A 41,481-nucleotide genomic window follows, 5' to 3' on the forward strand; every position below is an offset into this window, starting at 1 on the left:
CCGGTCGTAGTGATACGGGCATAGATCGGGGCCTTGCCCTTTTTCGTGACTTTGGTCTTCTTGCAGAAGAAGACGACACTGAAGGTGGTTCGTGGCAACATGGCTGCTTGGTTTTTGAGTAAATTAAACGTCTTCAGCACCGGAATGTTGCAGAGTAAAAAGATGCAAATCAGCGAAATAGAGCTAAATCGTGACCTATTTTCGGTCCGAGCAAAAAAGGTCACGATTAAGATCTGAAATACTTGCTGCCTTTTGCGTCAACAAGAGTGGGAGAATATAAGAAAAAGCCTTGCATATTGCTGATATACAAGGCTTTTTGCTTTCTATCGAGGTTTCTTTCTGGCCCCCTCTGGAGCAGAAAACGGGACTCGTACTCGCGCTGCGCACGAGTGATTCCGCGAATTTTGGCAGACACCCCCGACCCCTGGGAGGGGTGCTTTGAGGTCACATGTGCCGAGTCCCTCATGCACCGGCATACAAAACAAAAGGGAGAGCCTTTCAGAGGTTCTCCCTTTTGTTTTGGAGCGGAAAACGGGACTCGGACCCGCGACCTCAACCTTGGCAAGGTTGCGCTCTACCAACTGAGCTATTTCCGCATGCATGACCGCTCTCTGGCGGATTGCGAGTGCAAAGGTAGCGAAAAAATGTCAATCTCCAAATTTTTCATCCTCATTCTGCAATTTTTTTACAATTCAGTCCAGATCATGCCCTGCGAACACGGTAGTTGCAGACCTTATTTTCATGCCGGACGAAGTTTCCCCCCCCCGGCAAAAGATGCTCCGAGAGATTGGTTAAACGACCACACAAGACATTTCGTCGACAAAATCCGCCGCTTCGTCCAATTTAATTGTGCGCCTGCAACGCGAGATGTAGTTTTGTGACCGAACAAGAGACAAAACCCGAAAGGCAAAAGTTGAATGAAACGAATCGTGTTGACATATTGCTTCATGCTGGCAGTCGGAATAGCCGCCGCAGCGCCCGGTGAGGACTCCGACAGCCCCGTAGTCGTGATGACAGACAGTATCTCCGGAGCGGCGGAACATGCCGGCAACACCGTTGCCACAACCGGTGAACCGACCGCAACGATACCGGCCTCCGATACGCTCTCGACGACGAAGACCTGGACCCTGAACGAATGTCTGCGTTACGCCCTGGAGAACAACATCCAGCTCCGACAGAGCCGCAACAACTACCTCTCGGGGCTCGAAGACACCGAAGAGGCCAAAGCCGCCATGCTGCCGTCGCTGACAGCCTCCACGACCCAGAGTTTCACGAACTATCCCTCGACGAACGTCTCCGACCGCAACACCTATACGGGAACCTATGGTGTGAATGCCGGTCTGACGCTCTACGAAGGGGGCAAACTCCGCACGGCGGTCCGCCAGCAGAAACTGCAGAACCGCATCGACGCCCTCACGGTGGCCGAATCCGAGAACGACATCCGCATCGCCATCGTGCAGGCCTATCTGCAGGCTCTCTATGCCGCCGAGGCGGTCGAAGTGGCCCGCAATACGGCCGAAGTCTCCCGCGCCCAGCGCGACCGGGCCGAGGAGCTCTGGAAAGCGGGATCGATCAGTCGGGTCGATCTGGCACAACTCGAAAGTCAATATGCGAGTGATCTCTATCAGGTCACCACGGCCTGCTCGACACTCGACAACTACCGGCTTCAGCTCAAACAGCTGTTGGAGCTCGACATAACGGAGGAGATGAACCTTGCCGCGCCTGCCATTCAAAAGAGTGAGGTGTTGTCGTCCCTGCCCGCCAAAGCCGCAATCTATGCAACGGCACTGGAGGCCATGCCCGAAATCGAACGGGGCAAACTGGCCGTCGAATCTGCGGAGCTGGGTATTCGGCAGGCCCGGGCCGGGTTCTATCCCTCCGTTTCACTTACCGCCGGCATCGGCACGGGCCACATGTCCAACGGCGGATACGAAAGCGGAAGCCAGATCTGGAACCGCTTCAACGAGAATCTCGGTCTGACGCTGAGCGTGCCGATCTTCTCGAACCGCCGCAACCGTACGGCGGTGAACAAGGCGCGCCTCGAGGAGGCCAACAGCCGCCTCTCGTGGCAGGATCTGCAGAAGACGCTGCTGCGCGAGGTGGAATCGGCCTACCTGGACGCCCTTTCGGCCCAGTCGCAGTACCGCGCCGCCACCGAGAAGGAGCGCTATGCCCGTGAGAGTTTCGACCTGACGCAGGAGCAGTTCAACCTCGGCGTGAAGAACACCGTCGAACTGATCACGGCACAGAACGAATGGGCCTCCTCACGTCAGGAGGTGCTGCAGGCCAAGTACATGGCGCTGCTGAACATCGAGCTGCTGAACATCTACCAGGGGCTCGGCACCCGTACGATCAACTGAAAACAAGCAACATAAGATGAAACGGAAAAGAATCCTGATTGCGGCGGCGGTCGTCATCGCAGCCATTGTGCTGTGGCTGGTGCTGCGACCTTCGAAAGGGGAGGGTATCACGCTGGAGACCACGCCGACGAGCCGCATTACGATCCGCAATTCGGTGACGGCCACCGGCACCGTCGAACCGGTCACCGAGGTGGAGGTCGGCACACAGGTCTCGGGCATCATCGACCGCCTCTACGTCGACTACAACGACGTGGTGAAGGCCGGCCAGCTGATCGCCGAGATGGACAAGGTGACGCTGCAGGCCGAGCTGGAGTCGGCACAGGCCGAACTGGCCAACTGCAAGGCCGAGTACGACTATCAGACGAAGAACTACGCCCGGACGAAGGCCCTGCACGAGAAGGCGCTGGTGAGCGACCAGGAGTACGACGACGCCACGTACCTCTACGAGAAGTCGCGGGCGGCCTACGACCAGGCCAAGGCGGCCATGGTGAAGGTCGAGCGCAACCTGGGCTACGCGACCATCACCTCACCGATCGACGGCGTGGTGATCAGCCGGGCCGTCGAGGAGGGACAGACCGTCGCGGCAGGCTTCGAGACCCCGACACTCTTCACCATCGCCAACGACCTGACGCAGATGCAGGTCATCGCCGATGTCGACGAGGCCGATATCGGGCAGGTGGCCGACGGCCAGCGCGTGGAGTTCACCGTCGACGCCTATCCCGACGACATGTTCAGCGGAACGGTCGAGCAGGTGCGGCTCGAGGCGACGACCGAATCGAGCGTCGTCACCTACGAGGTGGTCATCACGGCCTACAACCCCGACCTGAAGCTCAAACCGGGGCTGACGGCCAACGTGACGATCTATACGCTCGAGAAGGAGCAGGCGCTGGCCGTGCCGACCAAGGCGCTGCGCTTCGTGCCCGATGCGGAATTGCTGGGCGAAGTGGGCGTGACCGTCGGAGGAAGCGCAACCTCGGCCCCGGGCAAACGCGAGGTGTGGGTGATGCGCGGCCGGGAGTTGCAGCCGTGCCTGGTCACGACGGGAGCCGCGAGCGGCGATCTGACGGAGATCACCGAAGGACTCACCGACGGCGATACGGTAGCCGTGGAGCTGACGGCGGTCACCTGGCAGCCACAGGCTCCCACGACAGAACGCAGTCCCTTCATGCCGTCGCCTCCGGGATCGGACAAAAAGAAGAAATAGGGGTCACAACCGCAGATGAACGAGGATAAAACGGAGAAATGCCATGGACGGGAATGAGAAGCGGGAGGTGATCCGGCTGGAGCAGATCCGGCGCAATTTCCAGGTGGGCGACGAGACGGTCCACGCCCTGCGCGGCGTGTCGTTCACGATCCGCGAGGGGGAGTTCGTGACGATCATGGGCACCTCGGGATCGGGCAAGTCGACGCTGCTCAATACGCTGGGATGCCTCGACACGCCGACCTCGGGCGAATACTACCTCGACGGGGTGTCGGTGCGCACGATGGACAAGAACCAGCGGGCGACGCTGCGCAACCGCAAGATCGGCTTCGTCTTCCAGAACTACAACCTGCTGCCGAAGACGACGGCCATCGAGAACGTCGAACTGCCGCTGATGTACAATCCGCAGTGCAAGGCCGACGAACGGCGGCGACGGGCCATCGCGGCGCTGGAGGCCGTGGGGCTGGGCGACCGGCTCCTGCACAAAAGCAACCAGATGTCGGGCGGACAGATGCAGCGTGTGGCCATCGCGCGGGCGCTGGTCAACAACCCGGCGGTGATCCTGGCGGACGAAGCCACCGGAAACCTCGATACACGGACGAGTTTCGAGGTGCTGGTACTCTTCCAGCAGCTCCACGCCGAGGGACGCACGATCATCTTCGTGACACACAACCCCGAGATTGCACAATACAGCAGCCGCAACATCACACTGCGTGACGGCCATATCACCGGCGACACCCGCAACGAACACATCTTGAGTGCGGCCGAGGCGCTGGCCCGGCTGCCGAAACAGGAGGATTATTAGCAGACCATGAACTTCGCGAATCTTTTCAAAATAGCCGTCAAGGCACTGAGCAACAACAAGCTGCGCAGCTTTCTGACGATGCTGGGCATCATCATCGGCGTAGCGTCCGTGATCACGATGCTGGCCATCGGCCAGGGTTCGAAACGCAGCATCCAGGCCGAGATCAGCGAAATGGGGTCGAACATGATCATGATCCACCCGGGCGGCGACCGCCGGGGCGGCGTGCAGCTGAGCGCCGACGACATGGAGTCGCTCAAGTTGGAGGATCTGGAGGACATCCAGACCAAGACGCGCTACGTGACCTACGTCTCGCCGTCGGTCAACAGCGCGGGACAGGCCGTCTACGGATCGAACAACACCCCGACGACGGTCTACGGCGTGAATCTCGACTACCTGGAGATCCGCCGCTACCGCGTCGATGACGGCGACACCTTCTCGGAGCAGGACATCAAGACCGCCGCGAAGGTCTGCCTGGTCGGGAAGACCGTGGTCGACGAACTCTTCCCCAACGGGGAGAATCCCGTGGGCAAGGTCATCCGCTTCGGGACCATCCCGTTCCGGATCGTCGGTGTCCTGGAGAGCAAGGGCTACAACAGCATGGGCATGGATCAGGACGACCTGATCATCGCCCCCTACACAACCGTCCAGAAACGTATTCTGGCCATCACCCACCTGCAGGAGATCGTCTGCTCGGCGCTGACCGAGGCCTACACCGACCAGGCCATCGACGAAATCACGGAGATCCTGCGTGAAAACCACCGGCTGAAACCCTCGGACGAGGACGACTTCTCGATCCGTTCGCAGCAGGAGATGGCCTCAATGCTCACCTCGACGACCGACATGATGACCGTTCTGCTGGCGGCCGTGGCGGGCATCTCGCTCCTGGTCGGCGGCATCGGCATCATGAACATCATGTACGTCTCGGTAACGGAACGAACACGTGAAATAGGCCTCCGCATGTCGATCGGCGCCAAGGGGATAGACATTCTGGCGCAATTCCTCATCGAATCGATTCTGATCAGCGTTACGGGCGGACTGATCGGCGTAATCGTGGGCGTCGGAGCCGCCATTGCGGTGAATCTGATCGCCGCCTTCCCGATCTACATCCAGCCGTGGAGTGTCTTCCTCTCGTTCGCGGTCTGCACCCTCACGGGAGTCTTCTTCGGGTGGTATCCGGCCCAGAAGGCCGCCATGCTCGACCCGATCGAAGCCATCCGCTACGAATAACCGGCTTAAGAAGCCGGCTTTAGGGGCGAAGGAGACTCCGAGAGGTTTCCGAACCAGCAATCGGGCGCTCCCAGACCGAAATTTTTATTACCTTTGTTCCATGACCGCATCGCAATCGAAATTCACCGGGTGGCTGGTCCACATCACGGTTTGGGCCGTGATCTTCTGTATGCCGCTCTTCCTGACCGGTCCCAACCGGCCGCTGATGAACGGACCGCAATACGTACGGTTCCTGCTCGTCCCGATCTCGTTCATGGCGGTCTTCTACACGAACTATTTCCTGCTGATCGACCGCTATCTGACCACACGCCGCTTCGGCCGCTTTACGGGCTACAACCTGCTGTTCATCGCCGTGGTGATGATCCTGGTCCACCTGCTCTTCCGCTACGTACTGCCGCCCGACATGCATCATCCGCCGATGGCACGCCCCTGGCAGCATACGGTACGCTTCTTCGCGGGCAACCTGACCCTCTACCTGCTGGTGGTGGGGGTTGGCGTGGCCATCCGCATGACCAGCGGATGGTACCGTGCCGAAGCAGCCCGCAAGGAGCTCGAACACAGCCATACGCAGGCCGAGCTCCAGAACCTCAAGAGCCAGTTGAATCCCCACTTCCTCTTCAACACGCTCAACAACATCTACTCGCTCATCCAGCTCGACACCGACCGCGCCCAGCAGGCCGTCCACGATCTGAGCCGTCTGCTGCGCTACGTGCTCTACGACAGCAGTCATCCGACGGTTCCCGTGGCGGCGGAGATCAACTTCCTGCGCGACTACATCGAGTTGATGCGCATCCGTCTGCCGCGTCACGTGAAGCTCTTCCTTGCGCTGCCCGACGCGCCGTCCGAGCGTCCCGTGGTACCGCTGCTGTTCATTTCGCTGGTGGAGAACGCCTTCAAGCACGGCGTCGACAACGACCGCCCTTCCTACATCTCAATCGACATCCACGAAATCGGCGACCAGCTGATCTGCCGCATCAAGAACAGCTACTTTCCCAAATCGGGCGCCTCGGACCGCAGCGGCTCGGGAATCGGACTGAAAAATCTTTCCCGACGGCTGGAGATGCTCTATGCGGGACGATACACCTTCGAGTACGGACGTTCGGGCGACGCCTACACGGCACTGCTGTGCCTCAATCTGTCGGAATCATGAACTGGAAACTGCGCTGCATGGTCATCGACGACGAGCCGCTGGCCGTCGAACTGATGGAGAGTTACGTACGGAAGACCCCGTTTCTGGAGCTCGTCGGCTCCTGCGGGAGCGGCACGGCGGCCTTCACGGCTCTGCGCCGGCAGCCGGTCGACCTGCTCTTCTGCGACATCCAGATGCCCGGTCTGAGCGGCATGGAGCTCTCGCGCATGCTGCCCGCGCAGACGCGCGTCATCTTCACGACGGCCTTTCCGCAGTATGCCGTCGAGGGGTTCCGGGTCCAGGCGATGGATTATCTGCTCAAGCCGATCAGCTATAACGACTTCCTGACGGCGGCAAACAAGGCGCTCGCGTGGTTCGATCTGAAACGCCGCGCCGAACAGTCCCTGCACTCCGGAGCGGAGAGCCCGGCCGGGGCATCCGGCCTTTCGGCGGCGGCAGAAACGGAATCCGGCGGCAACGCGTCGCAAAGCGTCGGAACCGCGGCACCGGCCGGAGCAGCCGGAGCAGCGGGGGAGTCGCCTGCCGTACAAGGGGGCGGACAAGAGGGTGCACAGGGATCCGGTCAAAGAGCCACACAAGGGACCGGACCTGCCGGAAGGTTCGGCGACGATCTCCGGCAGAGCCTCTTCGTCAAGACGGAGTATCGCCTGCAGCAGATTCCGCTCGAAAGAATCCTCTATATCGAAGGGCTGAAGGATTACGTGAAGATCCACGTCGAGGGCGAAGCCCATCCGGTCGTCTCGCTGCTGAGTCTGAAGAGCCTCGAGGAGCAGCTTCCGGCCGACCGTTTCATCCGGGTCCACCGCTCGTATATCGTCCAGCCGTCGAAGATCCACACGATCGAACGCAACCGGATTCGCTTCGACCGGGAGCGGATCCCCATCTCGGAGAACTACCGACAGCCGTTCTACGATTTTCTCGCCCGCCACGCACTGCTTCCGGGAGGCATTCCCGGCAAGGAGTAGGGCTGCCGTAACGCCCTCCCGCCGACCGTCCGCACCCCTGAAGGCCGACCGCACCTCCTCGCCGGCCGGCAATATCCCGCTCCGGGTCATGCCCCGGCCCGCCCTCTGCGGTCCGAACTTCACGACAAAAAGAACCAAAAGCGGAAAAAGTTCTTCCAAAACATCATATTTGGCCGAAAAATCCGTTTCCTATGGAAAAAGTTCGTACCTTTGCAGACTCCCGGAAACCAGGCAAACATCCGGAACTTTATTGAACATGAAACTATCACGCGAGAAAATCGTAAAGCAGGCGACCCAAGCCGGACGCCGCACGCTCCAACTCGGCAAACAAGCCGGCGGACGCATCCGCCGCTTCTCCAAGCGAACGTGGGGAATTCTGGGCCTCTGCGTCATCCTGATTGCCGGAGGTGTTTGGTGGATCTTCCGCCCCGAACCGCCCAAGCCCGTTCTGCCCGTCGTCGAGGTGGAGCCCGTCCGGACGGACGACATCGAAATCTACGGCGAATACGTCGGACGCATCCGCGCCCAGCAGTTCGTCGAAATCCGTGCCCGCGTCGAGGGCTTCCTCGAGAAGATGCTCTTCGAGGAGGGCACCTACGTCCGCCGCGGACAACCGCTCTTCATCATCGACCCCAAGGTCTACGAAGCCCGCGTCAACAAGGCCCGGGCCCAGCTGAACAAGGACAAGGCCATGGCCCAGAAGGCCGAACGCGACCTGCAGCGCATCCAGCCCCTCTACGAGCAGAATGCCGCCAGCCAGCTCGACCTGGACAATGCCGTCGCCTCGTACGAGAGCGCCACGGCCGCCGTGGCCATGAGCGAGGCCGACCTCACGCAGGCCGAAACCGCCCTGAGCTACACCACGGTCAGTTCGCCCATCTCGGGCTACATCTCCGAACGCAGCGTCGACATCGGTACGCTCGTCAGCCCGAACGGCAAGTCGCTGCTGGCAACGGTCGTCAAGAGCGACACCGTACGCGTCGACTTCAGCATGACGGGCCTCGACTACCTGAGAAGCAAGGCCCGCAACGTCAATATCGGTCAGAAGGATACCACCCGCAAGTGGAACCCCTACGTCACCATCACACTCCCCGACAACACGCCCTATCCGCTGCCCGGACTGGTCGACTTCGCCGATCCGCAGGTCGATCCCGAAACCGGAACCTTCTCGGTGCGTGCCGAAATGGCCAACCCCGACCGGATCCTGCTCCCGGGACAGTTCACCAAGGTGCGGTTGCTGCTGGACGTGCGGGAGGACGCCATGGTAATCCCCACCAAGTCGGTGGTCATCGAGAAGGGCGGCGCCTATATCTTCGTGGTGCGCCCCGACAGCGTGGCCGAACGCCGCATGGTCGAACTGGGGCCCGAACTGGGCAACCGCGTGATCGTCGAACGCGGCGTGGTGCCGGGCGAGAAGATCGTCACCGAGGGATTCCACAAACTCACCCACGGCGAAAAGGTCGAACCCGTCGCTCCGGTCAAGGAGACGGCCAAGGACGAAGTGTCGAATCCCGAAAACTGATCCGCACATGAAATCCGATTTCTTCATTGACCGGCCGATATTCTCGACCGTCATCTCGATCGTCATCGTCATCGTGGGTCTGCTGGGACTGGTGCTGCTGCCTGTCGACCAGTATCCGCACATCGTGCCGCCGGTGGTCAAGATCTCGGCGTCGTACCCGGGCGCCAGCGCCCAGACCGTCACGCAGGCCGTCGCCACCCCGATCGAACAGGAGTTGAACGGTACGCCCGGCATGCTCTACATGGAGTCGACGAACTCCAACTCGGGAAGTTTCACCGCCACGGTGACCTTCGACATCGACACCGATGCCGACCTGGCCGCCGTCGAGATCCAGAACCGCGTCAAGCAGGCCGAGGCGCGTCTGCCGGCCGAGGTCGTGCAGAACGGCATCTCGGTCGAGAAACAGGCCTCGAGCCGCCTGATGACCGTCACGCTGCTGTCGAACGACCCGAAATTCGACGAAATCTACCTCTCGAACTACGCCACGCTGAACGTGCTGGACATGTTGCGGCGCGTGCCGGGTGTCGGCAGCGTCTCGAACGTCGGCAGCCGCTACTACGCCATGCAGATCTGGGTGCAGCCCGACCGTCTGGCCAACCTCGGACTCACGGTCCAGGACCTGCAGAAGGCCCTCAAGGACCAGAACCGCGAATCGGCCGCCGGTGTGCTGGGCCAGCAGCCCATCACGAATCTCGACGTCACCACGCCGATCATCGCCCAGGGGCGTCTCTCGTCCGTCGGGCAGTTCGAGGAGATCGTCATCCGCGCCAACCCCGACGGCTCGCTCATCCGCCTGCGCGACGTGGCCCGCGTCTCGCTCGAAGCCGCTTCGTACAACACCGAGAGCGGGATCAACGGCGGAAATGCCGCCGTGATGAACGTCAACATGCTGCCGGGCGCAAACGCCATGGAGGTAGCCCAGCGCGTCAAGCAGACCATGGAGGAGATCAGCCGCAACTTCCCCGAGGGTATCTCCTATGAGATCCCCTTCGACATGACGGATTACATCTCGCAGTCGATCAAGGAGGTCTACCATACGCTCATCGAGGCGCTGCTGCTGGTGATCCTCGTAGTCTTCCTCTCGCTGCAGAACTGGCGGGCCACGCTGATCCCGACGATCGCCGTACCGATCTCGCTGATCGGTACGTTCGGCGTGATGCTCGTCTTCGGCTTCTCGCTCAACATGATGACGCTGCTGGGTCTGATCCTGGCCATCGGTATCGTCGTCGACGATGCCATCGTGGTGGTCGAGGCCGTCGAACGCACGATGGACGAGGAGGGACTGTCGCCCTACGAGGCCACCAAAAAGGCCATGAATGGGCTGGGCAGCGCCATCATCGCCACGTCGCTCGTTCTGTGCGCCGTATTCGTGCCGGTGAGCTTCCTGTCGGGCATCACCGGACAGTTGTACCGGCAGTTCACCATCACGATCGCCGTTTCGGTGCTGATCTCGACGTTCGTGGCCCTGACCCTCTCGCCGGCCCTCTGCGCCCTGATCCTGCGGCCCGATTCGGGCAAGAAGAAAAACCGCCTGTTCCGCCGCATCAACCTCTGGCTGGCTCGCGGCAACAAGTTCTACGAGAAGATGATCCGCGGCGGCATGCGCCACTCGAAGCGGATGCTCGCCCTCTTCGGGCTGACACTCGTGGCGCTGTGGCTGCTGAACAAGGTCGTGCCGCAGAGCTTCATGCCCCAGGAGGACCAGGGCTACTTCACCGTCGAACTGGAGCTCCCCGAGGGGGCTACGCTCGAACGCACGCGCAAGGTCACCGACCGGGCCATGGCATACCTGATGTCGCTGCCCGACGTGGAGTACGTGCTCAACGTCACGGGTTCGAGCCCGCGCGTGGGGACAAACCAGTCGCGCAGCCAGCTGACCGTGATCCTCAAGCCGTGGGAGGAGCGCAAGAGTTCGGATATCCGCGAGGTGATGAGTGACGTGCGGAAGGAGCTGGAGCGCTATCCGGAGAGCAAGGCCTACCTCTCGACGCCGCCCGTCATCCCGGGACTGGGCGCCTCGGGAGGTTTCGAGATGGTGCTCGAAGCCCGCGGCGACGCCTCGTACAATGACCTGCAGCGGGCCGTCGACACGTTGCTGCACTACGCCTCGCAGCGCAAGGAGCTCACCGGACTCTCGTCGTCGATGCAGAACGACATTCCGCAGCTCTACTTCGACGTCGACCGCGACAAGGCCCAGATGCTGGGCGTTCCGATGGCCGACATCTTCTCGACGGTGAAGACCTTCACCGGGTCGGTCTACGTCAACGACTTCAACATGTTCAACCGCATCTACCGCGTCTACATCCAGGCCGAGGCCCCGTATCGCGCCCAGCGTGAGAACCTCGGACTGTTCTTCGTGCGGGGTGCCGACAAGGCCATGATCCCGATCACGGCCCTCGGCACGACCTCCTACACCACGGGACCGGGTACGATCCGCCGCTTCAACATGTTCAACTCGGCCACCATCTCGGGCGAAGCGGCCCAGGGCTACAGTTCGGGACAGGCGATGGCCATCCTCGAACAGATCGCCCGGCGTCATCTGCCCACGACGATCGGCATCGAGTGGAGCGGCCTCTCGTATCAGGAAAAGCACGTCAGCGGGCAAACGGGCTACGTACTGGGGCTGGCCTTCCTCTTCGTCTTCCTCTTCCTGGCGGCGCAGTATGAGAGCTGGCTGATCCCCGTTGCGGTGATCCTCTCGCTGCCCATCGCCGGCATCGGCGCCTACCTCGGAAACTGGGCCTGCGGACTGGAGAACAACATCTACTTCCAGATCGGTCTGGTGATGCTGGTGGGTCTGGTGGCCAAGAACGCCATCCTGATCGTCGAATTTGCCAAGGAGGAGGTCGAGAAGGGTCGCGACACGTTGTCGGCCGTCATTCAGGCCGCGCACCTGCGTTTCCGGCCCATCGTCATGACCTCGCTGGCCTTCATTCTGGGCATGCTGCCGCTTGTGTTCGCCAGCGGTCCGGGTTCGGCCAGCCGCCAGGGAATCGGTACGGGCGTCTTCTTCGGCATGCTGGTGGCCATCACGGTCGGCATCGTCTTCGTGCCGTTGTTCTTCGTCTGGGTTTACAAAGTGAAAGAAAAATGGTCGAAACGATGAAACGAACTACCTTATATATCCTCCTGTGCGGATGGCTGCTGACGACGGCCGCCGGCTGTTCGGTGCAGAAGAAGTGCAAGTCGCCCGATCTGGAGGTTCCCGAAGAGATCGTCGCCGGAGAGCGGGATTCACTCTCGATCAGTGACCGCAACTGGTGGGAGATCTACTCCGACCCGACGCTCTGCCGGCTGATCGAACGCACGCTCGAACACAACCGCAGCCTGCAGTCGGCCGACGCCCGCGTGCGCCAGCTCGAGGAGCTCTACCGCGTGAGCAAGGCCGCGCGTCTGCCGTCGGTCGACGGAACGGCCTATGCCAACCGCGAGACGAACGACTATGCCGACACGAAGTTCTCGAACGATCCCGAAATCGGCATCAAGGCGCGTCTGAGCTGGGAGGCCGACCTGTGGGGGAGCCTGCGGTGGGCCAAACGCAAGGGTGCGGCCGAGTATCTGGCCTCGGTCGAGGGGGCCCGGGCGCTGCAGATGGCGCTGGTGGCCGAGGTGGCCACGGCCTACTTCGAGCTGGTGGCGCTGGACAACGAGTTGCAGATCGTCCACCGTACGGTGGAGACCCGCGAGGAGAGTGTCGAACAGGCGCGGCTGCGTTTCGAAGGGGGTCTGACCTCCGAGACGAACTACCAGCAGGCGAAGGTCGAGCTGGCGAGCGCCTCGGCGCTGATTCCGAACCTCGAGCTGCAGATCGCCCAGAAGGAGAACCAGATCTCGGTACTGGCCGGGGGATTCCCCGACCGGGTCGAACGGGCCAAACTGGATCTGAATGTCGTGATGCCCGAAGCGCTGCCCATCGGGCTCTCGTCGACGCTGCTGCAGCGGCGGCCCGACGTGCGGCAGTCCGAGCAGCAACTGCGCGCGGCGATGGCGGGCGTGGGCATTGCCTATGCCGACCGCTTCCCGCGGCTGACTTTCACGCTGACGGGCGGTGTGGAGAACGGCCACTTCAAGGGGCTGCTCGAATCGCCCTTCACCTACATGGCCGCCAATCTCACGGCGCCGCTCTTTGCCTTCGGCACCAAGCGGGCGAAGTACCGCGCAGCGCTGGCGGCCTACGACCAGGCGCGGCTGGGCTATGAACAGAAGGTACTGGAGGTCTTTCAGGAGGTGAACGACGCCGTGGTGGCCTACCGCAACATGCGTCGCACGGCCGAGTTGAAGTACAACCTGCGCGAGGCGGCCCGGCAGTATGTCGTACTGGCCAAGCTGCAGTATATCAACGGGGTGATCCGCTACATCGACGTGCTGGACGCCCAGCGAAAGTTCTTCGACGCGCAGATCGAGGAGAGCAACGCCGTGCGCAACGAACACCTGGCGCTGGTCGAGCTCTACAAGGCGCTGGGTGGCGGTTGGAATGTCGACCGCACGGCCTTCCGAGAGCAGGCTGCGGCCGCCGCGGATGACGCTGCAACCGCCACGGAAACCTCCGGAAGGGAATAGATCTCCGGGAGGGTGGAGCAGGAGGGGATAAGCCGCAGCTGCCCGACACCGCTCCGATGCCGCAAAGATCCCTGCGAACCGATGCGAATCAGCCCCCTACGGAAATCAGCCCCTACGAAAACACGAAAAAACCTCCGACTTGTGGGTCGGAGGTTTTTTCGTATGCCTGTGTGAAGGGAGCCGAAGCGACGCCGGCATCCACCCGGCTACGGCTTCCTGCGATGGAGCCGGGCGCGGATGCGGCTCAGCGACTGGGGCGTGATCCAGAGATAGGAGGCGATGTGTTTGAGCGGCACGACGCGCAGCAGTTCGGGATTCTCCTCCATCAGAGCCCTGTAACGCTCTTCGGCCCGCGGGGCACCGCCGGCGGCCAGCAGCCAGTTCTCCAGATCGAGAAACTGCACCTCGAACAGACGCCGTCCGAAATTGGCCGCCTCGACCGACTCGCCGAAAAACAGTTCCAGCTCCCGACGCGGAAGGGCATAGAGTTCGGCATCGCACATCGCCTCGATAGTGATCGACGAGGGACGGTCGTCGACATAACTGCGCGTCGAGAAGATCGCCTCGCCCTCCCCGGCAAACCACAGCGAAATGTCGTTTCCTTCGTGCAGATAGTGGCCGAGCCAGACGCCGCGGCTCACCAGGTAGAAATCGCCGTTGCGCTCGCCCTGACGCACAATGCACTCGCCCTTGCGGTACTCGCAGCGCTCCATGCGGCCGAGTAGCGCTTCGCAGGCCGGGATCGGAAGGTGATATTTCCGGCTGAATTTTTCGAGAAAGGGAGTCATTGCGCCTTGCCGTTACGATTCATACCGCAAAGATAGGAAAACTGCGGCGCGAAGACAAGCCGCCGGCTCGACAAAACCGCATGCGAAGTGACGCTTCTATGCGACCCGATGTTTCGGACGGCGTGCGTAGATGGCCACGACCACACAGAAGGTGAGCACCTCGGAGAGCGGTACGGCCAGCCAGATGCCCGGGATACCGGCCACAAGCGGCAGCCCGAAAAAGCATCCCACCTGAAAGACGAAGCCGCGCAACAGCGTGAGGGCCATGGCCGGACGCGGTCGCTCGACACTCTGGTAATAGATGATCGAGACGATGTTGACGGCAAAGAAGACAAATCCGGCGGCAAAGAGCGGAAGCCCCTCGACGGCTATTCTGTAGGCGGGATATTCCGGCGAGATGAACATCGCCGCGATCCAGCGGCTGGCCAGCGCCGTTGCAAGAAAGACACACGCTCCGAACCCGACGGCCGTAGCCAGCGCCAGGTGGAAGGCCCTGCGGACCCGGTCGGGATTCCCGGCGCCGAAGTTATAGCTCAGGATGGGCTGGGCCGACTGTCCGATGGCGTTGTTGACCATGAAGATGATCGGGAAGAAGTAGCAGGCGATGCTGAAGGCCGCCACACCGTCCTCGCCCAGATAGCGGATGAAGACGTAGTTGCCCGAGAACATCATCGTGGCGATGGCCGCCTCGCAGAGGAAGCTCGACAGCCCCAGCCGACACATGTAGCCGACGTTGCGACGCGTCAGGCGCAGGCTTTTGCGGCTTGTCTTCACGCGGCAGAAGCGAACCCGGCAGCGACGCCGGCTCAGGTAGACGACAATCATCACCGCCCCGACGACATACCCCAGACTTGTGGCCAGTGCCGCCCCCAGCATGCCCCAGCCGCAGACGAAGATGAAGACGTAGTCCAGCACGATGTTGATGACGGCCGGCACGACGTTGCAAAACATGGCGTAGTTGGGCGAGCCGTCCAGACGGATGAAGAACATCCCGGAGCTCAGCAGCGCGCTGAAGGGCAGGAACGGCACAAACCAGCGCATGTACTCGACGGCCAGCGGCAGCAGCCGCTCGGAACTGCCCAGCAACCGCGCCACCTCGGGCATAAAGAGCGAAATCACGAGGCTGTAGAGGGCCAACAGCAGCGTCGAGACGACGACGGCCTGCGTGATGTTGATACGGGCCGTGCGGAGCTTACCGTGCGAAAGGTGAATCGACGCCACGACCGACGCCCCGACACCGAACATCAGACCGACCCCCGTGCTGATGAGGAAGAGCGGCGAGGTGATGTTGACCGCCGCCAGAGCGTCGCTGCCGATGCCGTGGCCGACGAAGATGCCGTCCGTGATGACGAAGGCGACCGAGAAGACCATCCCCAGCACCGTCGGGATCAGCAGACGCCGGAACAACTGCGGAATGTCCATCCGTGCGAAATCGATCCTGTCTTTCATAGGTTCCGTTTTTGGGTCACAAAGATAGGGGCTTCCGCCTGCGGAAAAATTAACATAGGATAAAAAATCGGCCCGACGACGGATCCAAAAAATCCCGGCCGAGATTCTCTCGGTCGGGATTGGGGATCGGGAATTGCGCCCGGACGAACAGAGACTCCGGGAATCAGAGCTTGTTCCGCCGGAGCTGCTCGACAAAATGGTCGATGCGGTGCAGCTGCTGCGGGATGTCGATCGTCTGCGGACAGTGTGACACGCACTGCCGGCAGCCGATGCAGTGGCTGGCCTGACGCAGCCGCGGCACCGAACGGTCGTAACCGATCAGAAAGGCCCGCCGGGCCCGTTGGTAATCGGGATCCTGCGCGCTCTTGGGCACGTTGCCCTCGTTGATACACTTGTTATAATGGGCGAAGATTGCCGGGATATTCAGCCCGTAGGGGCAGGGCATGCAGTACTGGCAGTCGGTGCAGGGAACCATCGGATACCGGAGCAGATCGCGGGCCGTCTCCTCGAGCAGCGCATATTCGGCCTCGGTCAGCTCCTCGAGCGGCGAATAGGTGCGGATATTGTCCTGCAGATGCTCCATGTAGGTCATGCCGCTCAGCACCGTAAGCACCTTCGGATAGGAGCCCGCAAAGCGGAAGGCCCACGATGCGGCACTCTGCGTCGGACGCTGCTCCTTGAGACGGGCGACCAGATGGTCGGTCAACCGCGAAAGACGCCCGCCGAGCAGCGGCTCCATGATGACGACCGGAATGTTGCGCTTCTCCAGTTCGCCGTAGAGGTAGTCGGCATTGAGGTTGCGGCCCGAGGCGTGGCGCCAGTCGACGTAGTTCATCTGGATCTGGACAAAGTCCCAATGGGCTTCGCCGCTGTCGTGCATCGCCATCATGTGTTCGAAAAGCTCCTTCGAACCGTGGAACGACCAACCCAGATTGCGGATGCGTCCCGCGGCACGCTCGCCCTGCAGGAACTTCAGCACGCCGTTGTCGATGAAGCGCTGCCGGAAGGTCTCGATTCCCTTGCCGCCCAGCGAGTGCAGCAGGTAGTAGTCCAGATAGTCGACCTGCAGCTCGCGGAACGACTGCCGGTACATGGCCAGCGAGTTTTCGCGCGTGGGATTCGAAAAATTCGACATCTTCGTAGCCACGAAATAACTCTCGCGCGGATGACGCTTGAGAGCAACGCCCGTCGAACGTTCGGAAAATCCCTGCAGGTAGACGGGCGCCGTATCGAAATAGTTGACCCCGTGGGCCAGCGCGTAGTCGACCAGCGTGTTGACCGTCTCCTGATCGATCGGGTTGCCGTCGGCGGCCGGAGTCTCGAGCAGCGGCCAGCGCATGCATCCGTAACCCAGCAGCGAGACCCGGTCGCCCGTCGACGAGCTGGTGCGATAGGTCATCCGGTCGGTCGGGACCTCGCCCTGCGGGGCGGAGGTGCCGCTGCCGCTCTTCGGCGCACATCCGTAAAGGGCAGCCGTCGTGGCGGCCGCACCGAGTCCCAGCGTCTTCAGAAATTCGCGGCGGTCTATCTTGTTCTTCTCCATCTCTTTCACCGTTTAGAGCGTTTTGTGTTGTTGATGCCCCTCGACGACAATGGCGCTGAAGGGTCGGGCCGGGCAGAGGTTCTCACACGCCCCGCAGCCGATGCAGCGGGCCTCATCGATGGTCGGAATGTGCAGCGAATGGGGGTCATTCGGATCGCTCGGCACCATGTGGATCGCCCCGACCGGGCAGTGGCGGGCGCAGTTGCCGCACGAGACGCCGTCGGTCCGCACCACGCAGTTTTCGGGAATCCACACCGAGTGGCCGATCTGGATCGAGGACTTCTCGGCCAGATCCGTCAGGCGGATGGCACCCGTCGGGCAGACCTCCGCGCACTTCGTGCACTCGGGACGGCAGTAACCGCGTTCGTACGACATCTCGGGCTTCATCAGCCGCATCAGATCGCCCGACGGTCGCAGCACCTGATTCGGGCAGACCGTCACACAGAGCTGGCAGCCCGTGCAGTGGGCGAGGAAATCCCGCAGGCTCCGGGCTCCGGGCGGCACGAGCGGCGTCGACCGCTCCGGGGCGCGTTTCTTCTCGATAAAGGCCAGTCCTCCGTCGACCTTCTTCTCCTGGGCCTGAATGGCCGAACCCACCAGCAGTCCCACCACACCGAGGAATCCGCGGCGCGAAACCTTCCCCCCGGCGGAACTCTCCGAAGCCGGGGAGGCCGGGGCGTTCACCGAGGCAGCAGAGGCTGCGGAGACAGCGGGGGAGACAACCGTGGCCGAAACAGGGCTATCGGTCGTAACTGCAGCGGGGCAGACAATCTGGACAGAAGTGGCCGTCGACCGCGAGAGACTCTTCTTCCGATCCGGTCCCTTTGCGTCGGTTCCGGCGGCCGGTTTCGGTGCCGAGTGCCGCCACGTATAGGAGATGGCTCCCTGGCGGCAGTGCTCCAGACAGTCCATGCAGGCCACACAGCGGCTGTAGTCGATCGTATGAGCCGCCGGATCAATGCACGAAGCCTTGCAGTTGCGGGCGCAGAGCTTGCAACCGTTGCACTTCGACACGTCGAAGCGCGGCTTGAAGAGCGAGAAGCGCGACAGCTCGCCCAGCACCGTGCCCACCGGGCAGACCGTATTGCACCACGTGCGTCCGCCACGCCACGCCAGCACGAAGATCACCACGAAGGTCACCCCAGCAACGAGCAGCGTCGGGAGGCTCTTCAGCCAGACATCGACCGAATAGAAGGCGTAGCTGTCCAAACGCTCGGCCGCCCAGGCCAGCAGGTTGTTGCCCCAACCGTAGAACGGAGCCACGAGGCTCTGGACCATGCGTCCGTAGGCGCTGTAGGGGGCGATCAGTGCGCCGATGCTTCCCAGACCGGCGGCCATCACCCCGATGAAGAGCACAAGCACCGTCCAGCGCAGCCACGTCCGGGCCGGCCGGTAGACAAAACGGTTGCGGTGCCTGCGCCGCCGTCCGGAGAACCACGAGACGAGGTCCTGCAGGACGCCCAGCGGACAGATCACCGAACAGTAGATACGCCCGAAGAGGAGCGTCAGCACCACCAGAAAGAGCACCACCCCGACGTTCAACGCCAGCACGGCGGGCAGAAACTGGATCCGGGCCATCCAACCGAACCACGCGTGGATGCTCCCCGTAAAGTCGAGGAACAACAGCGTGATCAGAACGAAGAAGAGGGTCGCCAATGCGATCCGGATTTTTCGCAGCATGGGTATTCAGTTTGTTCTATCTCACTATCTCATTCCGATGGATGCACACGCTTATCCGTCGATCATTCACCGCATTCCGCTCCCTCTCCCGCAGAAGCCTACTTCTTCCCGGGCAGCACCTCGTTCAGGCAACCGATGGCGTTGAGCGTCCGCGGATAACCGATCCACGGCAGCAGCTGCGTCACCACGGCCAGCAGTTTGCGCTTGTCGTTGCCCACCTGCACGTTGCCGGCGATATGCCCCTTGACCTGGGGTTCGCAGCCGCCGAGCGAGATGAGGATCGAAAAGGTCACCAGTTCGCGCATCGGCTCGTCCAGCCCGCCGCGGGTCATGTAGTCGCCGAAGCAGTTGGCCGAGAGGAAATCCTGAATGTGACGCTCCTCCCCGGGAGCCGCGGCACGCATGGCGTCGATGTTCGCGGCACCGAAGATCGACCGCTGCACAGCCAGACCCTTTTCGAAACGGTCCTCGCGCGAAGTCGTCCCCTGCGGCGCAAGCGGCAGCTTCACGCCCCGGGCCCGCAGCATGTCGTTGGTCAGCTCCAGCAGATCGGCCACACGCGCCATTCCGGCGTAGGGGACCGCATGGTAGAGCACCTCCTTCACCTCGACGGGGGTTATGCCCGTATGAAGAGCCGCCTCAAGGGTCGTCCGGAAGAGCGTCCGGCTCTCCAGCGCCACGGCCGAGGCCAGCGTACAGAGCAGGCGCGTCCGCAGATCGAGATCGCTGTGGGAGGGAACTTCGCCGAGCGCAAAATTAGCAAAAATTTCCGCCAGTTCGGGATCTTCACCGCCCAAAATGGGCGTTTCACCCGGGAACAACTGCTTCAGCAGCTGCCGGGCATCCTCGCTGAGGACCGGAGCGGCGGCTGCAGCGGTTGTGGCGGCCGCATACTGCGCGTCGTCGACGGGTTCGAGCCACGTATTGACGTTGGTCTGCGGATTGCACTCGACGGCCAGATGCGAGAACCAGCTGTCGGGAGCCGCTCCGTGCCAGTGTTCGACATCAGGTGCGATCTCGACGATATCTCCCGGCAGCAACTCCCGGGCCGCCTCGCCCCGGGCCTGATAATAGCCCCGCCCGCCGACGGCAATCAGCAGCTGACCGCCGGTATGGCTGTGCCAGTTGTTGCGGCATCCGGGCGAGAAGGTCACGTTCGAAACCGGCACGTGAAGCGCCGATTCACGGGTCAGCGGTGCCAGCCAGGCCTGACCGATAAAATACTTCGAAAACTGTTCCGGTAATTTGTCACCCACGGGAAACGGGCTGACTTTCTGAGGTTTTTCCATATGCTGTGCATGTAACGTTTGTACACATCCGCCCGCTACCAACAGCAGGGCGGTCCATAAGAGGTTCCAGATTCCGTTCATAAGGTTCGGGATGAAGGTTTTACGGTACAAAAGTAGCATCTTTCCGCCCTCCGAACCATACCCGGATTACGGATCCGCCTACCCGTTTTACGCATTCTCCCGGCAGCACGGCTGCCGGCCCCGTACACCCTCGGCCGTCGCGTCCGCCCGCACCGGTCCGCAGACGGCAGGAGGAGCAGCCCCGTGCCGGATCCGCTCCTCCTCGTCCGTCGTGCTCCCGATCGTGGGACGGGTCACTCGGCGTCGATACGCACCTCGTTCGTCAAGGGCTTACGAGCCTCGAATTCACTGATGTTCAACATCGTAATGCGCGCGATGTTGTCCAACGCCTCCCGGGTGAAGAATCCCTGATGCGAGGTGACAATCACGTTGTTGAACGACAGAAGGCGCGCCAGCACGTCGTCGTCCATAATGCGGTCCGAGGTATCCTCGTAGAAGTAGGCCGCCTCCTCTTCGTAGACATCCAGACCGGCCGCACCGATGCGTTTCTCCTTCAGTCCGTCGATCAGCGCCTCGGTATGGATCAGCTGCCCGCGGCCCGTATTGATGAGCACCACCCCCGGCTTCATGTGCGAAATGGCCACGTCGCCGATCATGTAACGTGTCTGGTCGGTCAGCGGGCAGTGGAGCGAGATGATGTCCGAACGGCTGTAAAGCTCCTCAAGCCCGACGTAGGTGATCCCTTCACGGGCGGCATAAGCCTCGTCGGGGTAGAGGTCATAGGCCAGAATCTCCATGCCGAAGCCCTTCAGAATGCGGATCAGTTCCCGGGCAATCTTGCCCGTACCGATGATGCCGGCCGTCTTGCCGTACATGTCGAAGCCCATCAGACCGTGCAGCGAGAAGTTCCCGTCGCGCGTGCGCCAGTAGGCACGGTGGATCTTGCGGTTGAGCGCCAGCATCAGTGCCACGGCGTGTTCCGCCACGGCGTGCGGCGAATAGGCCGGAACCCGTACCACCGGAATCCCGTAACGGGCCGCCGCCTTCAGATCCACGTTGTTGAAACCCGCACAGCGCAGGGCTATGAGCCGCACGCCCATCTCCGAGAGGGCGCCGATCGTCTCGGCATCGGCCGTATCGTTGACGAAGATACAGACAACATCCGCCCCCTTGGCCAACGCTACGTTGTTGGCATTCAGATGGCTGCGATGGTAGCAGACCTCGAAGCCGAAATTCGGACGGATCCGCTCGAAGGACTCCTTGTCGTAAGGTTGCGTCCCGAAAAGCATGACTTTCATAGCATTCGAATATTAGCCGGAATTTTCCGTGTCCCGAATCGACGCCTCCCCGCATCCGTCTCACCCGCAAACGCAGGGTGCGACATCCGAGGCATCGCGTCGTTCTGAAAACGAAAAATCGAAGTTTTCATTATGTCGGTTTCCAGAAATCGTCCGTTCCGCCGCCGATTGTATCCAGTCACCTATATTATATATCAGGCGACTCCAATATATCAGGCGACTCCACCGGGAATGCGGCAAATTCGGGTCCAAAGCCGCCCCTTGAAGACCAAAAACCCGCCACAGCAGGATGCGATTATCCCCGTCGTGCGTTGCGGTATTCGGTGGGGGACTCCCCGGCGTGCTTCTTGAAGAAGCGGCCCAGATAGGACTGATCGGGGAATTTCAACCGGTAGGCGATCTCCTGCACCGAAAGATCCGTCGAGCGGAGCATCATCCGGATCTCAAGCATCACCGAGCGGTCGATGAACTCCTTGGCCGACGTATGGGCCACGCTGCGCACGATCGTCGACAGATAACGCGCCGAGATACAGAGCCGGTCGGCATAAAAGGACACCTCGCGCTCCTGCGAGCAATATTCGTGAACAAGGGCTGCAAAGCGCTGAAACAGCTCTGTCTGACGTGTCGTCGACTCTCCGGCCGGCATCTGCTTCGAAGCAAAACGCTGCATCTTGTCGTAGATCTCCAGCAGGACGTTCTGCAGCCGGTTCTTGACAATCGTATTGCGGTAGATGTTCTGCCGGTCGCGGTAGTTGAAGGCCATCATCTGAAACCAGATATTGGTTCCGTCGACAATCCGTTGCGGGGGAGTCGACGAGAAGGGATTGCGATGCACGATCTCGAAAAATCCCGGGTCCAGGCGGAAGGCCGCCTCCAGAAAAAGATCCCGCGAAAATGTGCAGTACGAGGCACGAAAATTCTCCGTCCGATCCAGAAAAAGCAGATAGCTCCCCGGCAGCAGCAACACCGTCGAATTGCATTGCAGCCGCCCCTGACACTGATCGACCATCACCTCCGCATGTCCCTCCCGACAGAAGAGAATGGCACACCCCTCGAGGCGGTGGGCATTCTGCTCGAAGTAGGAAAAATCGGACTCGCCGACAATGAACTGCTCCTCCGCAGAGGTGATTAACGGGTTGATTGAGGTCATGTGAATTCTTTTTTCGAACAAAAATAGTGAAAAAAGAGTTAATTCCTCTATTATTGTTCCGAAAAATGCCAACACTGTTCGCAATATAAGGCACATCGGCACCGTTTTTAAGATACTTTTGCACCTGAAAAAGTTTTTTAGTACAATAAAGCAAAGGAAAGTTATGAAGCAAACATTCGTGAAAGCGGCCGTTTGGGCATCTTGCCTGGCTGCCGTTGCATGTGGGCAGGCTCCGACGGCCATGGGTCCCGGCGAGTATGCCGTGATGACCATCGCCCAGACCGACCGCGAAATCCCGACCAACTACTCGGCAACGATCCGCGGTCGCCAGGACATCGACATCTATCCGCAGGTTTCGGGAACCATCTGGCAGCTCTGCGTCACCGAAGGTCAGAACGTATCGAAGGGGCAGACCCTCTTCATCATCGACCAGGTCCCCTACAAGGCCGCCCTGCAGACCGCCGAGGCCAATGTCGCAGCCGCCGAAGCCAGCGTGGCCACGGCCCAACTTACCTATGACAGCAAAAAAGAACTTTTCGCCCGCAACGTTGTCTCGCAGTTCGACCTCTCGACCGCCGAGAACAACCTGCTCACGGCCAAGGCCCAGCTGGCTCAGGCCGAAGCTCAGCGCGTAAACGCGGCCAACAACCTCTCCTATACGGTTGTCAAGGCTCCGTCGAACGGCGTCGTCGGCACGCTTCCCTACCGGGTCGGTGCCCTGGTGAGCGCCTCGATGCCCCAGCCGCTGACCACCGTCTCGGACAACTCGACCATGTATGTCTACTTCTCGATGACCGAAAACCAGCTGCTCAACCTCACGCGCCGCTACGGCTCGATCGCCCAGACGCTGAAGAACATGCCCGATGTCGAGTTGCAGCTCAACGACGGCTCGATGTATGACAAGAAGGGCCGCGTGGAGTCGATCAGCGGTGTGATCGACACCTCGACGGGCAGCGTTTCGCTGCGCGCCGCATTCCCCAACCCCGACGGACTGCTCCACAGCGGCGGTTCAGGCAACGTCGTGCTGACCAACTCGTTCAAGAACTGCATCGTCGTGCCGCAGGCCGCCACGTTTGAGATTCAGGACAAGGTATTCGCCTACAAGGTCGTAGACGGCAAGGCCACGTCGACCCCGCTCAGCGTCGAGAAGATCTCCAACGGGCAGGAATATATCGTCACGTCGGGACTGGTTCCGGGCGATGTGATCGTCACCGAGGGTGTCGGCCTGATGCGTGAGGGCACGCCGATCCGTCCGAAGGGCGAGGCCGCCGCTCAGGCTGCTCCCGCCGAAGAGGCTGCCGCAGCTCCTGCCGCCGCAGAGAACCAGGAGCAGGCTGCCGCCGCCGATAACCAGACCGAGCAGAAGGCCGCTTCGGCCCAGACTCAAACCGAAAAGGAGGAATAACCCATGACACTCAGACATTTCATTGAACGACCCGTACTGGCGTCGGTCATCTCCATTGTCATCGTGATTGCGGGCATCATCGGCCTTGCAACACTGCCTATCGAGCAATACCCCGACATCGCGCCCCCGACGGTCATGGTACGTGCCTCCTATCCGGGAGCCAGTGCCGAGACCATTCAGAAATCGGTGGTCGTGCCCCTCGAGGAGGCCATCAACGGCGTCGAGAACATGACCTACATCACCTCGAGCGCCGCAGCCGGAAGCGCCTCGATCTCGATCTACTTCCGCCAGGGAACCGACCCCGACATGGCGGCCGTGAACGTACAGAACAAGGTATCGACCGCCACCGGACAGCTGCCTTCCGAGGTAACGCAGATCGGTGTGACCACCATGAAGCGTCAGACCTCCATGGTGAAGATCTTCTCGCTCTACAGCCCCGACGACAGCTACGACGAAACGTTCCTGTCGAACTACCTGAAGATCAATATCGAGCCCCGAATCCTGCGTGTCCAGGGCGTCGGCGAAGCCTTCACGCTGGGCGCCGACTACTCGATGCGTGTCTGGCTCAAGCCCGACGTCATGGCCCAGTACAAGCTCATCCCGTCGGACGTAACGGCGGCACTGGCCGAGCAGAACATCGAATCAGCTACCGGTACGCTGGGTGAGAACTCCGACAATACGTTCCAGTATACGATGAAGTATCGCGGACGTATGCAGACCCCCGAAGAGTTCGGGCAGGTGGTCATCCGCTCGGATGCCGACGGCAACGTCCTGCGTCTGAAGGATATCGCCGACATCGAACTCGGCCGTGAATCCTACGCCTTCAAGGGCTACACGAACGGACACCCGGGCGTCAGCGCCATGGTCTTCCAGACCGCCGGCTCGAACGCCACTCAGGTCGTCAACGACGTCAACACGCTGCTCGACGAAATCTCGCAGGAGTTGCCCAAAGGCATCGCCATCGCCCACCTGCAGAGCGTCAACGACTTCCTCTACGCTTCGATGAAGGAGGTGGTCAAGACCCTCTTCGAGGCCATTCTGCTCGTAATCCTCGTCGTATACGTCTTCCTGCAGGATATCCGTTCGACGCTCATCCCGACGGTCTCGATCATCGTGGCCCTGGTCGGTACGTTCGCCTTCCTGTCGGTGGCCGGATTCTCGATCAACCTGCTGACGCTCTTCGCCCTGGTACTTGCGATCGGTACGGTGGTCGATGATGCCATCATCGTCGTCGAGGCCGTTCAGGCGCGCTTCGACGCCGGATACAAGTCCTCCTACATGGCCACGATCGACGCCATGTCGGGTATCACGTCGGCCATCGTTACCTCGACGCTCGTCTTCATGGCCGTGTTCATCCCCGTGGCGATGATGGGCGGTACGTCGGGTGTCTTCTACACGCAGTTCGGTATCACGATGGCCGTGTCCGTGGGTCTGTCGGCCGTCAACGCCCTGACCCTCTCGCCGGCCCTCTGCGCCCTGATCCTGAGACCCTATCTGGATGAGAACGGCGAGATGCGCAACAACTTCGCAGCCCGCTTCCGCAAGGCCTTCAACACCGCCTTCGGCGCCCTGGTAGCCAAGTACAAGCACGGCGTGATGCTCTTCATCAAGCACAAGTGGCTCATGTGGTCGACGCTCGGCCTGGCCTTTGTGGCACTGGTCGTGCTGATGAACTCCACCAAGACGGGTCTGGTGCCCGACGAGGACCAGGGTACCATCATGGTCAATGTCACCACCGCACCGGGTTCGACCCTCTCCGAAACCAACAAGGTCATGGAGGAGATCGCCGGACGCATCCGGAGCATCCCGCAGATCAAGGACTTCATGCAGACGGCCGGTTACGGCATGATCGCCGGTCAGGGTACGTCGTACGGTATGTGTATCATCAAGCTGAAGGACTGGGACGAGCGTCCCGATAAGGAGGATGCCGTCAATGCGGTCATCAACCAGATCTACGCCCGCACGGCCGACATCAAGGATGCCCAGCTCTTCGCCGTGGCTCCGCCCATGATCTCGGGTTACGGTACGTCGACCGGTTTCTCGATGAACCTTCAAGACAAGACAGGCGGTGATCTGACCGATTTCTACAACATCTACCTGCAGTTCATCGCCGCGCTGAACCAGCGCCCCGAAATCGCCCGTGCCTACTCGACCTTCAACATCAACTTCCCGCAGTACATGGTCGACATCGACGCCGCCAAGGCCAAACGCGCCGGCGTATCGCCCTCGACCATCCTCTCGACCCTCTCGGGATACTACGGAGGACAGTACGTCTCGAACATCAACCGATTCTCGAAGATGTACTACGTGACGATCCAGGCCGACCCGAAATACCGTCTCGACACCGAATCGCTGAACAACGTCTTCGTCCGCACCGAAAGCGGCGAGATGGCTCCGCTGAGTCAGTTCGTCAACCTGACGCGTGTCTACAGTTCGGAGGTGCTCAACCGCTTCAACATGTACAACTCGATCGCCGTGAACGGTATGGCCGCCGACGGTTACTCGTCGGGTGACGCCATCAAGGCCATCCAGGAGGTTGCCGCCCAGGTACTGCCCCGAGGCTACGGCTACGAGTTCGACGGCATCACGCGTGAGGAGGCACAGACGGGCAGCAACACGATCATCATCTTCAGTATCTGCATCCTGCTGATCTACCTGCTCCTGAGCGCCCTGTACGAGAGCTTCCTGCTGCCGTTCGCCGTCATTCTGGCCGTACCGTGCGGACTGATGGGTTCGTTCCTGCTGGCCAAGATCATGGGACTCGAAAACAACATCTACCTCCAGACGGGTATCATCATGCTGATCGGTCTGTTGTCGAAGACCGCCATCCTGATCACGGAGTACGCCGCCGACCGCCGCCGTGCGGGCATGAGCCTCACGCAGGCCGCCGTCTCGGCCGCCAAGGTCCGTCTGCGTCCTATCCTGATGACCGTGCTGACCTGCGTCTTCGGTATGATCCCGCTGGTACTGTCGCACGGCGTAGGTGCCAACGGCAACTCGACGCTGGGTTCGGGTGTCGTCGGAGGTATGATCGTCGGAACGCTGGCCCTGCTGTTCCTCGTGCCGTCGCTGTTCATCGTCTTCGAGACGCTTCAGGAGAAGCTCAAACCCCTCGAACTGGATCCCGATCCGCAGTGGGCCGTACGCGCCGAAGTAGAAGAGGTTAAAAACGAGAAAGAGGAGGAGTAAACCATGAGAAAAGCCATCATCATACTGGCTGCAGCGGCCATGACCGGCTGCGGCATCTACAAGCCCTACACCCGTCCCGAGGTGATGACCGACGGACTGTACGGCACGGCCGAGACCAACGACTCGACCACGCTGGGCGACATCAACTGGCAGGAGATGTTCACCGATCCGCAGCTGCAGACGCTCATCACGCGGGCTCTGGAGAACAACACCGACCTGCAATCGGCCGGATGGCGCGTCAAGGAGGCCGAAGCCACGCTCAAATCGGCGCGGCTGGCCTACCTGCCGTCGTTCAACTTCGCCCCCCAGGGTTCGCTGAGCAGCTTCGACGGCGCCACGCCGACGAAAACCTACACGATTCCCGTGACGGCCAGCTGGCAGATCGACATCTTCAACGGTCTGACCAACGCCAAACGCAAGGCCAAGGCACTCTACCTGCAGAGCCAGGAGTATGAGCAGGCCGTCAAGACGCAGCTCATCGCCAGCGTGGCCAACCTCTACTACACGCTGCTGATGCTCGACAGCCAGTACACGGTGACCGAAGAGACGGCCGCCAAATGGCGTCAGAGCGTCGAGATGATGCGCGCCATGAAGGATGCGGGTCTGACCAACGAGGCCGGCGTGGCCCAGTACGAGGCCAACACGCTCTCGATCGAGGCGTCGCTGCACGATCTGGCCTACCAGCGCACGCAGACCGAAAACAGCCTCTGCTCGCTGCTGGGCGAGGCTCCGCACCCGATCGAGCGCGGTCTTCTGGAGGCACAGCAGATGCCCGCCACGCTGGCCGTGGGCGTGCCCCTGCAGATGCTCTCGAACCGTCCCGACATCCGTCAGGCCGAATACTCGCTCATGCAGTCCTACTACGCTACGGCCAGTGCACGGTCGGCGCTCTATCCGTCGATCACGCTGAGCGGTACGCTCGGCTGGACGAACAACAACGGCATCATTGTCGATCCGGGCAAGCTGATCTGGACGGCCGCCGCATCGCTGCTGCAGCCGATCTTCAACGCCAACGCCAACCGCGCCCAGGTGAAGATCGCCAAGGCCCAGCAGGAGGAGTCGCGTCTGGCATTCCAGCAGGCGCTGCTCAATGCCGGAGCCGAGGTCAACAACGCACTGGTGCAGTGCCAGTCGGCCCGCGCCAAGACCGATCTGCGCATCGCCCAGATCGAGGCGCTCGAGCGTGCCGTCGAGGCTACCGAACTGCTCATGCAGCACGGCACGACGACCTACCTCGAGGTATTGACCGCCCAACAGTCGCTGCTCTCGGCCCAGCTGTCGCAGATCTCCGATCAGTTCGACGAGATCCAGGGCATCGTGAACCTCTATCAGGCTCTCGGCGGCGGACGTGACCTTACAAGCCAGGAGGAAAAGTAATGAAACGGGGAGCGACCAAGGAAGAGATCATCCGCACGACGCAGGAGTTCATCTCCCGCAACGGCATCCGTGCCGTGCGGGTCGATGAGATTGCACAGACGCTGGGCATCTCGAAACGCACGCTCTACGAAATGTTCACCGACAAGAACGATCTGATCGGCGCCTGTCTGGACGCCATGCGCAACGAACAGCAGCAGCAGATCGTTGCCTGTCGCAAACGCCGGGGAGGAAATCCCCTGCAGAAGGCCCTCCGGTTGATGAACCAGTACATCGAGAACCTCTACAAGGTGGATCACAGCTTTCTGTCGGACCTGCGCCGCAAGGTGATCTTCGCCGAGCACTACGACGAACACCGCGAATTCTGGCACAAGGAGCTCTCACTGCTACTCGACTCCTGTCGCAAACAGGAGTTGCTGCTGCCCGAAATCGACGCTGCGGCCTTTGCCGACCAGTTGATGGGCTCGCTGCTCGACCTGCGGCTGAACGGCACCTCGCGTGAAGAGTTGAGCCTCTTCTGCCGCACGATACTGCGCGGTGCAGCTACCCGTCAGGGAATCGAGCTGATCGACCGCCGGGCGTGAAAATCCCATACCCGGCCCGGGCCGGCCGAAAGCCCGGCCACAGAAACCCGCGAAAAGCCCCGCACGAAAAATGCGGGGCTTTTCTTGTGTCGGGTTGCATTTATTAAAATCTTTTTCTATATTTGCATCAACAACACGATCCGAAACCCGGAAAGCGGCATGAAGGCACAAACCACATATCGCGTATATACGCAGAAAGTCGTCGACACCTCCTCGACGACGATGATGGTCATGTGCATGTGCAGCCGAGCAAGCCGGGTGTAACCTTTTCGTGTGCAGAAACGATATGATCCGGCTTTGAAGAAAGTCGGATTTTTTTTGTAAAACCGCTATCAAACGTCAATTGAAATGGATACGCGAAAGTACCGATTCGAGACCCGGCAGATCCATGCCGGACTCAACCCCGACGAACCGACCGGTTCGCGCGGAATAGCCATCTGGCCCACGGCAGCCTACCGTTTCCGCAGCTGCGACCATGCGGCGCGGCTCTTCGAACTGAGCGAAGCCGGAAATATCTACACCCGGCTGCAGAACCCCACGACGGCAGCCTTCGAGGAGCGCATCGCCGCCCTGTACGGTGCCGTCGGGGCGCTGGCCGTCTCGTCGGGCATGTCGGCCATTCTGGTCACGGTGCTCTCGCTGGCCGGGGAGGGCGACAACATCGTCACCTCGCCGTTCCTCTACGGCGGCACCTACAACCAGTTCCGCATCACGCTGCGCCGGCTGGGCATCGACTGCCGCATCGCTCCGAGCGAGGATCCCGCGTCGTTCGAGGCGCTGATCGACGATCGCACGAAGGCCCTCTACGTCGAGAGCATGGGCAATCCGACCTGTGCCGTGCCGGATCTGGAGGCGCTGGGCAAACTGGCGCGGCGGCGCGACGTGCCGCTGGTGGTCGACAATACGTTCGGCGCGGCGGGCTACCTGTGCAATCCCTTCGAGTGGGGGGCCAACATCGTCGTCGACTCGGCCACGAAGTGGATCAACGGCCACGGGACGTCGATGGGCGGCGTGATCGTCGACGGCGGCAACTACAACTGGGCCAACGGCAAGTTCCCGCAGATTGACGGACCTTCGGAAGGCTACCACGGGCTGAATCTCCACGAGGCGTTCGGTGCGGCGGCCTTCATCGTCAAGTGCCGCGTCGACGGCTTGCGCGACATGGGGTGCTGCCCCTCGCCGTTCGATTCGTACCTGATGCTGATCGGTCTGGAGACCCTCTCGCTGCGCGTGCGTCAGGAGGTCGAATCGACGCGCCGGCTGGCCGAATTCTGCCGCCTCCACCCGAAGGTGCGCACGGTCAGCTACGTGGGTTTCGACACCCATCCGAGCCACGACAACGCCCGCAAATACTACCGTTTCGGGTCGTCGGCGATCTTCACCATCGAGCTGCAGGAAACGCTGGAGAGCACCGTGCGCTTCGTCGAGTCGCTCCGCCTGGCAGCCAACATGACGATGATCGGCGACTCGATCACCGTAGTGACCCATCCCGCCTCAACGACCCACAAGCAGTTGAGCGAGGCCGATCTGGCGGCCGCCGGCGTCACGCCGACGATGCTGCGCATCTCGGTCGGACTCGAAAATGTCGAGGATCTGATCGAGGACTTCGAGCAGGCCTTCACCCACGCCGAATAACCGCACGCCGAAACGCCTCACGATGGAACCGACGATCTATCGGGCCCCCGGGCCCTTCCGACTCGAATCGGGCGCTGTGCTGCCCGAACTGCGCATCGCCTACCACACCTACGGCCGGCTGAATGCCGCACGCGACAACGTCGCATGGGTCTGCCATGCGCTGACGGCCAATTCGGAGGTGGCCGACTGGTGGCCTCACACGGTGGAGCAGGGGCGTTTTCTCGACCCGGACCGTTACTTTGTGGTCTGTGCCAACATCCTCGGCTCGCACTACGGCACAACCGGGCCGCTGCACGTGAATCCGGCGACGGGCCGTCCCTGGTACGGCAGCTTTCCGCACGTCACGATCCGCGACATGGTGCGGGCCCACCGCCTGCTGGCCGACGCACTCGGCATCGGACGGATTGCACTGCTGGTGGGGAGTTCGGTCGGGGGATTCCAGGCCGTGGAGTGGGCCGTCGGGGAGCCGGAACGTATCGAGCGGCTGGTGCTGATCGCCACCGATGCCAAGGCCTCGCCCTGGAACATCGCCATCAACGAGACGCAGCGCATGGCCCTCGAGGCCGACGCAACCTACGGCCAGGAGCGCCCCGATGCCGGCATGAAGGGGCTGGCCACGGCCCGGGCCCTGGGGCTGCTGAGCTACCGCGGCCCCGAAGGCTACAACCTCACGCAGCAGGACCGCGAGGAGTCGCCCGAAAACCACCGCGCCTGTACCTATCAGCAATACCAGGGCGAGAAGCTCTGCCGGCGCTACAACGCCTATTCGTACCACGTGATCCTCGATGCCTTCGACACGCACGACGTCGGATACGCACGGGGCGGGGTAGAGGCGGCCCTCGGGCGGATCCGGGCCCGGACGCTCATCGTCGGGATCACGACCGACATCATCTTCACCCCGGCCGAGATGCGGCGCCTGCAACGCCGGATCCCCGGAAGCCGTTACGGAGAGATCGACTCGCCGTTCGGTCACGACGGCTTTCTGGTCGAATACGAACAACTCAACGCGCTGCTGCGCCCCTTCGAGGCGGAGCCGTGATACAACCTCTCTGATCAACAAACAAAAAACAAATACGGCTATGACGAAAATCAAAATCGGACTGTTCGGATTCGGCGTCGTCGGACAGGGCATCTACGAAGTGGTGCGCAAATCGAAGAACGCCCACGCCGAGATCGTGAAGATCTGCGTGCGCGACCCGCAGAAACCCCGCAAGATCGAAGTCGATCCGGAGCTCTTCACCTCGTCGGTGGACGACATTCTGGACAACCAGAACGTGAATCTGGTCGTCGAGGTGATCAACGATGCCGAGGCGGCCTACCGGATTGTCAAACGGGCCATGCTGCGCGGCATTCCGGTCGTTTCGGGCAGCAAGACGATGCTGGCCCACCACCTTCCGGAACTGATCGAGATTCAGAAGACGCGCGACGTGGCGCTGCTCTACGATGCCTCGTCGTGCGGTTCGATCCCCGTGATCCGCAACCTCGAGGAGTATTACGACAACGACCTGCTGCTCGAGGTGAAGGGCATTCTGAACGGTTCGTCGAACTACATCCTCTCGCGGGTCTTCGACCACCGCGACTCCTACGCCCATGCGCTGGCTCAGGCCCAGGCGCTGGGGTTTGCCGAGAGTGACCCGTCGTTCGACATCGAGGGCTACGACTCGCTCTTCAAACTGGTCATCATCACGGTCCACGCCCTGGGAACGTACGTCGCCCCGGAGCGGATCTTCACCTACGGCATCTCGACGATCCACGACTCGGATATCCGCTACGCCCGCGAAAAGAACGTCAAGATCAAACTGGTGGCACAGGTCGTCAAGGTGAGCGACGAGCACTTCACGATGTTCGTCATGCCAGAGTTCGTCACCCCGTCAAAGTACATCTACAGCGTCGACGACGAGTACAACGGCGTGGTGATCCGCGGCGAGTGCTACGACCGCCAGTTCATGTTCGGCAAGGGGGCCGGAAGCCTTCCGACAGCCTCGTCGATCCTGAGTGACATCATGGCCCGGCAGCACAACTACCGCTACGAGTACAAGAAGATGAACTACATCGAGAAGCCCGAATACACGACCGACATCCAGCTGAAGATCTACGCCCGCTACCGCGAAACCGACGTCCGGCAGATCCTTCACTTCACGAAAATCCACGAGCAGTTCATCAGCGAAGAGAGCAACTACGTCATCGGCGACATCCTGCTGAGCGAATTGATCGCCAAACGCCCGCAGCTCTCGGGCAAGGATGTCTTCCTGGCCAACATTCCGATCTTCTTCCTCGACCGCGACTGATCAAGAGGGGGGGGGCAGGAAGAGCTGAGAGAAAGAGAACAGAAAGAGCAGAGAGAGCAGAGAGAACAGAGGCAGAAGAATTGGCATCCCGGATCTCTCTTTTTCGGGTCGCCACCCCCGGGAGCATCAGTCGCGGTAGTACTCCTCGCCCAATCCGAGGGTGAAGTCCGCACGGCGCATCCACGTCACGGCGGCCATGACCGCCACCAGCACGGCATTGAACAGGAAGGGGAACCGTTCGCCGTGCGTGTGGAAGAGATCGCGGAAGAGATCCACGACGAAGGGGCAGATCATCACCGCCAGGTAGTTCATCGCCATGACGCACGAGAGGGCCAGCGTAGCCGATCGCGGCGGAGCGATCGTAGCGGCCTTGTCATAGATGACGGGCTGCATGATGCCGTAGCCGTAACCGGCCAGCAGCGCCCCGACGACGAGCATCGCTTCGCTGCGGAAGAGCCCCAGACACAGCAGTCCGGCAGCCACCGAGAGCAGCGCGACGAAATTGACCCACGATCGGAGCCGCCGGATGATGCGGTCGACAAAGAGTCCCGGCAGCATGATGGCCAGAAAGAACAATGCGATCAGCACCCCGGAGAAAGAGTTGCGGATGCGGTAATCGTCGATCAGGAACGATGCGTAGTAGACGATGGCCAGCACGGCATAGGTGATGAAGAAGTAGAAGAGCATCAGGCCGACAAGTTTCCGCCAATCGATGCGTTTGTTGCGCAGCTGGATGCTCCGGGCGGGTTCGGGCTCGGGAGGACGGCGCCGCAGAAAGAACGACAGGACCAGCGAGAGCCCCGGCAGCGTATAGACCAGAAAGGGGAGGTGCCAGTCGACATTGGCCAGATAACCCGTCACCACGGTGGCTACGACGAGCGTCAGGTTGTTGATCGCCGAGCTGTAACCCAGCTGCCGCACACGCCGGTCGCCCGTGAAGTACTCGACGACAAGCCCCGTGGAAAGGGGGATGACCATCCCGGCGCCGATGCCGAGGATGCAGCTGGCGACAATCAGGCTGACGATACTGCGCAGGAAGAGGCAGGCCACGCCGCTCAGAAAGAAGATCGACAGTCCGACGGCGAGAATCCGCTGTTTGTCGCGACCTTCGGAGAGTTTGCCCGACAGCAACACGAAGGGGATGATCAGCAGCGACGGCAGCGACGTCAGCATCTGGATCTCCAGATCGGTCACTTTCGGAAATACCTTGTTCAGATCGCCCAAAATGGGCGAGATGGCCAGTCCGGGCAGCGAAGCGATGGCCGATACAGACCAGATGGCCAGCAGCACGACGAGCGGAATGGACCCTTTACCTGTTTTGATTTCCATGTGCAAAGATTTTCGAGAATCCTTGCAAGTGTCGTACCGAAATTCCGGGTCGACGCCGGAATCCCCCTGACAGATTGCACAACCGCTCCTCCGCCTCTGCGTCGGGAAAAAAGAGGCCGGTCCCCTCAACGGGAACCGGCTCTATTGAGGGTCTGGCTGCCGGGGTATCCGCACCTGCGAGCCCCTCTGCGGCCGAAACTACTCCTTCACGCAGCGGACCGGGAGTCCACCGGCACGCCGCAGGGCGTAGGGGGCCTCAACGGCCTCCGCACTGCCGTAGTGGAAATAGACGGCTGCGGAGAGATTCTCCGCCGTCGACGCATCGGCCGTCCAGTAGAGGCCGATCCAGGGCTGGGCCTCGTCGGCACGCGTACTCTTCGGATCGGCATCCGTGAAATAGAAGTTCTGGAACTTGCCGTCGCGATAGGTGCGCTGTCCGGCCCCCATGAAGAGCGACGAAACGCCGTCTTTGGCCAGCGTCACGCTGTATTTCGTATTGGCCCACTCCAGCGAGGCGGCCTCGGGCGTCAGCCCCGCAAAGGCAGCCGCCGGAGCTACACGCCAGCCGGCCGGACAGGGATCATAGAGGCTCTTAGCCGTGCCGGGAGCCGTCCACAGCGCGGCGTCGTGGCTCCACAGCCAGTCGTACTCCGACGCCTCGACCCCCTTCAGGAAGAGCTGCGGATTAAGCCGTGCGTAATCCACCGTTCCGTTCGAGGAACTCGTCTCCACCGGAGTCGCCGAAAGGCTTACATTGCTGCCGTTGTAGATCGTGGCGGCCGTACCGTTGGCAAAGTTGTAGGTCGACGGACCGATAAAGGGATCCTTGCGGCCCCACTGGTAATAGAGTCCGTACGAAGAGCGGATATCGTCCGTCGATTCATTGCCCGAAGCCAGCGCTCCGAGGTTGCGGTCCATCATCGTGTAACCGTTGAAAAGCCGCTGGCCGGCTGCCGCCGAGGGATCGTACGCGGTCACCCAGATGTGCCAGCTCCAGAGCAGTGCTCCGGAGGCATCATAGGCACCGATCACGGCATTGCCCGACTTGATCGTCGTTTCGTCGTTGCTGTCGGCACCGACGTAGAACGAGGCCTTGCCGTTGTCGAGCGTCACATACTGGATCAGACTCGAAGCGCTCTGCCACACCACGCCCACCGAGACCGTTGCCAGCGAAGCGTCGTCGGGACGGTGCATGACGTCAAGCAGGTAGTTCGTCTCCTTCTGGGAGACGATGTAGCTGTTGGCCCGCTGCGCCGAGAGATCCTGCCGGGCAACCACCCCGACGAAGATCGAAGCGCTGCCGGCGGCACCGTCGCGGCCCGACCCGCTCAGCGTCACCGTACCGGTTTTGACATCCTCCTCGTCGAAGGTCGACGGCGGAGTAACCGTAACGGTCATGGCCGCGCTGTTGACGACGACATTGTCCCACCCGGTCGGTTTGCTCGAGATGGAGAAGGTATCGAGGTTCGAGGCTGTAAAGTGGACCGTCACGGGCTCGGTATCCCCCTCGGAGAAGAAGATGGCGGGTTCGTCGAACGCAAGCGACCCGGTCACATCGTCCTTGCCGCACGAGATGAAGAGGGCGGCGGCCAGCACACAACACCACCCGGCGAATCTTTTCATATTCATCGTGTATTTACTGAATTTCAATTCCAAAAACCGTTGCAAAGATACCAAAAAGCGGGACAAATCCCACACGACAGCGGCGATTTTTGCATCCGGAACAATTATTGCCGCCGAAAGACTAACGAATTCCAAAAGCATATAGTATATGTCGACACCGAAAATTGAAACCGGAAGCCGTCAGGCCGACGACCGTTACTCGATCACCGTGAGCGAGAAGGGCCCCTATCTGGTCTACGGCCGTCCGCCGCTGGCCACGCAGTTCATCATGCTCAATGCCGAATACGAAAGCTGGTACTTTCTGCCGGGGCGTCATTTTCCGACCGCTTCGGAACCCACGGTCCTGTGCCGCTGCGGAGCCTCGAAGCACAAGCCCTATTGCGACGGAAGCCATACGTCAGCCCGCTGGGACCCGACACTCACGGCCCGTGACGAACCGCTGCTGGCCCATTCGGAGGAGATCCGCGGCGAGACCCTCGCCATGAGCGACAATGCGCAATACTGTGTCTTCGCGCGCTTCTGCCACGCCTCGGGAGATGCCTGGACGCTGACCGAACGGTCCGGCGATCCGACCTCGCGCCGCTTGGCTATCCGGGCCGCCTCGATGTGTCCCGGCGGACGATTGATGGCCTGGGATCGCGATTCGGGACGTCCCTACGAGTTTCGTTTCGAACCGAGTCTGGGGCTGATCGAGGATCCGGCCATCGGCTCCAGCGGCGGGCTGTGGGTGCGGGGAGGCATTCCACTGCGCCGCCAGACGGGGCAAACCTACGAGATCCGCAACCGCATGGTGCTGTGCCGCTGCGGCCAGTCGGCCAACAAGCCCTACTGCGACGGCACCCACGCCTCCATCAAGTGGCAGGATCACCTCGATGCGGCACCGGAGGAGACGTCCGAACCGCTCACCGAACGGGAGGCCGTTCCCGTTCCGTAGCCCGTATGCAGCGCACCTTGACGGCCGAAAGCGGGGCCGTCCGGATTTCAGTGCTCCCCGGGATCCGTTCCGGGGATCACTTTTTCAGCGCCCGGGGATCGAAATAACGGTAGAAGAAGAGCATCTGCGAGGGGAGCGAAATGGCCCAATAGGCCGCATTGTGCGCCCCGGGCCGCACCTGAAAGTCGTGACCGATGCCCAGATCGAGGAGCTTCTTGTGCAGATTCAGATTCACCTCATAGAAGAAATCCTCGTACCCGCAATCGAAGATCAGGGCCAGATCGCCGTTTTTCAGGCTGTCGACCTGTTCGATCACCGTGTGGTCGCGCCAGCGTTCGGGGAACTCCTTCTCTTCGCCCAGTTGCCGCTTCATCTCCCACGAATCGGGGAAGGGACGGATATCCACACCTCCCGAGGTGGAACCCGCCGCACCAAACCGGTCCCGATGGTGCAGTGCAATCCACCATGCGCCGTGGCCACCCATGCTCAATCCCGTGATGGCCCGTTTTTCACGCACGGGCAAGGTCGGATAGCGGGCATCAATCCAGTCGACCAGCTCCTGCGCGACGAAGGTCTCGAACTGCGAGCGGGGATCGAGCGGACTGTCCCAGTACCAGCTGTTTTCGCCGTCGGGGCAGACCAGAATCATACCGAAACCGTCGGCCAGACGCGGCAGGTCGGTGATTCCGAGCCACGAGAGGTGCGATCCGCCGTAACCGTGCAGCAGATAGAGCGTCGGGAGGCGATGTCCCTCGCCGGCCGCATCGGGAAGGACCACCACGGTCGGAATTTCACGTTGCATTTTGGTGCTGAAGACCGCCACGGTATCAATCCGCGCAGCCTCGGCGGCCACCCCGATCAGAAGGGCTGCCGCCAGAAAAAGAATTCGCTTCATCATTGTGTTTGCTGTTCGGGTCCCGAATTCAAAAAAGGGGCGCCGCAGCGCCCCGATACCATTCCGTCAACAAAGCCGTCTATTTCTTCTCCGGCCGGGCGATGGTCTCACGCATCTGCGTATCGGCCATCATGTTCTTCATGCGGTAATAGTCCATGATTCCGAGGTTTCCGTTGCGGAACGCCTCGGCCATGGCCAGCGGCACCTCGGCTTCGGCCAGAATCACCTTCGCACGGGCCTCCTGGGCCTTGGCACGGTTCTCCTGCTCCAGAGCCACGGCCATGGCACGCCGCTCCTCGGCCTTGGCCTGGGCGATGTTCTTGTCGGCCTGGGCCTGGTCCATCTGCAACTGGGCGCCGATGTTCTTGCCCACGTCGATGTCGGCGATGTCGATCGAGAGGATTTCGAAGGCCGTACCGGCATCGAGCCCCTTCTCGAGCACCACGCGCGAGATCGAATCGGGATTTTCGAGGACAATCTTGTGCGTGGCGGCCGAACCGATCGACGAGACAATGCCTTCGCCCACACGCGCCAGCACGGTCTCCTCACCGGCACCGCCGACCAGCTGTTTGATGTTCGCACGCACCGTGACGCGGGCCTTGGCGATGAGCTGAATGCCGTCCTTGGCCACGGCGGCCACCGGCGGTGTGTTGATCACCTTCGGATTGACCGACATCTGCACCGCCTCGAAGACGTCGCGTCCCGCCAGATCGATGGCCGTGGCCATCTTGAAGTCGAGCAGGATGTTGGCCTTCTGGGCCGAGACCAGTGCATGGACGACGTTCGTGACATTGCCGCCGGCCAGATAGTGGGCCTCCAGCTCGTTGGGGTTGAGCGCCAGACCGGCCTTCGTGCTCTCGATCATCGACGAGACGATGATCGAAGGGGGCACCTTGCGCCAGCGCATCAGCACCAGTTGCAGCAGACTGATCCGCACACCCGACACCAGTGCCGAGAACCACAGTCCCACGGGAATAAAATAGAAGATGAGCCAGATGGCAAAGAGGCTCACGACGACGATCAAGGCGATCAGTCCAAGCTGAAGATTCATACGTTACGTGTTTTATGGGAGGGGTTTGACAATGACGCTGAAATTCTCGAAGCCCACGACCTCGACCTTGCGCTGCGGATCGACGTAGGCTCCGGTGGATTTGGCCTCGTAGGTGCGGCCGCCGATCTCGACCTTGCCCATCGGCGAGAGGCGCGAGAGGGTGCGCCCGCGGTCACCGACCTGCAGTTCGTCGGCCGGCAGCACGGGCATGCTCGACGAGCGGATCTCCTGCCGCAGCGAGAAGCGCTGCCACGTCCGGGCGCGCAGCGATACGACGACCACCAGAAGCGACAACAGCAGAACAACCGCGATGACCACCACGCCGCCCGTCGTACCGTAATCCCTGAATGCCAGATAGATCGAGCTTCCGTAGCAGACCAGCGACAGGATGGCGCCGATCGAGACTCCGGGCAGCAGCACCAGTTCGGCCAGCAGGAATAGCAGGCCAAAGAAGACAAGCAGAATGATGTAGAAGAGTTCCATAAAGCGCTTCGAGGGATTTTATGGAGTTAAAGATAGCAAAAAATTCTCACGGATTGGGCATCTCGACCACTTTAATTTCGAGTGCGGGGTCCAACTGACGGACGGCATCGGCCAGACGGTCGGCCACGGCGCGGTCGTTGAACCCGCCGACGACGAACAGCTGCTGACCCACGCGCGAGAGTTCGTGCCCGGCGGCCGTCTCGGCGATGGCCTGCTTGACGGCATCCGAGAGGGCCTCCGTTCCGGTGATCTCGACCCGGTAGGCGAGGTTCTGCGCCTCGGGGTCGCGCGAGAGGTTCCGCTCCGCGCCGTCGGTCCAGACCACGATCTCCGGACGCACGAAACCGTGCTCCTTCAACACCTTCTGGGCCGCCTGCGCCTCCTCCAGCGTGGCGAAACCGCCCGTATAGTAGCACCACTTGCCGTCGTCGTTGATCAGATAGAACAGCGGATAGGCCCCGCGGAAGGTCGCGGCGGCGCGCTTCGTATTGAACGTTCCGAGCAGGATGCGGTAGATCGTGCCGTTGGCGTAGACCTTGCACTCGGGGATCGGGTTCTTGTACGTGTATTTGGGCGTCGACGAGAAGGCCACGCTGTCGTAGTCCAGGAAGTAGCGTTCGGCCACGGCGATGCGCGGCAGCCGTTCGTCCGCCTGCGCCAGCACGGAGGCCACCCCCCGCAGCGAATCCCGGGCCGCATCGAGCGACAGGACACCGGCCACCGCCGTCTCGTAGTCGGTCAACACCCGTTTGCGCAGCAGATAGTCCGTCACGGCCGTCGATTCGGTCGAATCGCTCAGCTCCGAGAGCCGGCGGACCGCCCGCGAAAGAGCCTTCTCCTCGCGCGAGAGGATCTCCTCCTGGCCCAGTTCATCGAGCAGATAACCGTAGGCGTAGTTCTTGTTGTCGAAGATGTAGTTCCACACCTCGGAGAGCGAATCCGACAAGACGCGGTTCACCCCCTGCAGGGTCCTCAGCCGTCCGTAGATCTCCATGGCCTCCTGTTCGGTCTGCACCGCGGCGTAGGTTTCGGCCAAATCACGGAGCGTGGCGTAGTTGGCCATGAAACGGTCGACATACTCCCGGGCGCGGGGTTCAAGCTGCTGGGAGCGGCGCAGCGCCGTGTAATCGGCCTCGGCCAGATGTTCGCGGAAGTAGAGGTTGTCAACCAGATTGCGCACCTTCAGCGAATCGGGCACCGTCACGGCCGGATTCTCCGCGGCGGTGTTCGCCGACGGCACGCCGCCGTTCAGATTGGCCAGCACCCACTCCTGTTCGATCGTATTGATGCGGTCGATCAGCCGGCCCTTCGCATTGCGGATCTCGAAGATCCGGCTTTCGAGCTGCAGGATCTGCTGCGAATACTCCTGGCGGCGTGCCGGATCCTCGCGCAGCTGACGCCTCAGTTGCGCCACGGCATTCACGATCGAATCCTCGCGCTGCTGCAACCGGGCATCCTCGCCCAGCAGCGACATATACTCCTCGTTGTTCTCCAGACCGGCAATGCGGGCCTCCACCGGGGGTTGTTGGGCCAACAGACCGCCCGCCGTCAGAAAGAGCGCACCCAGCACATATATGAAATTCCTGCGAAACATAGGCTTCGGATTATCTCCACCATTTAATCAAAAAGATCTGAATCAGACCGAAAATCTCCAGACGCCCCAGCAGCATCAGCAACGTATTC

At 61.4% G+C, this 41,481-nt stretch carries 30 protein-coding genes and 1 tRNA gene; 17 read left to right on the forward strand and 14 right to left on the reverse strand.

Annotation, left to right across the window (positions count from 1 at the left end; all coding sequences use genetic code 11):
- Positions 1-520: 520 nt before the first annotated feature.
- Positions 521-596: transfer RNA gene (locus tag PUQ42_RS07010), tRNA-Gly, on the reverse strand.
- Between the two features lie 321 nt (positions 597-917).
- Here PUQ42_RS07010 and PUQ42_RS07015 point away from each other — a divergent pair.
- The 9 genes from PUQ42_RS07015 (at position 918) to PUQ42_RS07055 (ending at position 13,790) form a co-directional block, all read left to right on the forward strand.
- Positions 918-2,360: a TolC family protein gene (locus PUQ42_RS07015; protein WP_273372298.1), complete on the forward strand. Its 1,443-nt coding sequence runs from the start codon at positions 918-920 to the stop codon at positions 2,358-2,360.
- Between the two features lie 16 nt (positions 2,361-2,376).
- Positions 2,377-3,564 carry an efflux RND transporter periplasmic adaptor subunit gene (locus tag PUQ42_RS07020; RefSeq protein WP_122120715.1) on the forward strand — a complete coding sequence of 396 codons (1,188 nt, stop codon included), beginning with the start codon at positions 2,377-2,379 and terminating at the stop codon, positions 3,562-3,564.
- 43 nt (positions 3,565-3,607) lie between these two features.
- Complete coding sequence (locus PUQ42_RS07025) at positions 3,608-4,366, forward strand: ABC transporter ATP-binding protein (protein ID WP_087309294.1); 759 nt, start codon at positions 3,608-3,610, stop codon at positions 4,364-4,366.
- A 6-nt stretch (positions 4,367-4,372) separates the two neighbouring features.
- Positions 4,373-5,593 carry an ABC transporter permease gene (locus PUQ42_RS07030; protein WP_273372303.1) on the forward strand — a complete coding sequence of 407 codons (1,221 nt, stop codon included), beginning with the start codon at positions 4,373-4,375 and terminating at the stop codon, positions 5,591-5,593.
- A 100-nt stretch (positions 5,594-5,693) separates the two neighbouring features.
- Positions 5,694-6,743 carry a sensor histidine kinase gene (locus PUQ42_RS07035; RefSeq protein WP_087309292.1) on the forward strand — a complete coding sequence of 350 codons (1,050 nt, stop codon included), beginning with the start codon at positions 5,694-5,696 and terminating at the stop codon, positions 6,741-6,743.
- Positions 6,740-7,708 carry a LytR/AlgR family response regulator transcription factor gene (locus tag PUQ42_RS07040; protein WP_273372308.1) on the forward strand — a complete coding sequence of 323 codons (969 nt, stop codon included), beginning with the start codon at positions 6,740-6,742 and terminating at the stop codon, positions 7,706-7,708. The genes PUQ42_RS07035 and PUQ42_RS07040 overlap by 4 nt, the downstream gene beginning before the upstream one ends.
- Before the next feature lie 256 nt (positions 7,709-7,964).
- Positions 7,965-9,230, forward strand: a complete 1,266-nt coding sequence (locus PUQ42_RS07045; protein ID WP_273372310.1) for an efflux RND transporter periplasmic adaptor subunit — start codon at positions 7,965-7,967, stop codon at positions 9,228-9,230.
- A gap of 7 nt (positions 9,231-9,237) precedes the next feature.
- Complete coding sequence (locus PUQ42_RS07050) at positions 9,238-12,336, forward strand: efflux RND transporter permease subunit (protein ID WP_273372312.1); 3,099 nt, start codon at positions 9,238-9,240, stop codon at positions 12,334-12,336.
- On the forward strand, positions 12,333-13,790 hold the full coding sequence (locus PUQ42_RS07055; protein ID WP_122121693.1) for an efflux transporter outer membrane subunit: 1,458 nt from the start codon (positions 12,333-12,335) through the stop codon (positions 13,788-13,790). The genes PUQ42_RS07050 and PUQ42_RS07055 overlap by 4 nt, the downstream gene beginning before the upstream one ends.
- Before the next feature lie 206 nt (positions 13,791-13,996).
- Here PUQ42_RS07055 and PUQ42_RS07060 read toward each other — a convergent pair whose 3' ends face one another.
- From PUQ42_RS07060 to PUQ42_RS07090, 7 genes are all read right to left on the reverse strand, one after another.
- Entirely contained in the window at positions 13,997-14,578 is a 582-nt protein-coding gene (locus PUQ42_RS07060) for a Crp/Fnr family transcriptional regulator (protein WP_273372317.1), read from the reverse strand.
- Between the two features lie 96 nt (positions 14,579-14,674).
- Positions 14,675-16,027, reverse strand: a complete 1,353-nt coding sequence (locus PUQ42_RS07065; RefSeq protein WP_273372321.1) for an MATE family efflux transporter — start codon at positions 16,025-16,027, stop codon at positions 14,675-14,677.
- Positions 16,028-16,190: 163 nt separating this feature from the next.
- The gene (locus PUQ42_RS07070; RefSeq protein WP_273372324.1) at positions 16,191-17,570 is read right to left on the reverse strand and encodes an aldo/keto reductase; all 1,380 of its coding nucleotides are present in this window, start codon (positions 17,568-17,570) and stop codon (positions 16,191-16,193) included.
- A gap of 12 nt (positions 17,571-17,582) precedes the next feature.
- Positions 17,583-19,250: a 4Fe-4S binding protein gene (locus tag PUQ42_RS07075; RefSeq protein WP_273372327.1), complete on the reverse strand. Its 1,668-nt coding sequence runs from the start codon at positions 19,248-19,250 to the stop codon at positions 17,583-17,585.
- Positions 19,251-19,348: 98 nt separating this feature from the next.
- Complete coding sequence (locus tag PUQ42_RS07080) at positions 19,349-20,539, reverse strand: cupin domain-containing carboxymuconolactone decarboxylase family protein (RefSeq protein WP_420534955.1); 1,191 nt, start codon at positions 20,537-20,539, stop codon at positions 19,349-19,351.
- A gap of 314 nt (positions 20,540-20,853) precedes the next feature.
- Positions 20,854-21,858, reverse strand: coding sequence for a 2-hydroxyacid dehydrogenase (locus PUQ42_RS07085; protein ID WP_087403962.1), 1,005 nt, complete (start codon positions 21,856-21,858; stop codon positions 20,854-20,856).
- A gap of 295 nt (positions 21,859-22,153) precedes the next feature.
- The gene (locus PUQ42_RS07090) at positions 22,154-23,008 is read right to left on the reverse strand and encodes an AraC family transcriptional regulator (RefSeq protein WP_087309283.1); all 855 of its coding nucleotides are present in this window, start codon (positions 23,006-23,008) and stop codon (positions 22,154-22,156) included.
- Positions 23,009-23,171: 163 nt separating this feature from the next.
- Between PUQ42_RS07090 and PUQ42_RS07095 the strand changes: the two genes are divergently transcribed.
- The 7 genes from PUQ42_RS07095 to PUQ42_RS07125 all read left to right on the forward strand — a co-directional run bounded on the left by PUQ42_RS07095 (position 23,172) and on the right by PUQ42_RS07125 (position 33,483).
- Positions 23,172-24,413 carry an efflux RND transporter periplasmic adaptor subunit gene (locus tag PUQ42_RS07095; RefSeq protein WP_273372335.1) on the forward strand — a complete coding sequence of 414 codons (1,242 nt, stop codon included), beginning with the start codon at positions 23,172-23,174 and terminating at the stop codon, positions 24,411-24,413.
- Positions 24,414-24,416: 3 nt separating this feature from the next.
- Positions 24,417-27,602: an efflux RND transporter permease subunit gene (locus PUQ42_RS07100; protein WP_273372338.1), complete on the forward strand. Its 3,186-nt coding sequence runs from the start codon at positions 24,417-24,419 to the stop codon at positions 27,600-27,602.
- A gap of 3 nt (positions 27,603-27,605) precedes the next feature.
- Positions 27,606-28,979 (forward strand): TolC family protein, encoded by a 1,374-nt coding sequence (locus PUQ42_RS07105; RefSeq protein WP_122120705.1) that lies wholly within the window; start codon positions 27,606-27,608, stop codon positions 28,977-28,979.
- Positions 28,979-29,560 (forward strand): TetR/AcrR family transcriptional regulator, encoded by a 582-nt coding sequence (locus tag PUQ42_RS07110; protein ID WP_273372341.1) that lies wholly within the window; start codon positions 28,979-28,981, stop codon positions 29,558-29,560. Before PUQ42_RS07105 ends, PUQ42_RS07110 begins: the two co-directional genes overlap by 1 nt.
- 348 nt (positions 29,561-29,908) lie before the next feature.
- Positions 29,909-31,195: an O-acetylhomoserine aminocarboxypropyltransferase/cysteine synthase family protein gene (locus tag PUQ42_RS07115; protein ID WP_273372344.1), complete on the forward strand. Its 1,287-nt coding sequence runs from the start codon at positions 29,909-29,911 to the stop codon at positions 31,193-31,195.
- A 22-nt stretch (positions 31,196-31,217) separates the two neighbouring features.
- On the forward strand, positions 31,218-32,234 hold the full coding sequence (locus PUQ42_RS07120) for a homoserine O-acetyltransferase family protein (RefSeq protein WP_087309277.1): 1,017 nt from the start codon (positions 31,218-31,220) through the stop codon (positions 32,232-32,234).
- Between the two features lie 40 nt (positions 32,235-32,274).
- Entirely contained in the window at positions 32,275-33,483 is a 1,209-nt protein-coding gene (locus PUQ42_RS07125) for a homoserine dehydrogenase (RefSeq protein WP_273372348.1), read from the forward strand.
- Positions 33,484-33,609: 126 nt separating this feature from the next.
- On the opposite strand, the gene PUQ42_RS07130 is transcribed toward PUQ42_RS07125, so the two are convergent.
- Both PUQ42_RS07130 and PUQ42_RS07135 read right to left on the reverse strand, forming a co-directional pair.
- Positions 33,610-34,812 carry an MFS transporter gene (locus PUQ42_RS07130; protein WP_122120701.1) on the reverse strand — a complete coding sequence of 401 codons (1,203 nt, stop codon included), beginning with the start codon at positions 34,810-34,812 and terminating at the stop codon, positions 33,610-33,612.
- Between the two features lie 198 nt (positions 34,813-35,010).
- Positions 35,011-36,435 carry a hypothetical protein gene (locus PUQ42_RS07135; RefSeq protein WP_273372351.1) on the reverse strand — a complete coding sequence of 475 codons (1,425 nt, stop codon included), beginning with the start codon at positions 36,433-36,435 and terminating at the stop codon, positions 35,011-35,013.
- Between the two features lie 148 nt (positions 36,436-36,583).
- Between PUQ42_RS07135 and PUQ42_RS07140 the strand changes: the two genes are divergently transcribed.
- Positions 36,584-37,369: a CDGSH iron-sulfur domain-containing protein gene (locus tag PUQ42_RS07140; RefSeq protein WP_273372354.1), complete on the forward strand. Its 786-nt coding sequence runs from the start codon at positions 36,584-36,586 to the stop codon at positions 37,367-37,369.
- Between the two features lie 76 nt (positions 37,370-37,445).
- Here the strand turns inward: PUQ42_RS07140 and PUQ42_RS07145 are convergent, their stop codons facing one another.
- From PUQ42_RS07145 to PUQ42_RS07160, 4 genes are all read right to left on the reverse strand, one after another.
- Positions 37,446-38,267: an alpha/beta hydrolase gene (locus PUQ42_RS07145; protein WP_122120699.1), complete on the reverse strand. Its 822-nt coding sequence runs from the start codon at positions 38,265-38,267 to the stop codon at positions 37,446-37,448.
- 76 nt (positions 38,268-38,343) lie between these two features.
- Positions 38,344-39,315, reverse strand: coding sequence for a flotillin-like protein FloA (gene floA / locus PUQ42_RS07150; RefSeq protein ID WP_087403971.1), 972 nt, complete (start codon positions 39,313-39,315; stop codon positions 38,344-38,346).
- 12 nt (positions 39,316-39,327) lie between these two features.
- Positions 39,328-39,798, reverse strand: coding sequence for an NfeD family protein (locus PUQ42_RS07155; RefSeq protein ID WP_122120698.1), 471 nt, complete (start codon positions 39,796-39,798; stop codon positions 39,328-39,330).
- 46 nt (positions 39,799-39,844) lie between these two features.
- Positions 39,845-41,392, reverse strand: a complete 1,548-nt coding sequence (locus PUQ42_RS07160; RefSeq protein ID WP_273372361.1) for an SPOR domain-containing protein — start codon at positions 41,390-41,392, stop codon at positions 39,845-39,847.
- Between the last annotated feature and the right edge of the window lie 89 nt (positions 41,393-41,481).

It is taken from the genome of Alistipes megaguti (assembly GCF_944320325.1).
Taxonomy (GTDB): Bacteria; Bacteroidota; Bacteroidia; order Bacteroidales; family Rikenellaceae; genus Alistipes; species Alistipes megaguti.

Coding starts and splice junctions, on each gene's coding strand:
- PUQ42_RS07155 (WP_122120698.1), bottom strand. CDS start 39,798: ATGGAACTCTTCTACATCATTCTGCTTGTCTTCTTTGGCCTGCTATTC.
- PUQ42_RS07070 (WP_273372324.1), bottom strand. CDS start 17,570: ATGGAGAAGAACAAGATAGACCGCCGCGAATTTCTGAAGACGCTGGGA.
- PUQ42_RS07095 (WP_273372335.1), top strand. CDS start 23,172: ATGAAGCAAACATTCGTGAAAGCGGCCGTTTGGGCATCTTGCCTGGCT.
- PUQ42_RS07065 (WP_273372321.1), bottom strand. CDS start 16,027: ATGAAAGACAGGATCGATTTCGCACGGATGGACATTCCGCAGTTGTTC.
- PUQ42_RS07115 (WP_273372344.1), top strand. CDS start 29,909: ATGGATACGCGAAAGTACCGATTCGAGACCCGGCAGATCCATGCCGGA.
- PUQ42_RS07130 (WP_122120701.1), bottom strand. CDS start 34,812: ATGGAAATCAAAACAGGTAAAGGGTCCATTCCGCTCGTCGTGCTGCTG.
- PUQ42_RS07105 (WP_122120705.1), top strand. CDS start 27,606: ATGAGAAAAGCCATCATCATACTGGCTGCAGCGGCCATGACCGGCTGC.
- PUQ42_RS07055 (WP_122121693.1), top strand. CDS start 12,333: ATGAAACGAACTACCTTATATATCCTCCTGTGCGGATGGCTGCTGACG.
- PUQ42_RS07030 (WP_273372303.1), top strand. CDS start 4,373: ATGAACTTCGCGAATCTTTTCAAAATAGCCGTCAAGGCACTGAGCAAC.
- PUQ42_RS07100 (WP_273372338.1), top strand. CDS start 24,417: ATGACACTCAGACATTTCATTGAACGACCCGTACTGGCGTCGGTCATC.
- PUQ42_RS07045 (WP_273372310.1), top strand. CDS start 7,965: ATGAAACTATCACGCGAGAAAATCGTAAAGCAGGCGACCCAAGCCGGA.
- PUQ42_RS07135 (WP_273372351.1), bottom strand. CDS start 36,435: ATGAAAAGATTCGCCGGGTGGTGTTGTGTGCTGGCCGCCGCCCTCTTC.
- PUQ42_RS07015 (WP_273372298.1), top strand. CDS start 918: ATGAAACGAATCGTGTTGACATATTGCTTCATGCTGGCAGTCGGAATA.
- PUQ42_RS07035 (WP_087309292.1), top strand. CDS start 5,694: ATGACCGCATCGCAATCGAAATTCACCGGGTGGCTGGTCCACATCACG.
- PUQ42_RS07090 (WP_087309283.1), bottom strand. CDS start 23,008: ATGACCTCAATCAACCCGTTAATCACCTCTGCGGAGGAGCAGTTCATT.
- PUQ42_RS07075 (WP_273372327.1), bottom strand. CDS start 19,250: ATGCTGCGAAAAATCCGGATCGCATTGGCGACCCTCTTCTTCGTTCTG.
- floA (WP_087403971.1), bottom strand. CDS start 39,315: ATGAATCTTCAGCTTGGACTGATCGCCTTGATCGTCGTCGTGAGCCTC.
- PUQ42_RS07060 (WP_273372317.1), bottom strand. CDS start 14,578: ATGACTCCCTTTCTCGAAAAATTCAGCCGGAAATATCACCTTCCGATC.
- PUQ42_RS07110 (WP_273372341.1), top strand. CDS start 28,979: ATGAAACGGGGAGCGACCAAGGAAGAGATCATCCGCACGACGCAGGAG.
- PUQ42_RS07050 (WP_273372312.1), top strand. CDS start 9,238: ATGAAATCCGATTTCTTCATTGACCGGCCGATATTCTCGACCGTCATC.
- PUQ42_RS07020 (WP_122120715.1), top strand. CDS start 2,377: ATGAAACGGAAAAGAATCCTGATTGCGGCGGCGGTCGTCATCGCAGCC.
- PUQ42_RS07160 (WP_273372361.1), bottom strand. CDS start 41,392: ATGTTTCGCAGGAATTTCATATATGTGCTGGGTGCGCTCTTTCTGACG.
- PUQ42_RS07040 (WP_273372308.1), top strand. CDS start 6,740: ATGAACTGGAAACTGCGCTGCATGGTCATCGACGACGAGCCGCTGGCC.
- PUQ42_RS07080 (WP_420534955.1), bottom strand. CDS start 20,539: ATGGAAAAACCTCAGAAAGTCAGCCCGTTTCCCGTGGGTGACAAATTA.
- PUQ42_RS07085 (WP_087403962.1), bottom strand. CDS start 21,858: ATGAAAGTCATGCTTTTCGGGACGCAACCTTACGACAAGGAGTCCTTC.
- PUQ42_RS07145 (WP_122120699.1), bottom strand. CDS start 38,267: ATGATGAAGCGAATTCTTTTTCTGGCGGCAGCCCTTCTGATCGGGGTG.
- PUQ42_RS07125 (WP_273372348.1), top strand. CDS start 32,275: ATGACGAAAATCAAAATCGGACTGTTCGGATTCGGCGTCGTCGGACAG.
- PUQ42_RS07120 (WP_087309277.1), top strand. CDS start 31,218: ATGGAACCGACGATCTATCGGGCCCCCGGGCCCTTCCGACTCGAATCG.
- PUQ42_RS07025 (WP_087309294.1), top strand. CDS start 3,608: ATGGACGGGAATGAGAAGCGGGAGGTGATCCGGCTGGAGCAGATCCGG.
- PUQ42_RS07140 (WP_273372354.1), top strand. CDS start 36,584: ATGTCGACACCGAAAATTGAAACCGGAAGCCGTCAGGCCGACGACCGT.